The organism is Pseudomonas sp. yb_5 (genome assembly GCF_043103865.1).
Taxonomy (GTDB): Bacteria; Pseudomonadota; Gammaproteobacteria; order Pseudomonadales; family Pseudomonadaceae; genus Aquipseudomonas; species Aquipseudomonas putida_Y.
In genome coordinates, this window is the sequence record NZ_JBICKE010000020.1 from 1 (window position 1) to 56,288 (window position 56,288).

The 56,288-nt window shown below is 62.2% G+C and carries 51 protein-coding genes (1 of these 51 running past the window's edge); 21 read left to right on the plus strand and 30 right to left on the minus strand.

Annotated elements, in window-relative coordinates:
- Window positions 1-297 precede the first annotated feature (297 nt).
- A complete protein-coding gene (locus ACF8GF_RS02525; RefSeq protein WP_392487587.1) occupies window positions 298-1,482 on the minus strand; it encodes an alkaline phosphatase family protein in 1,185 nt (394 codons plus the stop codon).
- Window positions 1,483-1,621: 139 nt separating this feature from the next.
- Between ACF8GF_RS02525 and ACF8GF_RS02530 the strand changes: the two genes are divergently transcribed.
- The 4 genes from ACF8GF_RS02530 (at window position 1,622) to ACF8GF_RS02545 (ending at window position 4,485) form a co-directional block, all read left to right on the plus strand.
- Window positions 1,622-2,272, plus strand: a complete 651-nt coding sequence (locus ACF8GF_RS02530; protein ID WP_392487588.1) for a FadR/GntR family transcriptional regulator — start codon at window positions 1,622-1,624, stop codon at window positions 2,270-2,272.
- Between the two features lie 13 nt (window positions 2,273-2,285).
- Window positions 2,286-3,566, plus strand: coding sequence for an MFS transporter (locus ACF8GF_RS02535; RefSeq protein ID WP_176683731.1), 1,281 nt, complete (start codon window positions 2,286-2,288; stop codon window positions 3,564-3,566).
- A gap of 108 nt (window positions 3,567-3,674) precedes the next feature.
- The gene (locus tag ACF8GF_RS02540) at window positions 3,675-4,151 is read left to right on the plus strand and encodes a nuclear transport factor 2 family protein (protein WP_176683730.1); all 477 of its coding nucleotides are present in this window, start codon (window positions 3,675-3,677) and stop codon (window positions 4,149-4,151) included.
- Window positions 4,144-4,485: a GIY-YIG nuclease family protein gene (locus ACF8GF_RS02545; protein ID WP_176683729.1), complete on the plus strand. Its 342-nt coding sequence runs from the start codon at window positions 4,144-4,146 to the stop codon at window positions 4,483-4,485. The genes ACF8GF_RS02540 and ACF8GF_RS02545 overlap by 8 nt, the downstream gene beginning before the upstream one ends.
- On the opposite strand, the gene yejK is transcribed toward ACF8GF_RS02545, so the two are convergent.
- Window positions 4,433-5,440 carry a nucleoid-associated protein YejK gene (gene yejK, locus ACF8GF_RS02550; protein WP_021781869.1) on the minus strand — a complete coding sequence of 336 codons (1,008 nt, stop codon included), beginning with the start codon at window positions 5,438-5,440 and terminating at the stop codon, window positions 4,433-4,435. The two genes, ACF8GF_RS02545 and yejK, sit on opposite strands and share 53 nt — an antisense overlap.
- A 370-nt stretch (window positions 5,441-5,810) precedes the next feature.
- On the opposite strand from yejK, the gene ACF8GF_RS02555 reads away from it, so the two are divergent.
- Complete coding sequence (locus tag ACF8GF_RS02555; RefSeq protein ID WP_003255106.1) at window positions 5,811-6,092, plus strand: HU family DNA-binding protein; 282 nt, start codon at window positions 5,811-5,813, stop codon at window positions 6,090-6,092.
- Between the two features lie 47 nt (window positions 6,093-6,139).
- On the opposite strand, the gene rlmF is transcribed toward ACF8GF_RS02555, so the two are convergent.
- From rlmF to ACF8GF_RS02580, 5 genes are all read right to left on the minus strand, one after another.
- On the minus strand, window positions 6,140-7,093 hold the full coding sequence (gene rlmF, locus ACF8GF_RS02560; protein ID WP_176683728.1) for a 23S rRNA (adenine(1618)-N(6))-methyltransferase RlmF: 954 nt from the start codon (window positions 7,091-7,093) through the stop codon (window positions 6,140-6,142).
- 178 nt (window positions 7,094-7,271) lie between these two features.
- Window positions 7,272-10,118, minus strand: a complete 2,847-nt coding sequence (locus ACF8GF_RS02565; RefSeq protein ID WP_176683727.1) for a valine--tRNA ligase — start codon at window positions 10,116-10,118, stop codon at window positions 7,272-7,274.
- A gap of 180 nt (window positions 10,119-10,298) precedes the next feature.
- A complete protein-coding gene (locus tag ACF8GF_RS02570; RefSeq protein WP_209967819.1) occupies window positions 10,299-10,664 on the minus strand; it encodes a DNA polymerase III subunit chi in 366 nt (121 codons plus the stop codon).
- Between the two features lie 5 nt (window positions 10,665-10,669).
- Complete coding sequence (locus ACF8GF_RS02575) at window positions 10,670-11,098, minus strand: DNA polymerase III subunit chi (RefSeq protein WP_392487589.1); 429 nt, start codon at window positions 11,096-11,098, stop codon at window positions 10,670-10,672.
- Between the two features lie 50 nt (window positions 11,099-11,148).
- The gene (locus ACF8GF_RS02580; RefSeq protein WP_392487590.1) at window positions 11,149-12,642 is read right to left on the minus strand and encodes a leucyl aminopeptidase; all 1,494 of its coding nucleotides are present in this window, start codon (window positions 12,640-12,642) and stop codon (window positions 11,149-11,151) included.
- A gap of 301 nt (window positions 12,643-12,943) precedes the next feature.
- Here ACF8GF_RS02580 and lptF point away from each other — a divergent pair, with 301 nt between their 5' ends.
- Window positions 12,944-14,059, plus strand: a complete 1,116-nt coding sequence (gene lptF / locus ACF8GF_RS02585) for an LPS export ABC transporter permease LptF (RefSeq protein WP_004575655.1) — start codon at window positions 12,944-12,946, stop codon at window positions 14,057-14,059.
- Window positions 14,052-15,113 (plus strand): LPS export ABC transporter permease LptG, encoded by a 1,062-nt coding sequence (gene lptG, locus ACF8GF_RS02590; RefSeq protein ID WP_176683723.1) that lies wholly within the window; start codon window positions 14,052-14,054, stop codon window positions 15,111-15,113. The genes lptF and lptG overlap by 8 nt, the downstream gene beginning before the upstream one ends.
- Window positions 15,114-15,261: 148 nt before the next feature.
- On the opposite strand, the gene ACF8GF_RS02595 is transcribed toward lptG, so the two are convergent.
- The 10 genes from ACF8GF_RS02595 to ACF8GF_RS02640 form a co-directional block, all read right to left on the minus strand.
- Window positions 15,262-15,750, minus strand: coding sequence for an RDD family protein (locus ACF8GF_RS02595; RefSeq protein WP_003255094.1), 489 nt, complete (start codon window positions 15,748-15,750; stop codon window positions 15,262-15,264).
- A 90-nt stretch (window positions 15,751-15,840) separates the two neighbouring features.
- On the minus strand, window positions 15,841-16,050 hold the full coding sequence (locus tag ACF8GF_RS02600; protein WP_014589840.1) for a cold-shock protein: 210 nt from the start codon (window positions 16,048-16,050) through the stop codon (window positions 15,841-15,843).
- Window positions 16,051-16,407: 357 nt separating this feature from the next.
- Window positions 16,408-17,529 carry a glycine cleavage system aminomethyltransferase GcvT gene (gene gcvT, locus ACF8GF_RS02605; protein WP_176683721.1) on the minus strand — a complete coding sequence of 374 codons (1,122 nt, stop codon included), beginning with the start codon at window positions 17,527-17,529 and terminating at the stop codon, window positions 16,408-16,410.
- Between the two features lie 27 nt (window positions 17,530-17,556).
- Window positions 17,557-18,933, minus strand: coding sequence for an L-serine ammonia-lyase (locus ACF8GF_RS02610; protein WP_176683720.1), 1,377 nt, complete (start codon window positions 18,931-18,933; stop codon window positions 17,557-17,559).
- A 150-nt stretch (window positions 18,934-19,083) separates the two neighbouring features.
- Window positions 19,084-21,939: an aminomethyl-transferring glycine dehydrogenase gene (gene gcvP, locus ACF8GF_RS02615; RefSeq protein ID WP_392487591.1), complete on the minus strand. Its 2,856-nt coding sequence runs from the start codon at window positions 21,937-21,939 to the stop codon at window positions 19,084-19,086.
- 11 nt (window positions 21,940-21,950) lie between these two features.
- Window positions 21,951-22,334 carry a glycine cleavage system protein GcvH gene (gcvH, locus tag ACF8GF_RS02620; RefSeq protein ID WP_003255087.1) on the minus strand — a complete coding sequence of 128 codons (384 nt, stop codon included), beginning with the start codon at window positions 22,332-22,334 and terminating at the stop codon, window positions 21,951-21,953.
- A 302-nt stretch (window positions 22,335-22,636) separates the two neighbouring features.
- Entirely contained in the window at window positions 22,637-23,104 is a 468-nt protein-coding gene (locus tag ACF8GF_RS02625) for a DoxX family protein (protein WP_392487592.1), read from the minus strand.
- Window positions 23,097-23,870, minus strand: coding sequence for a DNA-binding domain-containing protein (locus tag ACF8GF_RS02630; RefSeq protein WP_392487593.1), 774 nt, complete (start codon window positions 23,868-23,870; stop codon window positions 23,097-23,099). The genes ACF8GF_RS02625 and ACF8GF_RS02630 overlap by 8 nt, the downstream gene beginning before the upstream one ends.
- Window positions 23,867-24,700 (minus strand): DUF692 domain-containing protein, encoded by an 834-nt coding sequence (locus ACF8GF_RS02635; RefSeq protein WP_392487594.1) that lies wholly within the window; start codon window positions 24,698-24,700, stop codon window positions 23,867-23,869. Before ACF8GF_RS02635 ends, ACF8GF_RS02630 begins: the two co-directional genes overlap by 4 nt.
- 16 nt (window positions 24,701-24,716) lie before the next feature.
- On the minus strand, window positions 24,717-25,004 hold the full coding sequence (locus tag ACF8GF_RS02640; RefSeq protein WP_021781885.1) for a DUF2282 domain-containing protein: 288 nt from the start codon (window positions 25,002-25,004) through the stop codon (window positions 24,717-24,719).
- Window positions 25,005-25,228: 224 nt separating this feature from the next.
- On the opposite strand from ACF8GF_RS02640, the gene ACF8GF_RS02645 reads away from it, so the two are divergent.
- A complete protein-coding gene (locus ACF8GF_RS02645; RefSeq protein WP_176683715.1) occupies window positions 25,229-25,813 on the plus strand; it encodes a sigma-70 family RNA polymerase sigma factor in 585 nt (194 codons plus the stop codon).
- On the plus strand, window positions 25,803-26,444 hold the full coding sequence (locus ACF8GF_RS02650; RefSeq protein WP_392487595.1) for a DUF1109 domain-containing protein: 642 nt from the start codon (window positions 25,803-25,805) through the stop codon (window positions 26,442-26,444). The genes ACF8GF_RS02645 and ACF8GF_RS02650 overlap by 11 nt, the downstream gene beginning before the upstream one ends.
- A gap of 330 nt (window positions 26,445-26,774) precedes the next feature.
- Here ACF8GF_RS02650 and ACF8GF_RS02655 read toward each other — a convergent pair whose 3' ends face one another.
- From ACF8GF_RS02655 to arcD (ACF8GF_RS02680), 6 genes are all read right to left on the minus strand, one after another.
- Window positions 26,775-28,283: a sigma-54-dependent transcriptional regulator gene (locus ACF8GF_RS02655; RefSeq protein ID WP_021781889.1), complete on the minus strand. Its 1,509-nt coding sequence runs from the start codon at window positions 28,281-28,283 to the stop codon at window positions 26,775-26,777.
- A 140-nt stretch (window positions 28,284-28,423) separates the two neighbouring features.
- Window positions 28,424-28,792, minus strand: coding sequence for a DUF5064 family protein (locus ACF8GF_RS02660; RefSeq protein ID WP_176683713.1), 369 nt, complete (start codon window positions 28,790-28,792; stop codon window positions 28,424-28,426).
- Window positions 28,793-28,848: 56 nt separating this feature from the next.
- On the minus strand, window positions 28,849-29,778 hold the full coding sequence (gene arcC, locus ACF8GF_RS02665) for a carbamate kinase (protein ID WP_392487596.1): 930 nt from the start codon (window positions 29,776-29,778) through the stop codon (window positions 28,849-28,851).
- Between the two features lie 164 nt (window positions 29,779-29,942).
- Complete coding sequence (locus ACF8GF_RS02670; protein ID WP_003255074.1) at window positions 29,943-30,953, minus strand: ornithine carbamoyltransferase; 1,011 nt, start codon at window positions 30,951-30,953, stop codon at window positions 29,943-29,945.
- Between the two features lie 69 nt (window positions 30,954-31,022).
- Window positions 31,023-32,276, minus strand: a complete 1,254-nt coding sequence (gene arcA, locus ACF8GF_RS02675) for an arginine deiminase (RefSeq protein WP_021781892.1) — start codon at window positions 32,274-32,276, stop codon at window positions 31,023-31,025.
- A 33-nt stretch (window positions 32,277-32,309) separates the two neighbouring features.
- Window positions 32,310-33,737 (minus strand): arginine-ornithine antiporter, encoded by a 1,428-nt coding sequence (gene arcD, locus ACF8GF_RS02680; protein WP_176683711.1) that lies wholly within the window; start codon window positions 33,735-33,737, stop codon window positions 32,310-32,312.
- 435 nt (window positions 33,738-34,172) lie between these two features.
- On the opposite strand from arcD (ACF8GF_RS02680), the gene arcD (ACF8GF_RS02685) reads away from it, so the two are divergent.
- Window positions 34,173-35,600, plus strand: a complete 1,428-nt coding sequence (gene arcD, locus ACF8GF_RS02685; RefSeq protein ID WP_021781894.1) for an arginine-ornithine antiporter — start codon at window positions 34,173-34,175, stop codon at window positions 35,598-35,600.
- Here the strand turns inward: arcD (ACF8GF_RS02685) and ACF8GF_RS02690 are convergent.
- The 6 genes from ACF8GF_RS02690 to gap all read right to left on the minus strand — a co-directional run bounded on the left by ACF8GF_RS02690 (window position 35,580) and on the right by gap (window position 42,364).
- Complete coding sequence (locus ACF8GF_RS02690) at window positions 35,580-35,993, minus strand: YbaN family protein (RefSeq protein ID WP_021781895.1); 414 nt, start codon at window positions 35,991-35,993, stop codon at window positions 35,580-35,582. The two genes, arcD (ACF8GF_RS02685) and ACF8GF_RS02690, sit on opposite strands and share 21 nt — an antisense overlap.
- Before the next feature lie 54 nt (window positions 35,994-36,047).
- Window positions 36,048-36,641 (minus strand): biliverdin-producing heme oxygenase, encoded by a 594-nt coding sequence (locus ACF8GF_RS02695; RefSeq protein ID WP_392461960.1) that lies wholly within the window; start codon window positions 36,639-36,641, stop codon window positions 36,048-36,050.
- Between the two features lie 200 nt (window positions 36,642-36,841).
- Complete coding sequence (locus tag ACF8GF_RS02700) at window positions 36,842-39,430, minus strand: TonB-dependent receptor (protein WP_176683708.1); 2,589 nt, start codon at window positions 39,428-39,430, stop codon at window positions 36,842-36,844.
- A gap of 126 nt (window positions 39,431-39,556) precedes the next feature.
- On the minus strand, window positions 39,557-40,519 hold the full coding sequence (locus ACF8GF_RS02705; protein ID WP_176683707.1) for a FecR domain-containing protein: 963 nt from the start codon (window positions 40,517-40,519) through the stop codon (window positions 39,557-39,559).
- A gap of 88 nt (window positions 40,520-40,607) precedes the next feature.
- Window positions 40,608-41,120: an RNA polymerase sigma factor gene (locus tag ACF8GF_RS02710; RefSeq protein WP_021781899.1), complete on the minus strand. Its 513-nt coding sequence runs from the start codon at window positions 41,118-41,120 to the stop codon at window positions 40,608-40,610.
- A gap of 242 nt (window positions 41,121-41,362) precedes the next feature.
- On the minus strand, window positions 41,363-42,364 hold the full coding sequence (gene gap / locus ACF8GF_RS02715) for a type I glyceraldehyde-3-phosphate dehydrogenase (protein ID WP_176683706.1): 1,002 nt from the start codon (window positions 42,362-42,364) through the stop codon (window positions 41,363-41,365).
- Window positions 42,365-42,628: 264 nt separating this feature from the next.
- Here gap and edd point away from each other — a divergent pair, with 264 nt between their 5' ends.
- From edd to ACF8GF_RS02770, 11 genes are all read left to right on the plus strand, one after another.
- A complete protein-coding gene (edd, locus tag ACF8GF_RS02720) occupies window positions 42,629-44,455 on the plus strand; it encodes a phosphogluconate dehydratase (protein ID WP_176683705.1) in 1,827 nt (608 codons plus the stop codon).
- Window positions 44,452-45,411 (plus strand): glucokinase, encoded by a 960-nt coding sequence (locus tag ACF8GF_RS02725; protein WP_392487597.1) that lies wholly within the window; start codon window positions 44,452-44,454, stop codon window positions 45,409-45,411. The genes edd and ACF8GF_RS02725 overlap by 4 nt, the downstream gene beginning before the upstream one ends.
- 78 nt (window positions 45,412-45,489) lie before the next feature.
- Window positions 45,490-46,215, plus strand: coding sequence for a two-component system response regulator GltR (gene gltR, locus ACF8GF_RS02730; protein ID WP_392487598.1), 726 nt, complete (start codon window positions 45,490-45,492; stop codon window positions 46,213-46,215).
- The gene (locus ACF8GF_RS02735) at window positions 46,196-47,650 is read left to right on the plus strand and encodes an ATP-binding protein (protein WP_176683702.1); all 1,455 of its coding nucleotides are present in this window, start codon (window positions 46,196-46,198) and stop codon (window positions 47,648-47,650) included. Before gltR ends, ACF8GF_RS02735 begins: the two co-directional genes overlap by 20 nt.
- A 227-nt stretch (window positions 47,651-47,877) precedes the next feature.
- On the plus strand, window positions 47,878-49,128 hold the full coding sequence (locus tag ACF8GF_RS02740; RefSeq protein WP_392487599.1) for an AGE family epimerase/isomerase: 1,251 nt from the start codon (window positions 47,878-47,880) through the stop codon (window positions 49,126-49,128).
- A gap of 104 nt (window positions 49,129-49,232) precedes the next feature.
- Entirely contained in the window at window positions 49,233-50,519 is a 1,287-nt protein-coding gene (locus ACF8GF_RS02745; RefSeq protein ID WP_176683700.1) for an ABC transporter substrate-binding protein, read from the plus strand.
- Between the two features lie 133 nt (window positions 50,520-50,652).
- Entirely contained in the window at window positions 50,653-51,561 is a 909-nt protein-coding gene (locus tag ACF8GF_RS02750; protein WP_021781907.1) for a carbohydrate ABC transporter permease, read from the plus strand.
- Window positions 51,554-52,399, plus strand: coding sequence for a carbohydrate ABC transporter permease (locus ACF8GF_RS02755; protein WP_103463204.1), 846 nt, complete (start codon window positions 51,554-51,556; stop codon window positions 52,397-52,399). The genes ACF8GF_RS02750 and ACF8GF_RS02755 overlap by 8 nt, the downstream gene beginning before the upstream one ends.
- Before the next feature lie 3 nt (window positions 52,400-52,402).
- Complete coding sequence (locus ACF8GF_RS02760; RefSeq protein ID WP_392487600.1) at window positions 52,403-53,557, plus strand: ABC transporter ATP-binding protein; 1,155 nt, start codon at window positions 52,403-52,405, stop codon at window positions 53,555-53,557.
- Between the two features lie 41 nt (window positions 53,558-53,598).
- Window positions 53,599-54,942: a carbohydrate porin gene (locus ACF8GF_RS02765; RefSeq protein WP_176683698.1), complete on the plus strand. Its 1,344-nt coding sequence runs from the start codon at window positions 53,599-53,601 to the stop codon at window positions 54,940-54,942.
- Between the two features lie 117 nt (window positions 54,943-55,059).
- On the plus strand, window positions 55,060-55,914 hold the full coding sequence (locus ACF8GF_RS02770) for a D-hexose-6-phosphate mutarotase (protein ID WP_103463202.1): 855 nt from the start codon (window positions 55,060-55,062) through the stop codon (window positions 55,912-55,914).
- Here ACF8GF_RS02770 and hexR read toward each other — a convergent pair.
- Window positions 55,907-56,288, minus strand: partial view of a MurR/RpiR family transcriptional regulator gene (gene hexR / locus ACF8GF_RS02775; protein WP_209969915.1) — the 3' portion only. It continues 482 nt past the right edge of the window; the window shows 382 of its 864 coding nt (coding positions 483-864); the start codon falls outside the window, past its right edge; the stop codon is at window positions 55,907-55,909. The genes ACF8GF_RS02770 and hexR overlap by 8 nt on opposite strands.

Sequence of the window (56,288 nt, forward strand, 5' to 3'; positions counted from 1 at the left end):
AGCCTGTGCGCGTCCATCGTAGGAGCGGGTTTACCCGCGAATACGGTAGCGGCGGCAGCGGCGAACGGCCGGAGGAAATTGGCCAGCAGGCCCGGCCCATTCGCGGGTGAACCCGCTCCTACAACAGCCTGTGCGCGTCCAATGTAGGAGCGGGTTCACCCGCAAATACGGTGACGGCTGCGACGGTGAATGACCGGGGATATTGGCCAGCAGGTCCGGCCCTTTCGCGGGTGAACCCGCTCCTACGGGGATCGCGCAAGCCCTTGAGAAGCGACAGAACAGTTGCTTCGCAAGGGCTTAATAGCGGCGGTCTTCGATCAAAAACGGCTTGGCTGCCGGCCTGTTGCGCACCGCCGACGGTGTACCATCAAGCACCAGTACATAATCGTTCTGCTTGTCCATCCCTTCCGGATCGGTCCATTGCTCGTCTCTGGCCGCAACCTGGGCAACCACATGGCCGTTCTTGATAATGGTCAGATAGCCATTGGCGCTGCTATTCCAGCGTAGCCGTCCTTTGTTTTCGTCGGCCCGCGCCTTGCGTACGCCGGTATCACCCAGTAAAGGCGTGCCGTCCAATAGCCATTCCGGCTGCAGCTTGAGGCCCATGTGGCGCAGCACCGTAGGCGCTACCGAGGTCTGCGCGGGTAGCCCGTACAGGTTGCCGGGTCCAGGCATCTCCACGGGAATGCTCAGCTCGGTCAGCTCCTCATTCAACGGCTTGTTGCTGGCGATGAAAATACGCTTTTCCTGCTCCGAAGCACCACCATGGCCTTTCCCCCAATAATCGCGGCCATGGTTGGTACTGACGATTACCAGCCAGTCTTCCTGCGGGAACATGCGACGACGCTGGTCTACCTTGTCCAACAGCCGTCCGATCTCGCTGTCGGCCTTGCGCAACGCCTGCGCATAGCGCTCACCATAACCCCTGTGATGGCCGATCTGATCAGGTTCGTCCAGTTGAATGAACGTGAAATCAGCAGGTGTGTCGTCGAGGATCTGCAACGTACGCTCAATCACCTGTTCATCTGGCAAACCACTTTCGCGTACATCGGCGTCATGGGCGTCCTCCAGCAGAAATGCCGTGTTGATGGGCGACCCGTTGACGATGCTGGAGAGGTAGGCATTGGGGTAGGCCAGGCGTAGCCGCTTGAACAGGCTCGGAAACGCCGGGTTTACCCGTTGCGAGTCGTCGTCCGATTTAACGCCATGCTTGTTGCTCCATACCCCGGTCAGCAAAGTGATCCAGCCTGGACCGCTCAAGGTGGGTTGCTCGCTGGATTTACCATTGACCCCCCCGGCGTAAGCCTTGCCGTAGTGCAGACGCTGTTTCAGGTTGGTCGCATCGCCCAGTTGCAGGTATTGCTGCAACTGTACGCCGTCAAGGCCGATGAGCAGGGTTTTAGGGCGGCTCGGGTGCCGGGCCGTGTCACAGCCTGGCTGCAGGGTCAGGAACAGCAGTAACAGCAAACTCGCCAGTCGCATGTTGGCGCATCCTTGAAAGCACGCAACGAGCGTTGCAACAAAGTGGCATGCCCACAACTGGCAGAAATACCAGGTGGTTTACGTTTTTGCCTGCAATCCAGTAAGCTGCACCAATTCGTCGGATGATTGGTTGAGTAGCATGAATACAGAGCTGACCAAGCGCTCCCTGGTGGAGTTGGCCGTAGAGCGCATGCGCGAATGCATCGTGCTGGGCGATTGGCAGGTCGGTCAGCGCCTGCCTACCGAGCCAGAGCTTGCCTTGCAACTGGGCATCAGCCGCAACACCGTGCGTGAGGCCATGCGCGTGCTGGCGTTCAGTGGCCTGGTGGAAATTCGCCAGGGCGACGGCAGCTACCTGCGCACTGCCCAGGACCCGCTGCAGGCGGTGCATGCGATGTCCCGGTGTACGCCCGATCAGGCCCGTGAAACCCGCCATATCCTCGAGGCGGAGGCCGCCGGTCTGGCAGCTTTGCGCCGTACCGATGCCGACCTGCAAGCGCTACGGGATGCTCTGGAAGGCAGTGCCGGGCATTTTCACGGCGATGTCGATGCCTATGTGGCCTGCGATCTGGTGTTCCACCAGCGGCTGGTCGATGCCGCCCACAACCCGGCATTAAGCGAGTTGTACCGTTACTTTTCCGGGGTCGTGGCTGCCGCTCTGCAACACAATATGGCGACCGTTCCGCGCTGCCAGGCTACGTTCGACTTGCATGGGCAGATCCTCGACGCCATCGAGCAGCATGACGCTGAACGGGCCAAGCGCCTGAGCCGTACCCTTATTGAATCCTGACACCGAGAAGGCCATGGCTGAATCCATCACCCGTAATACCCCGTCGGACGAGCGGGATCTCGATGAGCTGCTGATCGACGCTGAAGCTGACGACGAGCAGGTCCAGCAGCAGGCTGTGGTGCTGCGGCGGCCCTGGCTGTTGCTGTTGGGCCTGGTGCTGGTGGCCCTGAACCTGCGCCCGGCATTGTCAAGCATGGCGCCGGTGCTGGGCCAAGTATCTGAAGGCCTGGGGCTGAATGCTTCGCAGGCTGGATTGCTGACCACCTTGCCGGTGCTCTGCCTGGGCCTGTTTGCTCCCTTGGCGCCGGTGCTGGCGCGGCGCTTTGGCAGCGAGCGGGTGATTCTTGGCATCCTCGTCACCCTGGCACTTGGCCTCGTGGTACGAAGCACCTTTGGGGCTATTGGGGTGTTCCTCGGCAGCCTGATGGCGGGGGCCAGCATCGGCATTATCGGCGTGTTGTTGCCGGGTATCGTCAAGCGCGACTTTCCGCAGCACGCTGGCACGCTGACCGGCGTCTATACCATGGCATTATGCCTGGGCGCTGCCATGGCCGCGGGTGCCACCGTACCTTTGGCCCAGCATTTCGACGGCAGCTGGGCACTAGGGCTGGGCTTCTGGGTGCTGCCGGCCTTGCTGGCCATGCTGGTGTGGCTGCCACAGGCCCGCCAGGGGCATGGTCTGCACAAGGTGGCCTATCGCGTGCGAGGCCTGTGGCGTGATCCATTGGCCTGGCAGGTGACCCTGTACATGGGCCTGCAGTCATCACTGGCTTACATCGTGTTCGGTTGGTTGCCATCGATCCTGATCGGCCGCGGCCTCAGCCCGACCGAGGCAGGGCTGGTGCTGTCAGGGTCGGTAATCGTGCAGTTGATCAGCTCGCTCAGCGCCCCCTGGCTGGCCACCCGCGGCAAGGACCAGCGGCTGGCGATCGTGGTGGTCATGTCCGGTACGCTGGCGGGGCTGTTCGGTTGCCTGTATGCGCCACTTTCCGGACTGTGGGGGTGGGCCATTGTGCTGGGCCTGGGGCAGGGCGGTACCTTTGCCCTGGCGCTGACCTTGATCGTGCTGCGCTCGAAGGATGCCCACGTGGCGGCGAACTTGTCGAGCATGGCCCAAGGGGTGGGTTATACCCTGGCTTCGATGGGGCCATTTGCGGTGGGCCTGGTGCATGACCTGACTGGCGGCTGGGCGGCCCTGGGCTGGATTTTTGCGGTGCTGGGCGTCGGCGCCATCGTGTTCGGTCTGGGGGCCGGGCGGGCGCTGCATGTGCAGGTGACCAGCGAGAAAGTCTGAGGCCTGTTTTGCAGTACCGTCCTCTTACCCGCCAAGAGGACGGTACTGGCATAAGCCATCGGGGCAGATTATCGTGCAGCTTTCGAACCTAGGACGGACCAGCCCCCCATGAGCGATGCCAACCGCGCCCTGATCACCCGTTTCTACCAGGCTTTCCAGCGCCTGGATGCCGACGCCATGCTGGCCTGCTACAGCAACGATATCGTTTTCAGCGACCCGGTGTTCGGCACCCTGCGCGGCAAGGACGCAGGCGATATGTGGCGGATGCTCACTACTCGCGCCAAGGACTTCACCCTGACATTCGACAGCATACGCGCAGATGAGCACAGTGGCAGCGCGCACTGGGTGGCTACCTACCTGTTCAGCCAGACCGGGCGTATTGTGGTCAACGATATCCAGGCACGCTTTGTCATTCGTGATGGGCTGATTTGCCAGCATGACGACACCTTTGACCTGTGGCGCTGGTCGCGGCAAGCGTTGGGTATTCCTGGAATGCTGCTGGGGTGGTCGCCGCTGATGCAGAACAAGGTCCGCCTGCAGGCATTCAAGGGGTTGCGCGCATTCCAGCAGGCCCAGGGTGAGTGAAGTCGTCGAACCTGCTGTTGGTAAGCCCTGGTTCGTTTATCTGGTAAGGGCAGCCAATGGCTCGTTGTATTGCGGCATCAGCGATGACCCGCAGCGTCGGTTCGCCGCGCATCAGAAAGGGCAGGGCGCCCGCTATTTCAAGACCAGCCCGGCCCAGGCACTGGTCTATGTGGAGCAGTGGCCGGACAAGAGCGCGGCGCTGCGCCAGGAGCGGTTGGTGAAACGGCTGCGCAAGTCGGCGAAGGAGGCACTGGTGGCCTCCTTTGGCGGCTTGGGGGATATCAGTCCTTGCGGCGCTTCAGCTGATCCACCAACGTTGTTGGCAGCCCCTTGATGATCAAGGTCCCCGCCGCTTCGTCATACTCCACCTTGTCCCCCAGCAGATGCGCCTCGAAGCTGATCGACAGCCCCTCTGCACGCCCGGTGAAACGGCGGAACTGGTTGAGTGTGCGTTTGTCAGCAGGAATTTCCGGCGACAGGCCGTAGTCCTTGTTGCGGATGTGATCGTAGAACGCTTTGGGGCGATCCTCGTCGATCAGGCTGGACAGCTCTTCCAGCGTCACCGGCTCGCCCAGCTTGGTCTGGGTAGTGGCGTACTCGACCAGGGTCTGGGTCTTTTCGCGGGCAGATTCTTCCGGCAGGTCTTCACTTTCGACGAAATCGCTGAAGGCCTTGAGCAGGGTGCGGGTTTCGCCCGGGCCGTCGACGCCCTCCTGGCAGCCGATGAAGTCGCGGAAGTAGTCCGACACCTTCTTGCCGTTCTTGCCCTTGATGAACGAAATATACTGCCTGGAGTTCTGGTTGTTCTTCCACTCCGACAGGTTGATGCGTGCTGCCAGGTGCAGCTGGCCAAGGTCGAGGTGACGCGAAGGGGTCACGTCGAGCTCGGCATTCACCGCCACGCCTTCGCTATGGTGCAGCAGGGCGATCGCCAGGTACTCGGTCATGCCTTGCTGATAGTGGGCAAACAGGATGTGGCCGCCGGTGGACAGGTTGGACTCTTCCATCAGCTTCTGCAGGTGCTCGACAGCCACGCGGCTGAAGGCGGTGAAGTCCTTTTCTTCATCCAGGTACTGCTTCAGCCAGCCGCTCAGCGGGTAGGCCCCCGATTCGCCGTGGAAAAAGCCCCAGGCCTTGCCTTGCTTGGCGTTGTAGCTGTCATTGAGGTCGGCCAGCAGGTTTTCGATGGCATCGGAGGCAGCCAGTTCGGAGTCACGAGCATGCAGCACGGCGGGGCTGCCATCGGGCTTTTTGTCGATCAGGTGAACGATGCAATGACGGATTGGCATGGAATTCTCGGCGAGCTGCAAAAGTTGCCAAGTTTAACCTAGACCTGAGGTGATGCAGTGGCCGTATGTTGGCAGATATGTCTGTTGTTCGTTTTTTGTTCAATTTTGTGGTTTTTCAGCTGAAACCCCCGAAAAACCTGCATTTAATCAAAGTGCGAAGCGGATATTTATCCATTCCTGTGGTAGTTTTGCGCGGTCTTGCGCCCCTCGTGTGGCGCATTGCTGGCAGCACGCTTTCGCCGTGTCGAACCAAACGCCGATTTTCGTATCTACATACGCGATTGGCGCGGCCCTCCATTTCAAGGGGCTGGCCCGATAACGTCGTAGTTCGCTGCATAACCATCGAATTTGATAGGGAAGGAACACCACCATGGCATTGACCAAAGACCAACTGATTGCCGACATCGCCGAATCGATCGCCGCGCCAAAAGCCACCGCCAAGAATGCTCTGGAGCAACTGGGCCAGATCGTTGCCGACCAACTGGAAAACGGCGCTGAAATCACTCTGCCAGGCATCGGCAAGCTGAAAGTCTCCGAGCGTCCTGCCCGTACCGGCCGCAACCCTTCGACTGGCGCTGCCATCGAAATCGCTGCCAAGAAAGTCGTCAAGTTCGTTCCAGCCAAAGTGCTGACCGACGCCATCAACAAGTAATTGTTGTTTTGACGAAACCGCGCCCGGCTTGCCCGGGCGCGGTTTTTTCATGCCTGTGATTTACGCTGGGCGTGCCAGGTCTGGCGTGCGGCGTCGTCATGGAAGCTCCAGGCGACCATGCGGCTCTGTTTCTGTCCCTGGCCCATCTCAATGATGCGCACGGCCTTGGCGCCGGATTTCTTCAGTGCGGCTTCGATTCCTGGCAGGTTGCTGGCCTTGGACACCAGGCTGGTGAACCACAGCACCTGTTCGGCGTACTGCACGCTTTCGCCAACCAGCTGGGTGACAAAGCGGATTTCTCCGCCTTCGCACCACAGTTCATTGTTCTGGCCACCGAAGTTCAGCACCGGCAGCTTGCGTTTGGGGTCCTGCTTGCCGAGGTTCTTCCATTTGCGCTGGCTGCCGCGGGTGGCTTCGTCGCGTGAGGCATGGAAGGGCGGGTTGCACAGTGTCAGGTCGAAGCGTTCGCCCTCCTGCAGCAGGCCGCTGAGGATGTGCGCTCGGCTGGCCTGCTGGCGCAGGGAAATGGCTTTGCCCAGGCCATTGGCCTGGACGATAGCCTTGGCCGAGGCCAGAGCCACCGGGTCGATGTCTGAGCCGAGGAAGCGCCAGCGGTAGTCGCTGTGGCCCAGCAGTGGATAGATGCAGTTGGCCCCCACGCCGATGTCCAGCGCGCGCACTTGGGCGCCCCTTGGGACGTCGCCGGCATTGTCATCGGCCAACAGGTCGGCGGCTACGTGGATGTAGTCGGCACGGCCAGGAATGGGCGGGCACAGGTAATCGGCCGGGATGTCCCAGTGCTGGATGCCGTACTGGGCCTTGAGCAGTGCACGGTTGAACACGCGTACGGCTTCGGGGTTGGCAAAGTCGATGCTGGGCTTGCCGTGGGGGTTGGTGATGGTGAAACGGGCCAGATCAGGGTGGGCCTTGATCAGGCTGGGGAAGTCGTAGCGACCCTGGTGGCGGTTGCGCGGGTGCAGGGTGGGTTTGTTCGGGGTCATGGCAGTGTCCAGCCCTATACGAGCGGTGGCTTGAAGAACCTGGGGCTGCTATGCAGCCCTTTCGCGACACAAGGCCGCTCCCACAGGAGGGTGGCGCCTTGAGGGTTGGCGCCGTCCTGTGGGAGCGGCCTTGTGTCGCGAAAGGGCCGTGCAGCGGCCCCAACGGTCTCTCTAGTGATTACAGCGCAGCAATCCGCGCATGCTGCTCGGTGAAGTTGGCCAGGGCCTGTTCAGACTCGGCCAGCTTGGCGCGTTCTTTCTCGATCACGGCAGGCGGGGCCTTGTCGACGAAGGCTGCGTTGGACAGCTTGCCGCCAACACGTTGCACTTCACCTTGCAGACGCTGGATTTCCTTGTTCAGGCGCGCCAGCTCGGCATCCTTGTCGATCAGCCCGGCCATTGGCACCAGCACTTGCAGGTCACCTACCAGGGCGGTGGCCGACAGCGGCGCTTCGTCGGCATCACCCAGTACGGTGAACGACTCGACCTTGGCGAGCTTCTTCAGCAGCGCTTCGTTTTCCTGCAGGCGGCGCTGGTCGTCGGCGTTGGCGTTCTTCAGGAACAGCGGCAGCGGCTTGCCGGGGCCGATGTTCATTTCGGCGCGGATATTGCGCAGGCCGACCATCAACTCTTTCAGCCACTCGATGTCGCCTTCGGCAGCGGCGTCAATGCGTGCTTCGTTGGCCACTGGCCATGGCTGCAGCATGATGGTCTTGCCGTCGATGCCGGCCAGCGGCGCGATGCGCTGCCAGATTTCTTCGGTGATGAACGGCATGAACGGATGCGCAAGACGCAGTGCCACTTCCAGTACGCGCACCAGGGTGCGGCGAGTGCCGCGGGCGCGCTCTACCGGGGCGTTTTCGTCCCACAGTACCGGTTTGGACAGCTCCAGGTACCAGTCGCAGTACTGGTTCCAGATGAACTCGTACAGCGCCTGGCTGGCCAGGTCGAAGCGGAACTGCTCCAGCTGGCGGGTTACTTCGGCTTCGGTACGCTGAAGCTGCGAGATGATCCAGCGGTCGGCCAGCGACAGCTCGTAGGCTTCGCCGTTCTGGCCACAGTCTTCACCCTTGTCCAGCACGTAGCGGGCGGCGTTCCAGATCTTGTTGCAGAAGTTGCGATAGCCTTCGACGCGGCCCATGTCGAACTTGATGTCGCGGCCAGTCGAGGCCAGCGAGCAGAAGGTGAAGCGCAGGGCGTCGGTGCCGTAGCTGGCAATACCTTCGGGGAACTCGGCTTTGGTCTGCTTGGCGATCTTCTCGGCAAGCTTGGGCTGCATCATGCCGCTGGTGCGTTTTTCCAGCAGGGCGTCGAGGGTGATACCGTCGACGATGTCCAGCGGGTCCAGCACGTTACCCTTGGACTTGGACATCTTCTGGCCCTGGCCGTCACGTACCAGGCCGTGCACGTACACGGTCTTGAACGGTACCTGCGGGGTGCCGTCTTCGTTCTTGATCAGGTGCATGGTCAGCATGATCATGCGCGCAACCCAGAAGAAGATGATGTCGAAGCCAGTCACCAGCACGTCGGTGGAATGGAACTTCTTGAGGAATTCGGTCTGTTCCGGCCAGCCCAGGGTGGAGAACGTCCACAGGCCCGAGCTGAACCAGGTGTCGAGTACGTCGTCATCCTGGCGCAGGACCACGTCGGCGCCCAGCTTGTGCTTGGTGCGTACTTCTTCCTCGCTGCGGCCGACGTAGACCTGGCCAGCCTCGTCGTACCACGCCGGAATACGGTGGCCCCACCACAGCTGGCGGCTGATGCACCAGTCCTGGATATCACGCATCCAGGAGAAGTACATGTTCTCGTATTGCTTGGGCACGAACTGGATGCGGCCATCTTCCACGGCAGCGATGGCAGGTTCTGCCAGCGGCTTGGTGGAAACGTACCACTGGTCGGTCAGCCACGGCTCGATGACCGTGCCGGAGCGGTCGCCTTTCGGCACTTTCAGGGCGTGGTCGTCGATGCTGACCAGCAGGCCCTGGGCGTCCAGGTCGGCGACGATCTGCTTGCGCGCGACAAAGCGGTCAAGGTTGGCGTACTGGGCCGGCAGTTGGGTGTCGACCTGCTCGTTGACGCTGCCGTCGAGGTTGAAGGCCTGGGCGTTGGCCAGCACGAAGGCATTCTTGTCGAAGATGTTCAGCAGCGGCAGGTTGTGACGCTTGCCGACTTCGTAGTCGTTGAAGTCGTGGGCCGGGGTGATCTTCACGCAACCGGTACCGAACTCGGGGTCGCAATAGTCATCGGCGATGATCGGGATGCGGCGGCCGACCAATGGCAGCTCGACGAATTTGCCGATCAGTGCCTGGTAGCGTTCGTCGTTCGGGTTGACTGCCACGGCGGCGTCACCCAGCAGGGTTTCCGGACGCGTGGTGGCAACCACCAGGTAGTCCTGGCCTTCGGCGGTCTTGGCGCCGTCGGCCAGCGGGTAGCGCAGGTTCCACAGGTGGCCTTTCTCGTCGTGGTTTTCCACTTCGAGGTCGGAGATGGCTGTGTGCAGCTTGGTGTCCCAGTTGACCAGGCGCTTGCCGCGGTAGATAAGGCCGTCTTCATGCAGGCGCACGAACGCTTCTTTCACTGCTTCGGACAGGCCATCGTCCATGGTAAAGCGCTCGCGGCTCCAGTCTACCGACGAGCCCAGGCGGCGAATCTGGCGGCTGATGTTGCCACCGGACTGATCCTTCCATTCCCAGACCTTTTCCAGGAACTTTTCGCGGCCCAGGTCATGACGGTTCTGGCCTTTGGCTTCAAGTTGGCGCTCGACCAGCATCTGCGTGGCGATACCCGCGTGATCGGTGCCTGGCTGCCACAGGGTATCGCGGCCTTGCATGCGGCGGAAACGGATCAGGGCGTCCATGATCGCGTTGTTGAACCCGTGGCCCATGTGCAGGCTGCCGGTCACGTTCGGCGGCGGGATCATGATGGTGTAGGACTCGCCTGCACCTTGTGGAGCGAAATAGTTCTCGGACTCCCAGGTGTTGTACCAGGAAGTTTCGATTGCGTGCGGCTGGTAGGTCTTATCCATGCGCGGCGGGACCCTGTGCATTTATTCGGGAAAGCCGGGAAGTATAACCAAGCTGGGGGCCGCAGGCGACAAGCTGCTGACAACTGTCGGAACAGTGTCGCCTGCCTCGCGGGCAAAGCGCAGGCTTCGAACCTGTGGGAGCGGGCTTGCCCGCGAAGCAGGCGACACCGCTGCCCGGTTCTACTCGGAACGCTTGATCAGCCGCTCGATCCGCGCATCCAGCCGGCGCTTGATTTCGTTCTCGATATGCGGGGTGAAGTCGTTGATCACGTCTTGCATGATCATCTGCGCTGCGGCACGCAGCTCGCTTTCCAGGTGCAGCAGGGTGTCCTGGCGGCGGGCCTGCGGGTCGTCCTCGGGTTCGGCAGCGACCGGTTCGGCGGGCGCCGCGGGGGCGCTGGCGGTTTCGTCCAGCAGCAACGGAATCTGCTCTACCGTCTCGGTGAGCAGCGGCGGTTGCAGGTCGGCGTCGCCAAGCAGCTGACGGATCGACTCGAGGTCATCGAGCAGGTGGGCGGAATCGGGCAAAGGGGAGGGCTTGTCCATCGTCGTCAAAGTCGCTGTAAGCGGTGGTCTTGCAGAGCATAGCCCTGTTCACGGTAGAAACGGAATCGCTCTCGGGCTGATTGGCGGATAGCGGGCTCTTCAACGACGATTTCGGCCACCCGCTCGAACTGCCCGACAAAGCCCGGCACGCTGGCGCCGAGGTTGATCAGCAGACCACAGTGCTTACCTGCGTCGTCGGCCAGGCCCAGAACCACGCCAGTATCGGCATGCACCTCGGCCAGGTCGTGGGGCACGAAGGCCTCGCCCTTGAAGCGCCACAAGCGTTGGTCCAGTTCACTGCGCTGTTCTGCATCCTGGCAGTGCAGATAGACCTGGTGGCCGAGGCGCCAGGCCTTTTCGCACAGCTTGCAGGCGAAATCGAGCCGCGCCGACAGCGAGTCGGTGGGCAGAACGTAGAAGTCGACTTTGCTCATGGTGGGAATCGCCGGCCGGTGGCGCGCAAGGCACCACCGGATTCACGGCGTCAGGCGCCAGCGCGGTCCAGCAGGTACTGGGTCAGCAGAGGTACCGGGCGGCCAGTGGCGCCTTTGTCCTTGCCGCCACTGACCCAGGCGGTACCGGCGATGTCCATGTGCGCCCAGTTGTAGGCTTTGGCGAAGCGCGACAGGAAGCAGCCAGCGGTGATCGTACCGGCCTTCGGCCCACCAATGTTGCCCATGTCGGCGAACGGGCTGTCCAGTTGTTCCTGGTATTCATCGAACAGCGGCAACTGCCAGGCACGGTCGTCGGCGCGCTTGCCGGCATCGAGCAACTGCCCGACCAGGTCGTCGTTGTTGCCCATCAGGCCGGAGGTGTGGCTGCCCAGGGCGACGATGCAGGCGCCGGTCAGGGTGGCGATGTCGATGACCGCCTGCGGTTTGAAGCGCTCGGCGTAGGTCAGGGTGTCGCACAGCACCAGGCGGCCTTCAGCATCGGTGTTGAGGATTTCCACGGTCTGGCCACTCATGGTGGTGACGATGTCACCCGGGCGGGTAGCACCGCCGCTTGGCATGTTCTCGGCGCAGGCCAGCAGGCACACAAGGTTGATCGGCAGTTGCAGTTCGAGCACTGCATGCAGGGTGCCGAACACACTGGCGGCGCCGCACATGTCGTACTTCATTTCGTCCATGCCGGCGCCTGGCTTGAGGCTGATGCCGCCGGTGTCGAAGGTAATGCCTTTACCCACCAGCACGAAAGGCTTGTCGGCCTTTTTGCCGCCCTGGTAATTGAGCACGATCAGGCGTGGTGGCTGGTCGCTGCCCTGACCCACGGCGTAGAACGCGCCCATGCCCAGGTCCTTGATCTTTTTCTCGTCCAGCACTTCAACCTTGAGGGCCTTGTGCGCCTTGCCCAGGTCTTTGGCCTGTTCGGCCAGGAAGCTTGGGTGGCAAAGGTTAGGCGGCAGGTTGCCAAGGTCGCGGGTGAAGGCCATGCCGCTGGCGATGGCGCTGGCATGCTTGATCGCGCGCTCGACTTCGGCCTGGCCGGCTTTGTCGGCCAGCAGGGTGACCTTTTTCAGCGCGCGCGGCTCGGCTTTCTGGCTCTTGAAGCGGTCGAACACATACTCGCCGTCCAGCAGGGTTTCGGCCAGCAGTCGGTACTTGCCGTAATGGGCGTCGCGGTTGCTGACCGCGATATCGTCCAGGGCCAGCACTGCGTCAGTGCCGTTCAGGCCCTTGAGCACGCCAGCGACACTGGTCACCAGTTTGCGCCAGGCGCGGTCGCCCATGGCTTCTTCCTTGCCGCTACCCACCAGCAGCACGCGCTCGGCCTTCAGGCCCGGGAGGTTCTGTAGCAGCAGGGTCTGGCCCGGCTTGCCGGCCAGGTCGCCGCGCTTGAGCACGGCGCTGATGGCACCTTCGCTGGCCAGGTCGGCAGCCTTGGCAACAGCGCCGAGCTTGCGGTTTTCCCCTACCGGAAGGACCAGGGTGGCGGTTTTTACGGATGCAGCAGCTACGCTTTTTACAACCAGTTCCATGACAGGATCCCCGAATGATCGATACGAATGGCGCTGTGTGTTCCAGCGCTCTGGACGGGCCTGGCCGCGTCGTCGCGCACCAGCGGAAAAGCTGCCAGTTTGAGCCTGTGGCAAGCGTGCTGACAACCCCGATGTGCGCCTTCGTACGCGGCCAAGTGACAGGGGCGGTCAATCACAGGATAATGCGCGCACTTTACATGGAGGTTCGCCTTTGGCGAACCGGCATTGGTCTTGGATGTACTAAGTCATTGTTTGGCGCCATTGCATGGCTGTCCGCCCTGACAACCCAGGAGTGTCTGGTTTGATCGTCTTTCGTTATCTGTCCCGCGAGGTCCTGGTCACCTTGAGCGCCGTCAGCGCTGTGCTGTTGGTGATCATCATGAGCGGGCGCTTCATCAAGTACCTGGCCCAGGCTGCCCAGGGCGTGCTCGACCCGGGCGTGTTGTTCCTGATCATGGGCTTCCGCTTGCCAGGCTTCCTGCAACTGATCCTGCCTCTGGGGCTGTTCCTCGGCATCCTCCTGGCTTACGGGCGCCTGTACCTGGAAAGCGAGATGACCGTACTGTCGGCCACGGGCATGAGCCAGCAGCGCCTGCTGGGCATGACCATGGCACCGGCTGCCCTGGTTGCCCTGCTGGTGGCCTGGCTGAGCCTGAGCCTGGCCCCGCTGGGCGTGGCCCAGGTGCAGCAGATCATCAGCCAGCAGGATGCCCTGACCGAGTTCGACACCTTGGTGCCGGGCCGCTTCCAGACCTTGCGTGATGGTTCGCGGGTAACCTATACCGAGCAGTTGTCGGATGACCGTATCAACCTGGGCGGGGTGTTCATCTCCGAGAAGCGCTTCAACCAGGACAAGACCAAGGACCGCGCCCCGTCGGTGCTGGTCGCCGAGAAGGGCCACCAGGAAATCCAGGCCGACGGCAACCGCTACCTGGTCCTGGAGAACGGTTACCGCTACGACGGCAACCCGGGCCAGGCCGACTACCGCGCCATCAAATATGACACCTACGGTGTGCTGCTGCCCAAGCCGGAAGTCGCCGAGGAAGTGACCGAGCGCGAAGCGCTTCCCACTTCCGAACTGATCGGCAAGGAGGGCCTGCGTGAGCGTGCCGAGCTGCAATGGCGGCTGTCGCTGCCGATCCTGGTGTTCGTCGTCACCCTGCTGGCGGTGCCGCTGTCGCGGGTCAACCCGCGCCAGGGCCGCTTCCTCAAGCTGCTGCCGGCAATTCTTCTGTACATGGCCTACCTGACAATGCTGATTTCCGTACGCGGCGCCCTCGAGAAGGGCAAGCTGCCGATTGCCTTGGGCATGTGGTGGGTCCACGGCCTGTTCCTGCTGATCGGGCTTGGCCTGATGTACTGGGAGCCGCTGCGCCTCAAACGCGCCGCCCGCCGTGCGGAGGTGGCCCATGGCTAAGCTCGATCGCTACATCGGCCAGAGCGTGCTGCTGGCCATTCTGGCTGTGCTGGGGATCATCCTCGGCCTGGCTTCGCTTTTCGCCTTCATCGATGAGATGGGCGACCTGAGTGACACCTACACGTTGATGGAAGCGGGCAACTATGTCCTGCTTACCGCACCTCGGCGGCTGTATGAAATGCTGCCAATGGCCGCCTTGATCGGTTGCCTGATCGGTCTTGGCAGTCTGGCCAGCAGCAGCGAGCTGACCATCATGCGTGCGGCTGGCGTGTCCATCGGCCGTATCGTCTGGGCGGTGATGAAACCGATGCTGGTGCTGATGCTGGTTGGTCTGCTGATTGGCGAATATGTGGCTCCGGTGACCGAGAACAAGGCCCAGGCCGACCGTTCCCTGGCCCAAGGTGGTGGTGAAGCACAAAGTTCCAAGCGCGGTATGTGGCACCGCCAGGGCGAGGAGTATGTGCACATCAACGCCGTGCAGCCCAATGGCCTGCTGCTGGGCGTGACCCGCTACCGCTTCGACAGCGAGCGCAAGATTGTCACCTCGAGCTTTGCCCGCCGTGCGCAGTACCAGAACGACCACTGGCTGCTCGCTGATGTGCGTACCACCTACTTCCGTGGCGACCACACCGAGGTGGTCAGCGCGCCGGAGGAACGCTGGGATGTTTCGCTCACGCCAGAACTGCTCAATACCGTGATCCTCGCGCCGGAGTCGCTTTCGATTACCGGGTTGTGGGACTACATCCACTACCTGTCTGACCAGGGCCTGAACAACTCCCGTTACTGGCTGGCGTTCTGGAATAAGGTGCTGCAGCCGATGGTTACGGCGGCCCTGGTGCTGATGGCGATCTCGTTCATCTTTGGCCCGCTGCGTTCGGTAACCCTTGGTCAGCGTGTGTTCACGGGTGTACTGGTGGGCTTCGTGTTTCGCATTGGCCAGGACCTGCTCGGGCCTTCGAGCCAGGTATTCGGCTTCCCGCCGCTGCTGGCGGTAGTGATACCGGGGGGCATCTGTGCCTTGGCCGGCCTGTGGTTGTTGCGCCGGGCAGGGTAATAGCCTGAGGTACACAAGAAAGCCGACCTCAGGGTCGGCTTTTTCATGGGTGTTGATCTATTCCGGCCTCTTCGCGGGTAAACCCGCTCCTACAGGTACCGCGCAAGCATCAAGAAAGGGCCCGAACCGGCAACGCCAATCCTCTGGCTTATTTCTTCTGTTTAGGCACCCGCACCAGCTGGCTTTCCGAATAGATGTCATGCCAACCGCGCTTGCGCTTGTCGATCAGCACCCAGAAAAAACCCAGCCCCAGGCACAGCCACGAGGCGATCGATACGACGAACCGCAATAGCGCCTGCCACAGGCTGATGGCCGAACCATCGGCATTCTGCACCCGAACGCCCCATACCTGCATACCGAGCGTCTGCCCACCGTGGGTCCAGAACTTGGCAAAGAAGCCGAACAGGGCAAACAGCAATACCGTAGACAGCAGTGGGTCGCCATCCAGTGCGCCAGCCTCGGTCAGCTCGCGCATGCGTGCTTCACCGATGATCGACATCTGAATCATCTTGTAGGCGCCGGCGGTCACGATCAGCAACGCGGTGCACAGTAAAAAGTCATAGAACATCGCTGCCAGGCGCCGGCCCAGGCCGACCGGCGGAAAATCCCCCTGGGGTGTGAGTAGAGGCTTTGACATGCAGGACGCTCCGAAAGACGAGCCTACTATTCTACGGGCAAAAAAAAGCCCCTGCACTTGGCAGGGGCTTTTCAAAGTCTGGTGCTGGATTCAGACAGGTTGAACCTTGTCAGCCTGCATGCCTTTCTGGCCCTGGACTGCTTCGAAGGTTACTTGCTGGCCTTCTTTCAGGCTCTTGAAGCCGTTGCCTTCGATAGCGCGGAAGTGCACGAAGAGATCCGGACCGCTTTCTGGGGTGATGAAGCCGTAACCTTTTTCGTCATTGAACCACTTGACGGTACCCTTCTGACGCTCAGCCATTGTCTTATTTCCTATGAAACTTAAATTTTGATGACAGTTTCTTTCGCACTTTTTTGTAAGCGAAAGATTACTGGGCTGGGTTGCAGGAAGTAAGAGACGTCGAACGGGTTGTAGCAAATCTCGGCTACTGGCCCAGGTCACGAACTGTTGCGACCCATGCAAACACAGTGCAGTGACTCTACGCCAACTGCCGAGCGAAAAACAAGCCCTTGGTCGTATGGAAAACTGGCCGTTTGCCAATAACCGACCGATTTGTCGGAAACGGCATGGCGCCTGGCCTGGCGCCATGTTCAAAAGTTATTGGGCAGGTTCGAAAACGAATATGTCGACGCTGCCCAAAACCTTCACAAAGCCGTTTCAGCCACGGTAGTAACGTGGTGTCACGAAAGGCATTTTGCTGACTTTCAAGGCCACCTTCTTTCCACGCACCACGGCAAACAGTGCAGTGTCGAGTGCAGCATGTTCACTATCGATATAACCCATTGCGACAGGTGCAGCGAGTGTCGGGCCAAAGCCCCCACTGCATACTTTACCTACCGGTTTATCGTTTGCGTCGACAATGTCCGCACCTTCACGAACAGGCGTACGCTCCTGTGGCAACAGGCCAACACGTTTGCGCGCCACACCATCGCGCAGATGGGCGAAGATCGCCTCGGCACCAGGGAAGCCGGCAGCACGTGCACCCTCGGCACGGCGCACCTTGGAAATCGCCCACAGCAGGCTGGCTTCGATCGGCGTAGTCTCGCCGTTCATGTCGTGGCCATACAGGCATAGGCCGGCTTCCAGACGCAGCGAGTCGCGTGCGCCCAAGCCGATCGGCTGTACTTCCGGTTCGGCCAGCAGGCGGCGGGCCAAGGCGTCGGCAGCGCTCACCGGTACCGAGATCTCGTAGCCATCTTCGCCGGTGTAACCCGAGCGGCTGACGAAACAGTCCACGTCCAGCAGCTTTACCCGGCGGAACTGCATGAAGGTCATGCCGGCCACTTCTGGAGCCAGACGTTCCAGCACGTTGACTGCAGCCGGGCCTTGCAGGGCGAGCAGGGCACGGTCCTCGAACAGCGGCTGCACCTCGCAACGGCTGCCGATGTGCGTTTGCAAGTGAGCCAGGTCCTGCTCCTTGCAGGCGGCGTTGACTACCAGGAACAGGGCATCGTCGCCCAGGTTGGCAACCATCAGGTCGTCGAGAATGCCGCCTTGCTCATTGGTGAACATGGCATAGCGCTGCATGCCCACCGGCAGGTCGATGATATCCACCGGTACCAGGCTTTCCAGCGCCTTGGCAGCGTCAGCGCCACGCAGAATGATCTGGCCCATGTGCGAGACGTCGAACAGGCCGGCCTGCTCGCGGGTGTGCAAGTGTTCCTTGAGCACGCCCAGCGGGTACTGCACCGGCATGTCGTAGCCGGCGAACGGCACCATGCGCGCACCCAGTTCCAGGTGCAGAGCGTGCAGTGGGGTCTTGAGCAGTGTTTCGGACATCGATGACTCCTTGCTGTCATTGTCGGGTCAACATTCGATGATGTTGACGGCCAGGCCGCCACGGGCGGTCTCTTTATATTTGCTTTTCATGTCGGCGCCGGTCTGGCGCATGGTGCGGATGACCTTGTCCAGCGACACGTAGTGCTGCCCGTCGCCGCGCAGGGCCATGCGTACCGCGTTGATGGCCTTCACCGAGCCCATGGCATTGCGCTCGATACAGGGCACCTGTACGAGGCCGCCGATCGGATCGCAGGTCAGGCCCAGGTTGTGTTCCATGCCTATTTCGGCGGCGTTCTCCACCTGCTGCACGCTGCCGCCCATCACTTCGCACAGCGCCCCGGCGGCCATCGAGCAGGCCACGCCAACCTCGCCCTGGCAGCCCACTTCGGCGCCGGAGATGGAGGCGTTTTCCTTGTACAGGATGCCGATGGCTGCAGCGGTGAGCAGAAAGCGCACCACCCCGTCCTCGCTGGCACCCGGCACGAAGCGCATGTAGTAGTGAAGGACTGCCGGGACGATGCCCGCTGCGCCGTTGGTTGGGGCGGTAACCACACGACCGCCGTAGGCGTTTTCCTCGTTCACCGCCAAGGCGTAGAGGTTGACCCAGTCGAGCACTGACAGGGCGTCACGCAGGCTGGCTTCCGGGTGGCCGCTCAGTTGGCGGTACAGGGCCGGCGCGCGGCGTTTGACCTTGAGCCCTCCCGGTAATATGCCCTCATGCTGACAACCTGCTGTGACGCAATCTTGCATCACCTGCCAGATGCGCAGCAGCCCGGCTCGGGTTTCTGCTTCCGGACGCCAGGCGGTCTCGTTGGCCAGCATGACCTGGCTCACCGACAGGTCATGCGCGGTGCAGTGGCCGAGCAGCTCCTTGGCGGTCTTGAACGGATAGGCCAGCACCGTGGTGTCCTCGACGATGCGGTCGTGGCCGGCAGCGTCCTCGTCGACCACGAAACCACCGCCTACCGAGTAATACTCGCGGCTTCGGATTTGCAGGCCTGCGTCGTCGAACGCGCGGAAGATCATGCCGTTGGGGTGGTAGTCCAACGGCTTGCGGATCATCGCCAGGTGCTGCTTTTCGATGAACGCAATGCTGTGCTCGCCCAGCAGGTTGATGCGTCCGCTGTCGCGGATGACCTGCAGGCGGGCGGGAATGCTGTCGGTGTCGATGATGTCCGGGTGTTCGCCTTCAAGGCCCAGCAGCACGGCTTTGTCACTGCCGTGGCCTTTGCCTGTGGCGCCCAATGAGCCATACAGCTCGGCCCTGACGCTGGCGGTGCCGGCAAGCAAGCCATCACGGCGCAGTCCTTCGGCAAACCGCGCAGCGGCACGCATCGGGCCGACCGTGTGGGAGCTGGAGGGACCGATGCCGATCTTGAACAGGTCGAAGACGCTCAGTGACATGTGGACCTCCTGCCAGGGTGTTGGGTGGACGTTGAGCCCTGTAGGAGCGGGTTTACCCGCGAATGCGGCGGTACAGCCACCATCGCATTCGCGGGTAAACCCGCTCCTACACAGAGCCCGCCACCCAAGCCAGGTGGCGGGGAGGGGCTATCAGACGTCCTGATAGCTCTCGATCGACGGGCAGGCGCACACCAGGTTGCGGTCGCCGAACACGTTGTCGACCCGGCCGACCGGCGGCCAGTACTTGCCTTCCACCAGGCTCGCCAGCGGGTATACCGCCTGCTCGCGGCTGTAGCCATGGGTCCATTCGCCAACCAGCTCAGCCGCAGTGTGCGGTGCGTTTTTCAGCGGGTTGTCGTCCTTGTCCAGGCTACCGTCCTCCACTGCGCGGATTTCTTCGCGGATCTGGATCATCGCGTTGCAGAAGCGGTCCAGTTCTTCTTTGGACTCGCTTTCGGTCGGTTCGATCATCAGCGTGCCAGCCACCGGGAAGGACATGGTCGGGGCGTGGAAGCCGAAGTCGATCAACCGCTTGGCCACGTCGTCGACACTGATGCCGCTGGTGTCCTTCAGTGGGCGCAGGTCGAGAATGCACTCGTGAGCCACCAGGCCGTTACCGCCGGTATACAGAACAGGATAGTGCTCTTCCAGGCGGCGGGCGATGTAGTTGGCGTTAAGGATTGCCATTTGCGAGGCACGTTTGAGGCCGGCACCGCCCATCATGCGGATATACATCCATGTGATTGGCAGGATGCTGGCGCTACCGAACGGCGCAGCGCATACCGCGCCCTGGGTGTTTTCCAGCTGTGCATGGCCTGGCAGGAACGGCGCCAGGTGCGACTTGACGCCAATCGGGCCGACGCCTGGGCCGCCGCCACCATGCGGAATGCAGAAGGTCTTGTGCAGGTTCAGGTGGGAAACGTCGCCGCCGAACTTGCCTGGTGCGCACAGCCCGACCATGGCATTCATGTTCGCGCCGTCGATGTACACCTGGCCGCCGTTGTCGTGGATGATCGCGCAGATATCGCCGATCGCTTCCTCGAACACACCGTGGGTCGACGGGTAGGTGATCATGATTGCAGCCAGGCGTTCGCGGTGCTCGATGGCTTTGGCGCGCAGGTCCTCGACATCGACGTTGCCACGGGCGTCACAGGCGGTAACCACTACACGCATGCCAGCCATGTGTGCGGTGGCCGGGTTGGTGCCATGGGCCGACGACGGGATCAGGCAGATATCGCGGTGGCCTTCACCACGGCTGCGGTGGTAGGCGCGGATCGCCAACAGCCCGGCATATTCGCCCTGCGAGCCGGCGTTGGGCTGCAGCGACACGGCATCATAGCCGGTGGCCGCGCACAGCATGGCCTCCAGTTCGGTGGTCATCTGCAGGTAGCCCTGGCTCTGCTCGGCGGGGGCGAACGGGTGCAGGTTGCCGAACTCGGCCCAGGTGACCGGGATCATTTCGCTGGCGGCGTTCAGCTTCATGGTGCACGAGCCCAGCGGGATCATGCTGCGGTCCAGCGCCAGGTCCTTGTCGGCCAGGCGGCGCAGGTAGCGCATCAGCTCGGTTTCGCTGTGGTAGCGGTTGAACACCGGGTGTTCGAGGATGGCCGATTGGCGCAGCAGGGCAGCAGGCAGCAGGGAACCGGTGCTGGTGGCCAGTGCGGCGAAGTCAGGCTGTGCCTGCTCGCCACCCAACAGCTGCCACAGCGACTCGACGTCAGCCTGAGTGCTGGTTTCGTCCAGAGACAGCCCCACATGGGCGGCATCGATCTGACGCAGGTTGATGCCCTGGGCGCGTGCCTTGTCATGCAGGCTGGCAGTGGCACTGCCGGTGGCCAGGGTCAGGGTGTCGAAGGCGCTGGCACCTACCACCTGTACGCCCAGCGCCTTCAGGCCGGCGGCGAGGATCGCGGTCAGCGCATGGGTACGCTCGGCAATGCGCTTGAGGCCGGCAGGGCCGTGGTACACGGCGAACATGCTGGCGATGTTGGCCAGCAGCACTTGGGCGGTGCAGATGTTGCTGGTGGCCTTTTCACGGCGGATGTGTTGCTCGCGGGTCTGCATGGCCAGACGCAGGGCGGTTTTGCCGAAGCGGTCGATCGACACGCCGACCAGGCGGCCAGGCATGTCGCGCTTGAACGCGTCGCGGGTGGCAAAGTAAGCCGCGTGCGGGCCACCGAAGCCCAGTGGCACGCCGAAGCGCTGGGCGCTGCCGATGGCCACGTCGGCCTCGAATTCGCCCGGTGGGGTCAGCAGGGTCAGGGCCAGCAGGTCTGCCGCTACGGCGACCAGAGCGTTGGCAGCGTGGAAACGCTGCACGACCTCGCGGTAGTCGAACACTTCACCGTTGCTGGCCGGGTATTGCAGCAGGGCGCCGAAGAAGGCGCTGACATCGCCCAGCTCGCGCTCGTCGCCAACCACAACCTCGATACCCAGCGGCTCGGCACGGGTGCGCAGCACGTCGAGGGTTTGCGGGTGACAGTGCACGGAGGCAAAGAAGGCATGGCTGGACTTGTTCTTCGACAGACGCTTGCAGAAGGTCATGGCCTCGGCCGCAGCGGTGGCTTCGTCGAGCAAGGAGGCGTTGGCGATCGGCAGGCCGGTGAGGTCGCTGATCAGGGTCTGGAAGTTCAGCAGCGCTTCCAGGCGGCCCTGGGAAATTTCTGGCTGGTACGGGGTGTAGGCGGTGTACCAGGCCGGGTTTTCCAGCAGGTTGCGCAGGATCGGTGCCGGAGTGTGGGTGTTGTAGTAGCCCTGGCCGATGTAGCTTTTGAACAGCTGGTTCTTGCCAGCGATGGCCTTGAGTGCAGCGAGCGCATCGGCCTCGCTCTGGCCGTCGTGCGAGCCAAGCACGCTGGTGCCTTTGATGCTGTCGGGGATGACCGCAGCGGTCATGGCGTCCAGCGAGTCGAAGCCCAGTGCAGTGAGCATGGCCTGTTCGTCAGCGGCGCGCGGGCCTATGTGACGGGCGATGAATTCGTTGGCGGTGCCGAGGTTAATGGTCATGGCGGGTGTCCTCAGGCGTCGTCGTTGGCTTTGAGCAGGCGGTCGTAGGCGTCCTGGTCGAGCAGAGCGGTCACGGCTTCTGCATCGGCAGGGATGAAGCGGAAGAACCAGCCTTCGCCCATCGGGTCTTCGTTGACCAGTTCAGGGCTGTCTTCAAGCTGGCCGTTGACCTCGACCACTTCACCCGTCAGTGGCATGTACACGCCGCTGGCGGCCTTGACCGATTCGACGGTGGACGCTTCGCTGCCTTTCTCATACTGCTGCAACTCTGGCAGTTGCACGAAAACCACGTCGCCAAGGGCATTCTGGGCGTAGGCGGTGATGCCCACGGTGACGCTGCCATCGGCTTCGACGCGCAGCCATTCGTGATCTTCAGTGAAACGCAACTCGCTCATGGGGAATCCTCGGGAAGCAGGGCGTTGGGCGCGGTGGCGCCGCGCTCTTAGGGTAGGATTCCTTTAGCAATAATGCGGCCAATCTACAAAAATGCTTGTTTATCAATATGTTACGTGAATATTGGGTAAATCCTTATCTTTTCTGTGGAATGATATCGTTACAGGTGCACATGGGAGGAAAAGGGTTTGAGCATCAAACCCTTGTGCACCCACGTCGAGACGGCACCGTATCGGTTTCGCTACGGTGTAGCGACAACGATACGGTTGATGCGTGAACAGGGCAGGTGCCCATTGGCCTTCGGTCATTTCATTTCCAGCAGATGATCCAGCGAAAACGCACCGGCGCCACGGGCGATCAGGAGCAGCAAGAGCCCTGCCCAAGTCAGGTGGGTGGGCCACGCATCGGGGTAGACGAACACTTCTATCACCAGGGTCATGCCCAGCAGTGCCAGCGCAGATAGCCTGGTCATCAGGCCGAGCACCAGCAATAGCGGGAACAAGTGCTCAGCGTAGGTTGCCAGGTGTGCTGCAAGCCAGGGCGAAAGGAGCGGCAGCGCGTACTCGGTGCGGAACAGCTCGTAGGTGCCGGGTGTGAGGGTGAGGAAACCTTCCACTTTGGTGCGCCCGGAAAGAAAGAATATCGAGGCGATCCCGAGCCGGGCGACCAGGCACAACAGGTCATCGCTCAACCGGCGCTCGATGCTCTGCGCAACGTGGTTCCAGGCGCGCCGCAGGCTGCTGGCCGGGGGTGTGAAATCGACACTAGCCATGGTGGTGTTCTCCTGTGAAGGCGAGTGGGCGAAAAGCCTGGGCTGTCATCAGGCGCCCGAGCATCTCGGTGAAGTCCAGGTCGGTTTCTGCGTGTCGTGCCAGGTCTGAGGCCTGCATCAGCGAGTGTCCGGCCGCACAGGCCTTGAGGAACGCATGGCCACCTTTCCCCAGCGGCTGATGGCATACGCCATCAGCGGTTCCGACAAACAGTACCCCTTCGCCCACCCATGGCTGGTCATGGGGCCAGGCAAGCTGTTCGCGGGCGCAGCGCCACAGGGTGTACACAGGATGCGCTTCGCACCAGTACCAACGGGCACTGGCACGGGGGGCCAAGCAACCGTGATCCAGATCGCTGGGGGTCATGCCTGCCAGCTCGACAAGGTTCAGGCACGTTTCGTTCGGCGCGCTGAAGGCTTCTGTCCAACGCAGGTCCAGGCGCGCGACATCCGCCAGATACGGCACAGCATGCTGTGACTGAATGTCTTCGAGGAAATCCGGAAAGGTTGCGCCGTAGCAGATCAGCCGGGGATCGCTGGGGGGAAATTGCCGCGCATAGACTGCCGCGGTCTCATCCATCCAGGCGCGCCCGACGAGTGTGCACACGCTCGGAAAGTTTGCGCGCAGCGCATCCACGCAGCCGGCCAGCACCGTGTTGCGATAAACCGCGAATGCCGCTTGTTCGGTCACTCCCGAAAGCTGGGGAGCAGGGCGGGAATAGAGTGCCTCGATGAATGCGTGCTGGAACTGACCAAGGGAAAGGTTCATGGCAATACACCTGGGCAAGTCATGATCGACTGTGCGATGGACCGTTCAGCAAGCAGTTCGGTGAACGGGGGAAGCTTGTCGTCACGTTCAATGAGTGTCGGGCGCGGGCCGACACGGGAAACCAGTTGGCGGTACAGCGCCCACACAGGCTCGGCCACCTGCGCATCATGAGAGTCGATCAACAGGTTGGCTTGGTCATCATCGCTGTGCCCGGCCAGGTGAATTTCTGTGATGGCTTGCGCTGGAAAGCGGTCCAGGTAGGCAGTTGCCGAGAACCCCAGATTGTGAGCACTCACATAGACGTTGTTGATGTCCAGCAGCAGGCCACAACCCGTGCGACGTGTCAGTTCGTCAAGAAAGTCGATCTCGTCCCAGTCATGGCCCTGCAGCTGCAGGTAATGACTGGGGTTTTCGATGGATATCCGCCGGCCCAATACCTCCTGGCATCGCTGGATGTTTTCAGCGATGCGCTGCAGGGCTTCGTTGCTGCGCGGGAATGGCAGAAGGTCTGGATGGTAGTGCCCCTGCCAGGTGGACCAGGCCAGGTGCTCTGATACAAGTACCGGTTCGATCTGATCGCACAGTGCGCGCAGACGCTGCAAGTGGTCCTGATCGGGGGCTGCGTCAGCCGCCAGCGAAAGTGCCACACCATGCAATGAGACCGGGTGCCGCTCTGCGATGCGGTTCAGCCAGGCAAGGCGAGGGCCACCGACCATGTAGTTCTCCGGGTGAACTTCAAACCAGAGCCCTTCGAGATCGCACGCCAGCGCCTGGTCGTAGTGCTCGGCCTTCAGGCTGACTCCGGCGCCCATTCGTGCGTCTGCGTTCATGGTCGGTTTCCCCTGATCAAGACTTGTGAGGTGTCAGCGAACCCATGCCGGCAGGTGTCTTGATCGAAGTGCAGGTGCCGGCGGGGACGTTTTTCCAGTGCATGCCGTCGTAGTCTTTCTTCGCACTGCCTGCGCAGCTGGTACCGGCGCCGGCCTTGCAATCGTTCTTTCCTGCCATGGCGACGCCGTAGCATTTTTCCATGGCAGCGCCACTGCCTGCGGGTTGCGTGCTGTCGGCCGCCATGGCAACGCCTGCAAGCGAGGCGAGAGCAAGTGCTGCAGTGGTGAGGGCGAGGGTTTTCATGGGTGAATCTCCTGAGAGTGTGGCCGTGGTCTTTACCGGCGGCTCATGGAGTAATTCGTGCCTCGCGTAAAAAGGGTTACAGCCTTGGGAGAATTTTTTTCAGGGCTTGTCTTCACAAGCTGATGTCGAGGCCAAGGGCATGGCATATTTGCAGCACCTGCGTGCCACACGCCGGGAGCGGATGAATCAAGTCAATTGTATTCAGGGTGTAACCCAGGCGGCCCATGCAGCGAACTAACTCACAGGATGAGCTCGAGGCTCGCGAGGCCCGGTTGAAAGCACTGTTGCTTCGAGGGCTGACAGGCGACCAGCTGGCCTATCAGGATTTTCTCGGCACGCTTGCGCTGCATGTACGTGCGTTTCTGCGCAGCCGTCTGAGCAGGCGGCCGGCCGAGATAGAGGACATGGTGCAGGATGTGCTGCTGGCAGTGCATAACGCGCGTCACACTTACCAGGCACAGCAGCCTTTGACGGCCTGGGTGCATGCGATCGCCCGTTACAAACTGGCGGATCATCTGCGAAGTGTTTCACGTCGCGAAGCCCGGCATGATGTTCTGGACGATGATGCGCAACTGTTTGCCATCTCGGAGGTTGAATCAGCCGAGGCCAGCCGAGACCTGACCAAGCTGCTCAAGCAACTGCCAGAGCGGCAACGACTGCCGATTGTTCATGTCAAGCTGGAGGGGTTGTCTGTCGAAGAGACGGCACAACTTACCGGGCTTTCCAGTTCAGCGGTGAAGGTTGGGATACATCGAGGTCTGAAAGCGCTATCCAGGCTGATTGGAGGAGCCCACAACCATGAAGACTGACGATTTGATTGCCTTGCTGGCCGCAGGCGAAGGGCCAGTGCCGCGCCACGCCGTTAGTAGGCGGATGGCAGTGGCTGTGCTGGGCGGGCTGACCGCAGCACTGCTGCTGACTATTACCCTTTACGGTGTACGCAGTGATATCACAGAGGTCGCACAAACCCCGCTGTTCTGGGGCAAAGTCGCCTTTCCATCCAGCTTGGCGTTGATCGGGCTGTGGTTGACGAGCCGCTTGGCCAGGCCAGGAGGGAATGGCGCTGCAGGCTGGACGATGCTTGGCTTGCCACTGCTGCTGGTCTGGTGCGGGGCGGCCATCAGTATCGCTGGGGCGCCTGTGGATGCGCGCGCCGACCTGTTGTTCGGGCGCACATGGCGTACCTGCGCACTGAATATCGCATTGCTGTCGGTGCCGGCCTTTGTCACCGTGTTCTGGGCGCTGAAAGGCCTGGCGCCCACCCGGTTACGGTTAGCGGGTGCTGCTGGTGGCCTGCTGGCGGGTTCGACTGCAACGGTGGTCTACTGCCTGCATTGTCCGGAAATGGGCGTACCGTTCTGGGGTGTCTGGTATGTCCTTGGCATGCTTGTTCCGACGGTGTTCGGTGCCTGGTGGGGGCCCCGCATGCTGCGTTGGTAGGCTGTACTGGCAGGCCCGACACAACTCAGAACGACTTTCTGATTGCCTGCCCTGTCACTCAAGGGACTTTTGAAATTGCTTAACCCGCAATGAACCAGGGTAATGCCAGGGTAGGCCCATCAGTGGGGCGAGCCCCAGTCTTGTTGCCTGGCCGATACCCACGGTGTTCTGAACCATTGGCAAACCCTTCACCAGTTCAAACATCGGGGGCTCTTAGTTCAGGGGGACATGTGAAATTACAATGTCACCCTTTTACGGAGAGCACACCAGTCAAATGCGGCTGAGCGGCCAGGAAAATTCCGATTCAATTACGGGTTTTGACCACAGCCGTCATGGTTTTCCGGGTATTCCATATTTACGCAGCCGCTGGGCAATAGCCGTGTGCGAAGTTTGCAAGCGTCCGGCCAGTTGCCGTGTTGACGGGTAGCTGGCATACAAGCGCTGCAACAGTTCGCGCTCGAAATTACCCACGGCCTGCTCGAGGCTGGCCACTTCGCCATCTTGCCCACGTGCCACCGAGGTGCCGGCGATGTCCAGGTCGCCGATATCCACCAGGTTACCCTCGCAGATGGCAGCAGCGCGGAAGATCACGTTCTGCAACTGGCGCACATTGCCCGGCCAAGGGTTGGCCAGCAGTGCCGAATGGGTGGATGGGGTCAGCCGGCAGGCTGGGCGCTGGATCTGTGTGCACGCCTGCTGCATGAAGAAGTGCGCCAGCATCAGGATGTCCTGGCCACGGTCGCGAAGCGGTGGTACCTCCAGGTTGAGCACGTTCAGACGGTAGAACAGGTCTTCGCGGAAACTGCCTTCGGCGACCATGCGTTCCAGGTCGCGGTGGGTGGCACTGATGATGCGCACATCCACCTTCACTTCGCGGTCGCCACCCACCCGGCGGAAGCTGCCATCGCTGAGAAAACGCAGCAACTTGGCCTGCAGGTAGGGTGACATTTCACCTATTTCATCGAGGAACACTGTGCCCTGGTTGGCCAGTTCCATCAGCCCAGGCTTGCCACCTCGTTGCGCGCCGGTAAAGGCCCCGGGTGCGTAGCCGAACAGTTCGCTTTCGGCCAGGCTCTCGGGCAGCGCGGCGCAGTTCAGGGCCAGGAACGGGGCCGCGTGGCGGCTGCTGACGGCATGGCAGGCGCGGGCTACCAGTTCTTTGCCGGTGCCGGTCTCGCCATGCACCAGCAGCGGCGCATCGAGCGCCGCCACGCGTAAGGCGCGGGCTTTGAGGGTGCGGATGGCCGGCGACTCGCCCAGCAAGGCATCGAAGCCCTCGGCGTGATCGTGATGCAGGGCCGACAGGCGTTCGCCCATGCGCGAGGGTGGGTACAGCGTCAGCAGGCCACCGGCGTTGGTGATCGGCATGGCGTCCAGCAGCAGGCTATGGCCGTTCAGCTGCATCTCGCGCATGGGCAGGTGGAAGTTGTTGTCCAGCAGCGCTTGCAGCAGTGCGGGGTCGCCAAACAGTTCACCCACCGAGCGCCCGGCAGATTCGCGACCGCACAGTTCGATCAGCGCCGGGTTGGCCAATAGCACCAGGCCTGCGCTGTCCACCGCCAGCACCGGGTCGCTCATGGCGGCCAGCAGGGCATCGAGTTGCAGGTGGCGGCGCTGGCCTGGGAGGATGTCGACCACGTCCACCGATTGCACGCCGTGTACTTCGAACAGCGCGTCGTGCAGTTCTTCGAGTACGGCGGGGCTCAGGGTAGGGGCGTCGATGTAGACGTTCGGCGGGACCATCTCCACGGCGTCCAGGTTGAGGTTGCGGGCACCGAGCAGGGCAAGGACTTCCTGGGTGATGCCGACGCGGTCGATGAAACTGACGTGGATGCGCATGGGATTCGGACAGTTGGCGATGGAGGCCGCCAGTATGCCCTGAGACGGGGGGCAGGCCCAAGGTTGGCGGTGGCGCATTCGCGGGCGCGCCCGCTCCCACAGGATTGCTGCTGTAGGGGCGGGCTTGCTCGCGAAAAGGGTCACTCCAGATGTTCAGGCTTGATCGGGTCGCCCGATTTCACATCGAGCTTTTCGCGAATGTCCGCAAACATATGGTCATAGAGCTTGTGCGGCGAACTCAGGGTCTCGAATTTCTTCGGCGGCGCCAGATACGACTGCGCCTTGCGGGTCAGTAGCATGAGGAAGCTGGGCAAGACCTGGTCCTTGGCGAGGAAGAACTTTTCTTCCACCGTCTTGCCTTCGATGCTGCCATGCATGTGGAATTGAATGCCTCTGCCTTCCTTGGGGTCCGACACGGCCTCGTACTCGATGTTCAGGTCATAGCTGTGGTCGGCGTGGTTCAGCGCAGTGCGCTCGATGTGTACATGACCGGAGTGATACTGGGCCATGGCTATCTCCTTTGGAAGGTTGAAAATGGCGGGCCGCGTAAGCCCGCCTGCTGCATTCAACGGTAGCTGATGCCCGGCTTCTCGGTGGAAACCCGAGTGCCGGCTTTGCCTTTGACGATGCCTTCGATGTTCTCCAGCGAACTGATCACCGCCACCTTGCCGGTGTTGCGGGCAAAGTCGCAGGCGGCCTGCACCTTCGGCCCCATGGAGCCGGCGGCAAACCCCAGCGTTTCCAACGCGTCCGGGTGGGCCTGGGCGATGGCCTTCTGCGTCGGTTTGCCCCAGTCAATGTAGGCTGCATCGACGTCGGTGGCGATAATCAGAAGGTCGGCTTCCAATTGCTCGGCCAGCAGCGCCGAGCACAGGTCTTTGTCGATCACCGCCTCGATGCCTTTGAGCTTGTGGTTTTCATCGTACAGGGTGGGGATGCCGCCACCGCCTGCGCAAATCACGATGCTGCTTTTTTCCAGCAGCCACTTGATCGGGCGAATTTCGAAGATGCGCTTGGGTTTCGGGCTGGCCACCACGCGGCGGTACTTGTCGCCGTCGGCCTTGACCACCCAGCCCTTTTCCTTGGCCAGGCGCTCGGCCTCTTCCTTGCTATAGACCGGGCCGATGAACTTGGTCGGATCCTTGAAGGCCGGGTCGTTGGCGTCCACTTCCACTTGGGTGAGCAAGGTGGCGAAGGGCACCTCGAAGGCCAGCAGGTTGCCCAGTTCCTGTTCGATCATGTAACCGATCATGCCCTCGGTTTCGGCGCCCAGCACGTCTAGCGGGTACGCTTCTTCAGGCTTGTACGACAGGGCCTGAAGCGACAGCAGACCCACTTGAGGGCCGTTGCCGTGGGCGATGACCAGTTCGTTGCCAGGGTGAATTTTGGCGATCTGTTCGGTGGCGGTGCGGATATTGGCGCGCTGGTTGTCAGCGGTCATGGGCTCGCCGCGACGTAGCAGGGCGTTGCCGCCCAATGCAACAACGATACGCATGTGGAATGTCCTTTAGCGAAAGAATGAATCGACTGTCGCTGCACGGAGGCTGCGGAGTTCGCTGTGGGAGCGGGCATGCCCGCGAAGAGGCCAGACCTGACATCATCGATGATGCGGCTGACGCCTTCGCGGGCACGCCCGCTCCCACAGGGACTGCGGGCTACTTATAGATCAGCCAGGGTCGATACCAGGATCGCCTTGATCGTGTGCATGCGGTTTTCCGCCTGCTCGAAGGCGATGCACGCTGGCGACTCGAACACGTCATCGGTCACTTCGATGCCGTTTGCCAGGTCCGGGTATTGTTCGGCGATCTGCTTGCCTACCTTGGTGTCGGAGTTGTGGAATGCCGGCAGGCAGTGCATGAACTTGGTCCGTGGGTTACCGGTGGACTTCATCAGTTCGGCATTCACCTGATAAGGCTTGAGCTGCTTGATGCGCTCACCCCAGGCTTCGATCGGCTCGCCCATCGATACCCACACGTCGGTATGGACAAAGTCGACCCCCTTGACCGCGGCTTTCGGGTCTTCGGTGAGGGTAATGCGTGCGCCGCTTTCTTCAGCGTACTGCTTGCAACGCTCGACCAAGTCGTCGTGTGGCCACAGTGCCTTGGGCGCGGCGATGCGCACATCCATGCCCAGCTTGGCGCCGATCAGCAGCAGCGAGTTGCCCATGTTGTTGCGGGCATCGCCCAGGTAGGCGTAGCTGATGTCGTGCAGCGGCTTGTCGCTGTGCTCACGCATGGTCAGCACGTCGGCGATCATCTGGGTCGGATGGTATTCGTCGGTCAGGCCGTTGAACACCGGGACGCCGGCGAACTTGGCCAGCTCTTCGACGATTTCCTGCTTGAAGCCACGGTACTCGATGGCGTCATACATGCGCCCGAGCACACGGGCGGTGTCCTTCATGCTTTCCTTGTGGCCGATCTGCGAAGAGTTGGGGTCGATGTAGGTGACGTTGGCGCCCTGGTCATAGGCCGCAACTTCGAAGGCGCAACGGGTACGGGTGGAGGTTTTTTCGAAGATCAGGGCAATGTTGTTGCCCTTCAGGTGCTGCTGCTCGGTGCCCGTGTACTTGGCCCGCTTGAGGTCGCGGGACAGGTCCAGCAGGTAGCGCAACTCACGGGTGGTGTGGTGTTCCAGGCTGAGCAAGTTGCGGTTGTGAATGTTGAACGCCATGACAGTTTCTCCTTGAGTTCGGTGATGTCCCGGCCGCCACTTCATGGGTGCGGCCGGGCGTGATGGTCGTTAGTAGTCGATCGGGTCGCGCACGATCGGGCAGGTCATGCAGTGGCCGCCGCCCCGGCCCCGGCCCAGTTCGCCGGCGCTGATGGTGATGACCTCGATGCCGGCCTTGCGCAGCAGGGTGTTGGTGTAGGTGTTGCGGTCGTAGCCAATGACTACGCCCGGCTCGATGGCCACCACGTTGTTACCGTCATCCCACTGTTCGCGCTCGGCGGCGAAGCTGTTGCCGCCGGTTTCGACCACGCGCAGCTGGACGCCCAGCTGCTCGCCCACCACTTCGATGAACGACTTGTTGATGCGGCGTACATCCATACCGTAAGGCTTGCTTTCGTCCGGGCGGATGATGAATGGCACAATCTCTTTCACCACTTCCGGGAAGACCGTGACCAGGTCGCGGTCGCAGAAGCTGAATACAGTGTCCAGGTGCATGGCGGCGCGAGATTTTGGCAGGCCGGCGACGATCACTTCCTTGACGGCGCCCTTGGCGAACAGGTTTTGCGCCAGTTGGCCGATGGCCTGGCGCGAGGTGCGCTCGCCCATGCCGATCAGCACGATGCCATTGCCGATCGGCATCACATCACCGCCTTCGAGCGTGGCATTGCCATGGTCCTTGTCCGGGTCGCCATACCACACCTGGAAGTCGGCCTCGGTGAACTCCTTGTGGAACTTGTAGATGGCGGTGGTCAACAGGGTTTCCTGGCGACGCGCCGGCCAGTACATCGGGTTCAGCGTCACGCCGCCGTAGATCCAGCAGGTGGTGTCGCGCGTGAACTGGGTGTTGGGCAGTGGTGGCAGGATGAAGCTGGAGTGGCCCAGGTAGTCGTTGTACATCTTCACGACTTCGGCGCCTTCGCTCTGCGGCAGGTCCTGACCTGCCACGCCGCCGATCAGGAACTCGGCCAGGTGGCGTGGCTCCAGGCCTTCGAGCCAGCTGCGCACTTCGTTGGTCAGGCCTACGCCGACGGTGTCAGGGGTGATCTTGCGGTCGAGGATCCACTTGAGCGCCTCTTTGTTCTGAACGATATCGGTCAGCAGGTTGTGCATCTCCAGCACATCCACGCCACGCTCGCGCATCTTGGTGACGAAGTCGAAATGGTCACGCTTGGCCTGGTCGACCCAGATCACATCGTCGAACAGCAGTTCGTCACAGTTGCTCGGTGTCAGGCGCTTGTGCGCCAGGCCCGGGGCGCAAACCATCACTTTGCGCAGTTTGCCGGCTTCGGAGTGGACACCGTACTTCTGTTTTTCAGCGGACATGGTTTCATTCCTCCAATTGATCGAAGACGTGGGTCAAAGGGTCAGGAAGCCGTCATACAGACCAAAGGCTGCCACCAGGGCGCCAATGACCACGGCTGCGAAGATCAGTTTTTCCACGTTGGTGAAGACCGGTTGGCCCACCTCACGCTTGGCCTTGGCGAACAGGATCGCGCCAGGTGCGTAGAGCAGGGCCGAGAGCAGCAGGTATTTCACGCCACCGGCGTACAGCAGCCAGACGGCGTACAGCAGGGCGATACCACCGATGAGCAGGTCCTTCTTGCGTTCGGCCAGGGCCTGTTCGTAGGTTTCGCTGCGCAATGCCAGCAGGAACGCATAGGCTGCCGACCACAGGTAGGGCACCAGGATCATCGAGGTGGCGAGGTAGATCAGAGACAGGTAGGTGCTGTTTGAGAACAGCGTGATGACCAGGAAGATCTGCACCATGGCGTTGGTCAGCCACAGGGCGTTGGCCGGTACCTGTTTGGCGTTCTCGCGGCGCAGGAACTCCGGCATGGTGTGGTCCTTGGCGGCGGCGAACATGATCTCGGCGCACAGCAGCACCCACGACAGCAGCGCCCCGAGCAGCGAGATGACCAGGCCGACGCTGATCAGCACCGCCCCCCAGTGGCCGACCACATGCTCCAGCACGGCAGCCATCGACGGGTTCTGCAGCTTGGCCAGTTCCGGTTGAGTCATGATGCCCAGCGACAGCACGTTGACCAACACCAGGAACAGCAGCACGGTCACGAAGCCGATCACCGTTGCCTTGCCCACGTCGGTGCGTTTTTCCGCCCGCGCCGAGAAGATGCTCGCGCCCTCGATGCCGATGAACACCCACACGGTGACCAGCATCATGTTGCGCACCTGGTTCATGACACTGCCAAGCTCTGGCGTGCCCACGGCCCAGATATCGGCGGTGAAGATGTCGAGCCTGAAGGCGAACAGGCAGATCAGGGCGAACAGCACCAGCGGCACCACTTTGGCCACCGTGGTGACCAGGTTGATGAAGGCCGCTTCCTTGATGCCGCGCAGTACCAGAAAGTGCACCGCCCACAACAGGATCGACGCGCCAATGATGGCGGCCGGGGTATTGCCTTCACCGAAAATCGGGAAGAAGTAGCCCAGGGTGCTGAACAGCAGCACGAAGTAGCCGACGTTGCCCAGCCAGGCACTGATCCAATAGCCCCAGGCCGAGGAAAAGCCCATGTAGTCGCCGAAGCCGGCCTTGGCATAGGCATACACCCCGCCATCCAGGTCAGGCTTGCGGTTGGCCAGGGTCTGGAACACGAAGGCCAGGGTCAGCATGCCGACCGCAGTGATCGCCCAGCCGATCAGCACGGCCCCGACCCCTGCGCTGGCGGCCATGTTTTGCGGCAGCGAGAAGATACCGCCGCCAATCATCGAGCCGACGACAAGTGCAACTAACGCGCCGAGCTTTAGTTTTCCGGATGAATCAGACATTTAACAACTCCTGCCAGGAGAAAGTTGACGACAGAATAGATCCGACGCCGCTGCCTTGAGCTGACTTGCGTCAGTTTAAGGCGCCGTAAAGGAAGGAAATTTCCTTCACGGGTGCTCCTGGAGAGTGCCGACAGCTTGGGCTGCAGGCCTTGAATGCTGGCACCTCCATGTCCTTCTAGAGCAAACGCTCTGTTCAGCCTGCGATGCTTGAAATTAGCCGCTTTTGTCGCTTTCGCAAATTTTTCACCAGAAATTCGAGTTTTATCAGTTTCTTTTCCAGTTGCCAGACTGCTGCTAGTTTTGAGAGAGCAGGTACATAGACAAAGCAGTTATTAGTGATAGAGGTTGAATGTACGGCTTCAGTATAAGTAACCATATTGATATAGCCCGCAAGGCTGTTTCAAACGCATGACAAGGTTTGAAAAAGGGAGGCTCATGAGCGAACCGGGACAGAAGCTGCGCCTGGGCGCGTTGATCGCGCTGGTGGTCGGGTCGATGATTGGCGGTGGTATCTTCTCGCTGCCGCAGAACATGGCCGCGCGTGCCGATGTGGGCGCCGTGCTGATCGGCTGGGCGATCACCGCGGTCGGCATGTTGGCCCTGGCCTTCGTGTTCCAGACCCTGGCCAACCGCAAGCCGGAACTGGACTCGGGGGTGTATGCCTACGCCAAGGCCGGCTTTGGTGAGTACATGGGCTTTTCCTCGGCCTGGGGCTACTGGATCAGCGCCTGGCTGGGCAACGTCGGTTATTTCGTGCTGCTGTTCAGCACGCTGGGCTTCTACTTCCCGGTGTTCGGCGAAGGCAACACACCCATCGCCATCGGTTGTGCCTCGCTGCTGTTGTGGTCGGTACATTTTCTGGTGTTGCGCGGCATCAAGGAGGCGGCCTTCATCAACCAGGTCACCACAGTGGCCAAGGTGGTGCCGTTGCTGATTTTCGTGGTGATCGCTGCATTTGCCTTCCGCGCCGATATCTTCACCCGGGATATCTGGGGTTTGAGCAACCCACAATTCGGCAGCGTGCTGGAGCAGGTGCGCAATATGATGCTGGTGACCGTATTCGTGTTCATCGGCATAGAAGGCGCAAGCGTGTATTCCGGGCGCGCTCAGCGTCGGTCAGACGTGGGCAAGGCCACGGTCATCGGTTTTCTGGGTGTGCTGGCGCTGCTGGTGTTGGTCAACGTGCTGTCGCTGGGCATCATGACCCAACCGGAACTGGCCGGGCTGCAGAACCCCTCACTGGCCTCGGTGCTGGAGCATATCGTCGGCCCCTGGGGCGCCTTGCTGATCAGCCTCGGCCTGGCGGTCTCGCTGCTTGGCGCATTGCTGTCTTGGGCGCTGCTGTGTGCCGAGATCCTTTACGCCACGGCGCGGGACAAGACCATGCCGCGCTTTCTGGCCAAGGAAAACGCCAACCATGTGCCGGCCAATGCCCTGTGGCTGACCAACTGCATGATTCAGGGTTTCCTGCTGATTACGCTGTTCTCGGCCGGTACGTACACCAGTCTGATCTACCTGGCCTCGTCGATGATCCTGGTACCCTATCTGTGGTCTGCGGCGTATGCCGTGCTGCTGGCGATGCGCGCAGAAACCTATGCCGGGCAGCCGAGGTTGCGGCGCAAGGACTTGTTGGTGGCGCTGGTTGCCCTGCTGTATGCCGTGTGGCTGCTGTATGCCGGCGGGCTCAAGTACCTGCTGCTTTCGGCGCTGCTGTACGCCCCCGGCGTCATCTTGTTCGCGAGGGCCAAGCATGAGCAGGGGCAGACGTTGTTCACGGCCTGGGAAAAGCTGATTTTCGCCGCCGTGCTGGTGGGTGCCGCGCTGGCGGCCTATGCCCTGTATTCAGGGCTGCTGAGCTTGTGACGGGGCAGGGCAGGCGTGCTCCGGGCGTGACCAGATCCACAGGTTGCCCAAGGTCATCCCGGCGATTGCCAGGAATACCGGCCAGTGGTGTTCCAGAAAGGTCAGCATCAGGCCCGCACACAGCAGCATGCTGATGGTTGCGCTGACCTTGGCCCGGCGCTGAATCACCTTGCCGTTGCGCCAGTTATGCAGAATTGGCCCGAACAGCCGGTGGTTCTCCAGCCATGCCGACAGGCGCGGTGAACTGCGCGTGGCGGCCCAGGCGGCCAGCAGGATGAACTCGGTGGTCGGCAAACCAGGAATCACAATGGCGACCAGGCCCACCCCGAGGCTCACGTAGGCCAGGATTCCATACAACAGGCGGGCGAGTTTCGAGCGGGCTGGTTGGGTCATGTTCTCACTGCATAAAACGGTTCGGCCACCGAAGGGGTGGCCGGCTACGGCGTATCAGACCAGCGCGGCATCCGCAGCGTAGGCGTGCTTGAGCAACTCGGTGAAACGCTCGAAGGCGGCCACTGCACCGCGTTCGGCAGCCGCTTCCTCTTCAGGCGAGAGCGCCAGGCCATCGAGGATGCGGGTGAACTGCTTCCAGCCTTCGGCACGACCACCGACGGGCTCGCCCAGGTGACGGGCACCGAAGCTGTCGGACAGTTCCAGGGCCACGGCACGCTTGATCAGAAACGCAGCGCCCAGTTTGGAGCCTTCGGAGACGAAGATCCAGCCCATTGCCTCGCCCAGGCTCGGCTTGCCCACGGCGCCCGGCACCGCCGTCGGTACTTCGGTGTCGAGGTCGGCGAGGTCCAGGCGGGCCTGGTCGGCACGGCAGCGCTCAGCCAGATCAGGGACGATGGCGATCAGTTGAGGGTCGTTGTACAGGGCCTGCAGTTCGGACTGGAACAGGTACTGGGCGACGACGAAGCGGGCGAAACTTTCGCGGCTGTCGAAAGGCGCGTGGGATTTGACCAGGGCATCCAGCTCGGCGTGCGGGGCGTGGGTGATCTGGTTCAGGCGCTGGGAGCGCAGGGCTGGGCGTTCGGTCATGGGGCAGTCCTTGGAAAGAGGGGTCTAGATACAAGACGAAGCAGCGAAAGCGGGACAGTAAAAAAAGCCGGTATTTGTGTTGCCAGTACCGGCCTCTTCGCGGGTAAACCCGCTCCTGCAGGAACATCACAGGTCCAAGACCTGTGTTGAACCTGTGGGCGCGGGCGTGCCCGCAAAGAGGCCGGTACAGACGTAACGCCTCAGATATCCCAAACCACATTGATACCGAAGTTGCGCCCCGGCATGGTCAGGCGGTCGATGTTGGCCGGCTGGGTCACAGCCGCCTCACCCTGGCCGTCGTAGCTGCGCACCGAATCCCACTGCCAGTATTTCTTGTCGGTCAGGTTGTACAGCCCTGCGTTGATGGTGACGTCGTCGGTGACCTTGTAGTAGCCGGTCAGGTCCAGCACACCGTAGCCCGGGGTGCGGAACTTCGAGGTGGAACCGTCAGGTGAATAGAAGGTACTGTCGTCGACACGGGTCTTGCGCTTGACCAGCGTCCAGCTCAGCAAGCCACCGTAGTGCTGCTGCTCGTAGCCCAGGCCGAATACGCCCTTGAGCGGGTTGACACTGTTCAACGGTTGACCGGTGTCATCGTTACGACCATAGGTGTAGGCAATCGAGCTTTGGGCATAGAGGCCCTGCGCTGCGCCGAAGTGGTCGAGGTTCAGGCGGCCCTTGAATTCGGCACCCTTGATGGTGGCGTGCTTGATGTTGTTGGCCTGGAAGGTCTGCTCCAGGTTGGCGCTTTGCACGGCATCTTCGTCGATGAAATCACGGTACTTGTTGTAGAACACTGCCACGTCGAAGTTGCCGGCGTCGAAGTTGCCACGCAGGCCGGTTTCATAGCTTTTGCTCTTTTCAGGCTCAAGGTCCGGGTTGCCCTCCACGCGGTAGCCTTGGTCCAGGTTCTGGAAGCGGCCATACATGGCTTTGGCGGTCGGAGTGCGGAAGCCTTCTGCATACTGGCCGTACCAGGTGTAGTTGTCGTTGAAGGCGTAGGTCAGGCCGAACTTGGGCGAGACGCGGTGCCACTTCTTGTCCGAATCATCCTGGGAGGCAGGCGCCGTACCGCTGGACTCCAGACCACGCAGGAATGCCTCGGTGAACTTGGGCTCCATACGGGTGTAGTCGTAGCGCGCGCCGGGCATGAAGGTCCAGTTGTTCCAGCGGATTTCATCCTGCGCGAACAGGCTGTAGGTATTCACGGTGGGGTCCGGGAAGTCGCTGACCAAGGCCTGTCCGTCACGCGCGCTGTCCTGTCCGATGGCGGTACAGGTACCACCGATGTTCAGGCAAGTGCCGGTGCCGCTCCGTGAACCCGTGACTTTTTCCTGTTTGAGTGTGGTGCCGTAGGTGAACAGGTGATCGGTTTGGCCGATGCTGAAGGCCTTGTCGAATTGGGCGTCGAATACCCACTGGCGATCCTTGTAGGTCGTCTGCCGGTCCCGAAACACTTGGCGTCCCGAGGCGACATACAGCTCATCGGTGCGTTGGTCGGTCTTCGCGATCTGGTAGTTGAGGCTCCATTTGACGTGATCTGCGACCACGCTATCGAGGTCGAATTCATGATTGAGACCGAAGCGTTCACGGGTGATCGTGTCGTTGCCTTGGCGCATGCGGTACGAGTTCATGCCACCGAAGCCCGGAATGAACGGCCCACCCACCGCGCTGAGGATGTTCTGGTCGCGGTCATCCTTGTAGCGCTCGTAGGTAAGCCCCAGGCGCGCGTCGTCGGCGTAGTTCCAGCCCAGCTTGGCCAGCACGTTGGTGGTGCGCACGTCCATCGGGTTGGCTTCGGTGCGCGACAGGCCGTCGCCACTGTGGCTGCCGTGGGTTTCGGTCTCGTGGCCGTTGCGCTGGCTCAGGTGCAGCAGGCCGTCGAAGTCACCCTGGCGGCCGGCGACGGTGGCGGAGGTCAGCCAGCTTTCGTCGGCCGAGCTGTAGCCGGTTTTCAGGCGTGCACCCACGTCTTTGCCGGGCTTGATGATGTCGTCCGGGTCGAGGGTGAAGTAGCTCACCGCACCGCCGATGGCGTTGCTGCCATACAACACCGAGGCCGGGCCGCGGAGGATTTCCACACGCTTGACGATTTCCGGGTCGACATAGTTGCGCTGGGTCTGGGCGTAGGGGCCGTAGAAGAAGCTGTCGGGGATCGACACGCCGTCGACTTGGGTGAGGATCCGCTCGCCGTCGATACCCCGGATGTTGTAGCCGTTCAGCCCGCTGCGTTGGCCGGTTCCGGATACCGACACCCCCGGCTCGTAGCGCACCAGATCCTGGATATTGTTCACGTTCTGCCGGTCCAGTTGCTCACGGGTCTGCACGCTGACAGTGCTCGGCACCTGGCTGACGTCCTGTGCGCTGCGGGTGGCGCTGACGGTCACCTGCTGCAGGGCGATCACGTTGCTTGCGGTTTGGCGCTCCAGTACCACATTGCCGTTGCTGATCTTGCGAAAACTCAGCCCGGTACCCCGCAACAGGCGCTTGAGGGCAGCATCTGGCGGCAGCGAACCCTGTACGCCTGGCGAAGCCACGCCGTCGGCCAGCTCGGCGCTGAAGCCGACCTGCCAGCCGGTGACCTGGCTGAAGGCGTTGATCGCCGACACCAGCGGTTGCTGGCCGATGCTGAAGCGGTAGTCGCCCATACGCGGGCTGCTGGCCTGTGCCGGCTCGGCGGCCAGCGCCGGCAGGCTGCAGGCACCGCTGGCGAGCAGGGCAAGGGTCAACAGGGACAATTGTCCTGTACGGCGGGGAAGGTTGGACGAGCGGGTAGGACCAGTGGACATCGGAAGCGCTCCCAGACGCGCGGGCTGTTATAGGTGATGGCTGTTCTCGTCTCTAAACAAGAATCAGTTGCATTGGCTATAACGAGACGGGCGGGCGAGTGCGATCGCGTAAAAATAATTCAGGGGTCAGTTCAGGATGACCAGCGCCGGGTACTCATGCAGTTGTGCCGAGGTGATGTGGGCCAGTGCGCGCAGGGTTTCCAGTGGCTGGTCGAGGCGGTAGTTACCGGTGACGGCGACGTTTTCCAACTGCGCATTGCGGTTGATGATCCAGCCCGGGTAGTACCGCTGTACTTCGGCCAGGACCTGGCTCAACGGGCAGTTCTCGAACACCAGGCGGCCGTCGATCCAGGCCAGGTCCTTGTGCATGTCGGGGCGCTGGCGTTGGCCAAAGCCCTGGGGGCCGACGCTGATGCTGTCGCCGGCACTCAGGCGGATGCGCTGGTCGCGCTCCCCCTGCAGGTCGACATCGCCGCGTTGCACCCGCACCTGGGCCTCGCCGTCAAGGTAGCGCACGGCAAAGTCGGTGTCGCGCACCTGTGCGCGCAAAGGCCCGGCTTTCACTTCCAGCGGCAGATGCGCGCCGTCGGGAACCTGAAAATAAGCCTCGCCCTGCAGCAGGCGGGCGACCTGGCGGCCGTCCTGGCGTTCGCTGGCAAATGCCGAATTGGTGTTGAGCAGCACTTTTGCGCCGTCTTCCAGTTGCAGGCGCTGGCGCTCGCCGACCACGGTCAGGTGGTCCGCTTGCAGGCGCATGGGCAGGTTACCGACGGTGAATAGCCCGACCACCAGCAGCGCTGCGGTGGCCAGGGGTTTCCAGTGGCTGCGCAGGCGCCCGCGCCATGAGCGGCGTTGCTGCTGGTGCATCTGTGTGGCCACCTGATGCAACGGGGTACCGTTCCACAGTGCCTCGGCCTCGACATAGGCCTCGGCGTTTTCTGGCGCAGCGCTCAGCCAGGCTTCAAAGGCCTGGGTGTCTGCGGCATCTGCGCATTGCAGGCGCACCAGCCAGTCCAGCGCCTCGTCCATGGCACGAGCTCGGGCGCTGAGCCGGGCAGGTGACGGGCGAGGGGCAGGGCGGTCGGTCACGGTGAATCCTTGAATGGTTTTTTGCGAATGATCAAGGCTAAGACGGGGTGTGGCAAGGGCTTTGCGTCGCCGTTCGCCTGCGCTCAGCTTACTTGAGTCGGTCGGCAACACCCATGCAGATTGCCATGATCAGTTTCAGTTCCTTTTGTACCGTGCTGGGCGAAACACTCAGTTGTTCGGCGATTTCCAGATAGGTGGCGCCATGCAGGCGGCTGAGGATGAAAATGCGCTGTTGGCGTTCGCTCAGTTGATTGAGGCTGACGCTGAGGTGCTTGAGCAACTGCTCGGCGTGGGCGGCATCCTCACTGCTGGTGGCGGGCGCGGCGACACTGTGCAGCACTTCGTCGGGCACGTCGTCGACCAGCATGCGTGCCTGCACCCGGCGTGCGCGCAGGTGGTCCAGTGCCAGGTTGCGCGCGGTCTGAAACACGAACGGCTCGATATGCTCGATGGGCCGCTCGCCCAGCGCGCGGGACACCCGCAGGTAGGTTTCCTGCAGCAGGTCTTCGGCCGTGCTGGGATTACCGACCATGCGCTGCAGGGTACGCAGCAGGGTTAGGCGCTGCACGAGGAAGACGGAGTTGAACCGGGACTGACTCACGGGGGGACCTGGCCGACGAAAGGTTAATGATAATGCTTATCATCTGTGTCGGAGGTCAAGTGTGGAAGTGTTAGGAAAAGGTAAAGATTGTAGTCTCTGGATGTAGCGCGCTTTTTTGTGGGAGCGGCCTTGCGTCGCGAAAGGACCGCAAAGCGGTCCCAGAGATATCCGCATCAACGCTCAAATCCCGGGGCTGCTTTGTAGCCCTATCGCGACGCAAGGCCGCTCCCACACAGGTCGCGTCAGCCAGCCCGGTGCAGCGCCAGGCAGTTATCCAGCATGCGGTTGCTGAACCCCCACTCGTTGTCATACCAGGCCAGCACCTTGAGCATCCGTCCGTTGGCCCGGGTATGGTTGGCATCGAAGATCGACGACAGCGGGTTGTGGTTGAAATCGCAGGAAACCAATGGCAGGGCGTTATAGCCCAATACCTTGGAATGTTTGCTGGCCTCGAGGAACAGCTGGTTGACCTGCTCCGCCGTGGCTTCGCGCTTGAGGTTGACGGTGAGGTCCACCAGCGACACGTTGATGACGGGCACCCGCACCGCCATGCCGGTCAGCTTGCCGGCCAGCTCCGGCAGCACCAGGCCCACGGCCTCGGCGGCACCGGTCTTGCTCGGGATCATCGACTGGGTGGCTGAACGCGCGCGGTACGGGTCGCTGTGGTACACGTCAGTCAGCACCTGGTCGTTGGTGTAGGCGTGGATGGTGGTCATCAGGCCTTGCTCGATGCCGAACTCCCGGTGCAGCACCTGGGCGATCGGCGCCAGGCAGTTGGTGGTGCAGGAGGCATTGGAAATGACCTGGTGCGAGGCGCGCAGGATGTCGTGGTTGACCCCGTACACCACGGTGGCATCGGCGCCCTTGGCCGGCGCCGAGACAATCACCTTGCCCGCCCCGGCGGCCAGGTGTGCAGCGGCTTTGGCGCGGTCGGTGAACAGCCCGGTGCATTCGAACACCACGTCGATCGCCTCGGCCTTCCAGGGCAGTTCGGCCGGATTGCGAATGGCGCTGACCGCGATGCGGTCACCGTTGACCGTCAGGCTTTCGTGGTCGGCCTCGACGGTTGCGTCAAAGGTGCTGTGGACACTGTCGTACTTGAGCAGGTGGGCATTCATGGTGCTGTCGCCCAGGTCGTTGATGGCGACGACCTGCAGGTCCTGGCGGTAGCCTTGGGTATACAGTGCGCGCAGGACGTTGCGCCCGATTCGGCCGAATCCATTGATGGCGATGCGAAGGGTCATGGCAGTACCTCTGGCAGTCCGAGTGAAACCTGTGGCACAAAGGAGCTTCACTGAAACGGTTTTGTTGTTGGAATTACAAGATTATTCACTGGCTGATAGAAAACAAGCCTTTTTAGTGGCAGTATTTTGTTTAAATATACAACGAGTGGTTGGGCGTCGTGCCTCCACCGATGCAGCGGGCTCCTAAACTTGAGCCTAGGCCGCAATCGTTTGGAGGGGAAATGCCCGGTAAACCGCCCTTACAATTAGCCTGGAGTCCAGTACATGCATCCGCGCATCCTTGAGGTCACCCAGCGGCTGGTCGAACGCAGCCGAGCCACCCGCGAACGCTACCTGCAGCTGATTCGTGGCGCGGCCAGTGAAGGCCCCATGCGTGCCAGCCTGCAGTGCGCCAACTTCGCCCATGGCGTGGCCGGTTGCGGCAGCGAAGACAAGCAGACTCTGCGCCTGATGAACGCGGCCAACGTGGCCATCGTCTCGGCCTACAACGATATGTTGTCTGCCCACCAGCCGTACCTGCATTTCCCTGAGCAGATCAAGCAGGCCCTGCGCGAGGTCGGTTCGGTCGGCCAGTTTGCCGGTGGCGTGCCGGCCATGTGCGACGGTGTGACCCAGGGCGAGCCGGGTATGGAGCTGGCTATCGCCAGCCGTGAAGTGATCGCGATGTCCACGGCGGTAGCGCTGTCGCACAACATGTTCGACGCAGCACTGATGCTGGGCATCTGCGACAAGATCGTCCCCGGCCTGATGATGGGCGCGCTGCGCTTCGGCCACCTGCCGACCATCTTCGTCCCGGGCGGACCGATGGTTTCCGGCATCTCCAACAAGCAGAAGGCCGATGTGCGCCAGCGCTATGCCGAAGGCAAGGCCAGCCGCGAAGAGCTGTTGGAGTCCGAGATGAATTCCTACCACAGCCCCGGCACCTGCACCTTCTACGGCACCGCCAACACCAACCAGTTGGTGATGGAAGTGATGGGGCTGCACCTGCCGGGCGCCTCGTTCGTCAACCCGTACACGCCGCTGCGTGACGCACTCACCGCCGAGGCTGCGCAGCAGGTGACGCGTATGACCAAGGCCAGCGGCAGCTTCATGCCGCTGGGCGAAATCGTCGACGAGAAGGCGCTGGTCAACTCCATCGTCGCGCTGCACGCTACCGGCGGCTCGACCAACCACACCCTGCACATCCCGGCGATCGCCCAGGCTGCGGGTATCCAGCTGACCTGGCAGGACATGGCCGACCTTTCCGAAGTGGTGCCGACCCTGTCGCACGTGTACCCCAACGGCAAGGCCGACATCAACCACTTCCAGGCTGCCGGCGGCATGGCCTTCCTGATTCGTGAGCTGCTCGACGCTGGCCTGCTGCACGAAGATGTCAACACCGTGGCCGGCCATGGCCTGCGCCGCTACACCCAGGAACCCTTCCTCGACGATGGCAAGCTGGTGTGGCGCGAAGGACCGCAACAGAGCCTGGACGAAAGCATCCTGCGCCCGGTGTCGCGGCCATTCTCGGCCGAAGGCGGCCTGCGGGTGATGGAAGGCAACCTGGGCCGTGGCGTGATGAAAGTGTCTGCCGTCGCCCCCGAGCACCAGGTGGTCGAGGCCCCGGCGCGGGTGTTCCAGGACCAGCAGTCGCTGGCCGACGCGTTCAAGGCCGGCGAGCTGGAGCGCGACTTTGTCGCGGTGGTGCGCTTCCAGGGCCCGCGTTGCAATGGCATGCCGGAACTGCACAAGCTCACCCCGTTCCTCGGTGTGCTGCAGGACCGTGGCTTCAAGGTTGCGCTGGTTACCGACGGGCGCATGTCCGGTGCCTCGGGCAAGATCCCCGCGGCCATTCACGTTTGCCCGGAGGCATACGACGGCGGCCCGCTGGCGCGGGTGCGTGATGGTGATATCGTGCGAGTCGACGGTGTCGAAGGCACGTTGCGGATCATGGTGTCGGCTGAAGAACTGGCCAGCCGTGAGCTGCCGCCTGCGCCCCAGGGCAACGACCTGGGGTGTGGGCGCGAGCTGTTCGGCTTCATGCGCATGGCGTTCAGCCCGGCAGAGCAGGGCGCCAGTGCCTTTACTTCGGCCCTGGAGCACCTCAAATGAAGCACCTGCTGGTTGGTGATATTGGCGGCACCAATGCCCGTTTTGCGTTGTGGCGTGACAACCAGCTGCATGAAGTAAATGTTTTCGCCACCGCGGACTACACCAACCCCGAGCAGGCCATCGAGGCTTACATGGAAAGCCAGGGTATCGCCCGTGGCGGCCTGGCGGCGGTGTGCCTGGCGGTGGCCGGCCCGGTCGATGGCGATGAATTCCGCTTCACCAACAATCACTGGCGCCTGAGCCGCACGGCATTTTGCAAGACCTTGCAGGTCGAGCGACTGTTGCTGATCAATGATTTCACCGCGATGGCGCTGGGCATGACCCGTCTGCGCGAAGGGGAGTTCCGCGAGGTGTGCCCCGGCCAGGCCGACCCCTCGAGGCCGGCACTGGTGATCGGCCCAGGTACTGGCCTGGGGGTGGGCTCGTTGCTGCGTCTGGGTGAACAGCGCTGGAAGGCCCTGCCGGGTGAAGGCGGGCATGTTGACCTGCCGGTGGGCAATGCTCGCGAAGCGGCAATCCACCAGCAGATCCACAGTCAGATCGGTCATGTCAGCGCCGAGGCCGTGCTCAGTGGTGGTGGCCTGGTGCGGCTGTACCAGGCGATCTGTGCGCTGGACGGCGACACGCCCAGGCACAAGACTCCGGCGCATATCACCGATGCCGCACTGGGCGGTGAGCCAAGGGCGCTGGCGGTGGTCGAGCAGTTCTGCCGTTTCCTTGGGCGAGTGGCGGGTAACAATGTGCTGACGCTGGGCGCGCGAGGCGGGGTCTATATTGTTGGCGGTGTGATTCCGCGCTTTGCCGAGCTGTTCCTGCGTAGCGGGTTTGCCGCGAGTTTTGCCGACAAGGGGTGTATGAGTGGCTATTTTGCCGGGGTGCCGGTGTGGCTGGTGACGGCGGAGTTTTCCGGGTTGGAGGGGGCCGGTGTAGCGTTGCAGCAGGCGTTGGATCACTGATGGGGCCACTTGGCGGCCCCGATGGCAATACCCGACAGCAGGCAAAAAGACCTGTAATCAACAAGAGGAAGGACCACTTTGAGCACTGCCGGCAAATCGATCCTGATGGTCGACGACGACCAGGAAATCCGTGAACTGCTGCAAACCTACCTGAGCCGCTCCGGCTTCCAGGTGAATGCCGAGGCTGACGGCAAGGGCTTTCGCCGTGCGCTGGAAACCACGCCCTGCGACCTGGTCATTCTTGATGTCATGTTGCCCGACGAAGACGGCTTCAGCTTGTGTCGCTGGGTACGCCAGCACCCACGCCAGGCGCGCGTACCTATCATCATGCTCACCGCCAGCTCCGACGAGGCCGACCGGGTCATCGGACTGGAACTGGGCGCTGACGATTATCTGGGCAAGCCGTTCAGCCCCCGCGAACTGCAAGCACGAATCAAGGCCCTGCTGCGCCGCGCTGAATTCGGCCACGCCGCGCCGGGCAGTGCGGTGCTCGCCTTCGACGATTGGCGCCTGGACACGGTCAGCCACCGCCTGTTCCATCACGACGGTGAAGAGGTGATTCTTTCCGGTGCCGACTTCGCCCTGCTCAAGCTGTTCCTCGACCATCCGCAGCAGATTCTCGACCGCGACACCATCGGCAACGCCACCCGTGGCCGCGAACCGATGCCGCTGGACCGTATCGTCGACATGGCCGTCAGCCGTCTGCGCCAGCGCCTGCGCGATACCGACAAGCCCCCTCGGCTGATCCGTACGGTGCGTGGCAGTGGCTACTTGTTGGCGGCGCATGTCTGCAGTGCTCCCTGAGCGGCGCTGGCGCCTGCTGCCACGCTCCTTGCTGGGGCGCATGCTGCTGCTGACCCTGATGGTGGTGCTGCTGGCCCAGGGCTTGTCGAGCATCATCTGGGTTGCCCAGTTGCGTGCCAGCCAGTTGCAGGGCCTGCGTGCCAGCGCCAGCAGCCTGGCCCATTCGATGAGCGCGAGTGTCAGTTATTTCCGCTCGCTGCCGGTCGCCTATCGGCCCATGGTGCTCGACCAGTTGCGCAGCATGGGTGGCACACGTTTTTTCGTGTCACTCAATGCCAGGCCGCTGGACATGCCGGTACTGCCTGTCACCCCACGCAAGCAGGCAGTGATCGATGTGTTCCAGCAGGTGCTGCACGAGCGCCTGGGTTCGCAGATGGAAGTTTCCGTGGCGTTCGTCGCCCCCGACGACCTGCGTATCTTCAACAGTGGCCTGAAGCTCGACGAGCTGCCCCGCTCCTGGGCGCATTACTCGCTGACCCTGGAGCCACTCAACCCGCCGGTATTGGTGACGCAGATCCGCTTGGGTGAGGGTGAGTGGTTGTACATCGCCTCGCTGCTGCCCGAACCCTATACCAGCCTGGAGGCCGAACGCCTGCCACGGCAGCAGATCGGTTTCATCGTGCTCACCACAACCTTGCTGCTGCTGTTCATCGGCTTGCTGGTGCATTGGCAAAGCTGGCCGCTCAAACGGCTGGCGCGGGCCGCGCGGGAAATGTCGCTGGGCGCCGATGTGGCGCCGTTGGCTGAAGCGGGTGGCAGTGAAGTGGTCGAGGTTAGCCGGGCGTTCAACAGTATGCGAGAGCGAATCAGCCGCTACCTGACCGAACGCAGTCAGCTATTCAGCGCCATTTCCCATGACCTGCGCACGCCGATCACCCGCCTGCGTCTGCGTGTGGAACTGCTGGAGGACGAGCGCCTTCAGGCCAAGTTCAGTCAGGATCTGGATGAGCTGGAGTTGCTGGTCAAAGGCGCCTTGCAGTGCGTAAAGGACACCGACATCCACGAAAACATCGAGCCGGTCGACCTTAATCAGGTGCTGGAGATTCTGGCCGAGCCTTACCTGGGCGATGGTCGCATCACCGTCGAGGGCCAGGCGCTGGCGCCTTACCCGGGCAAGCCGCTGGCATTGCGTCGCTGCATCGGCAACCTGATCGACAACGCCATCAAGTACGGCGAACGGGCGCGGCTGCGCATCATCGACGGGGCAGAGGGCTTTGTGCTGCAGGTGGATGACCAGGGGCCCGGGGTGCCGCAACAGCAGCTGGAACAGGTGTTCGAGCCGCATTTCCGTCTGGCCGGGCAGCAGCAGGGGTATGGGCTGGGGTTGGGCATTGCGCGCAACATCGCCCATAGCCATGGGGGTGAGGTGAGCTTGCTGAACCTGCGCGAGGGCGGGCTGCGGGTGACCCTCTATCTGCCGCGGGGTATGGATTGAGTTTTTGGGGGGCTGTGCGGGCCTCTTCGCGGGCAAGCCCGCTCCCACAGGTACAGCGTAAACTTGGAAGGCTGTGCGGTCTTTGTGGGAGCGGGTTCACCCGCGAAGAGGCCCGTACAGCCACCCGAAATGTCACTGCCCGGTGACAATCCCGCCGTCCTTCGTGACATCCGCCATGACCCCACTGGCTAGAATTCGCAAAAGACTGGCAAGGATCAAGCTGGCCCATGACCCCCCTCAACCTGTCCGTTAACAGTTGGCTCAATGCCCCGGCCCACCACGCCTGGCGCCTGGCCGAAGCACAGCGCCTGCTGGCCTTTGCCAAGGCCGCGAAACTACCCGACGGTTTCGGCAATCTGGATGCCAACGGGCAACTCGCCCCTGGTGCCCGTGCCGAAACCATGAACACCGCCCGCATGACCCATTGCTTCGCCTTGGCCCATCTGCAGGGCATCCCTGGCAGCCTGGCCTATGCCGAGCACGGCGTGGCAGCACTGCGCGGTGCCATGCAGGATGCCGCCCACGGCGGTTGGTTCGCCCACCCCGACGGCCACGACGATAGCGGCAAGGCGGCCTACCTGCATGCCTTCGTCGCTCTGGCCGCCAGCTCAGCAGCGGTGGCGGGCGCTGTCGACGCTAGCACGCTACTGGCAGACGCAACCCAGGTGATCGAAGCGCATTTCTGGAGCGAAGAAGAAGGTGCCCTGCGGGAAACCTTCTCCCGCGCCTGGCAGCTCCCCGAGCCGTACCGGGGCGCCAACAGCAACATGCACGCGACCGAGGCCTTTCTGGCCTTGGCAGATGCCACCGGCAACGGCCTGTGGCTGCAACGCGCCCTGCGCATTGCCGAACGCATCATCCATGGCCATGCTGCCGCCAACAGTTATCGGGTGATCGAACATTTCGATCCCCATTGGCAGCCGCTGCCGGATTACAACCTCGAACACCCGGCCGACCCCTTCCGGCCTTATGGCACTACACCCGGGCATGCGCTGGAGTGGGCGCGGTTGCTGCTGCACCTGGAAGCCAGCCTTGAACGGGCCGGCCTGTACGCCCCGCAATGGTTGCCGGACAGTGCCCGCGCATTGTTCGACACGGCCTGCCAACAGGCTTGGGGCGTCGATGGCGCCCCGGGTTTCGTCTATACGCTGGACTGGGCTGATCGCCCGGTGGTGCATGCACGACTGCACTGGGTGCACGCCGAGGCCTGCGCCGCTGCGGCAGCCCTGTTGCAACGCACCGGCGAGGCGCATTACGAACAGTGGTACCGCTGCTGCTGGGGCTTTATCGCCAATCATTTCATCGACCCCGTCGGCGGCAGCTGGCACCACGAACTCGATGCGCACAATCAACCGGCGGGCACCCTCTGGCCGGGCAAGCCCGACCTCTATCACGCCTACCAGGCGCTGCTGTTGCCAGGTTTGCCCCTGGCACCCAGCCTGGCCAGCAACCTGGGCGGCAATGTAACCAAACGATGACATTCACGCATCGCTTCGTTACCTGACGAGGCGAGCGCGCTGTTTAGACTTCATGCAACGCAAGCGATCGACTTGCATGGCATAACAACAAGAAAGGTGCCTCGATGAATTCCACGCTCCGTTTCGCTGCCGCAATTTCTTTTGCCTCCTTGATCCCCCTGGGTGCCCAGGCTGCTGATGCCAAAGGCAGCGTCGAAGTGGTGCACTGGTGGACCTCCGGTGGTGAAAAAGCGGCGGTCGATGTGCTCAAGGCCCAGGTCGAAAAAGACGGCTTCATCTGGAAGGACGGCGCCGTCGCCGGTGGCGGTGGTGCCACGGCCATGACCGTGCTGAAGAGCCGCGCCGTCGCAGGCAATCCGCCCGGTGTCGCGCAGATCAAAGGCCCCGACATCCAGGACTGGGCGGCCACCGGCTTGCTCGACACTGATGTGCTCAAGGATGTGGCCAAGGACGAAAAGTGGGACTCGCTGCTCGACAAGAAAGTCGCCGACACCGTGAAGTACGACGGTGACTACGTTGCCGTACCGGTGAACATCCACCGCATCAACTGGCTGTGGATCAACCCCGAAGTGTTCAAGAAGGCCGGCATCGACAAGGCGCCCGCCACCCTCGACGAATTCTACGCCGCCGCCGACAAGCTCAAGGCTGCCGGTTTCATCCCGCTCGCCCATGGTGGCCAACCCTGGCAGGACAGCACCGTGTTCGAAAGCGTGGTGCTGTCGGTGATGGGCGTCGATGGCTACAAGAAGGCCTTGGTCGACCTCGACAACACGGCCCTGACCGGCCCGGACATGGTCAAGGCGCTGACCGAGCTGAAAAAGGTCGCCACCTACATGGACCCCGATGGCAAGGGCCAGGACTGGAACCTGGAAGCCGCCAAGGTCATCAACGGCAAGGCCGGCATGCAGATCATGGGCGACTGGGCCAAGAGCGAATGGACCCTGGCGAAGAAAACCGCCGGCAAGGATTACCAGTGCGTGCCGTTCCCCGGCACCGACAAGGCCTTCCTGTACAACATCGACTCGCTGGTGGTGTTCAAGCAGAACAACGCTGGCACCTCTGCTGGCCAGCAGGACATTGCCCGCAAGGTGCTGGGTGAGGATTTCCAGAAGGTCTTCAGCACCAACAAGGGGTCGATCCCGGTACGCAACGACATGCTTGCCGACATGGGCAAGTATGGTTTCGATGCCTGTGCTCAAACCTCCGCCAAGGACTTCCTGGCCGACGCCAAAACGGGCGGCCTGCAACCGAGCATGGCGCACAACATGGCCACCACGCTGGCTGTGCAGGGCGCGTTCTTCGATGTGGTGACCAACTACATCAACGACCCCAAGGCCGACCCGGCCGATGCGGCGAAGAAGCTGGCGGCGGCTATCAAGGCTGCCCAGTAACGGCTGTTCGCGGGCACGCCCGCTCCCACATGGGCCCTGCTCACCACTGTTCCTGGTCATGACGCCGGACCTGTGGGAGCGGGCTTGCCCGCGAAGCGGTGCGTAGCACCGCCACTACCTCGGGATTCAATACATGAGCACAACCACAGCCCAACTGCGGGCCTCACCCCTGGACGCGCTTCAGCGCTGGCTGCCCAAGCTGGTGCTGGCACCCAGCATGTTCATCGTGCTGGTGGGCTTCTACGGCTACATCCTCTGGACCTTCGTGCTGTCCTTCACCACCTCGACCTTTCTGCCCACCTACAAGTGGGCGGGCCTTGCGCAATACGCCCGTCTGTTCGACAACGACCGCTGGTGGGTGGCGAGCAAGAACCTGCTTCTGTTCGGCGGCCTGTTCATTGCCATCAGCCTGGCCATCGGTGTGTTGCTGGCGGTGCTGCTGGACCAGCGCATCCGCCGTGAGGGCTTCATTCGCACCATTTACCTGTACCCCATGGCGTTGTCGATGATCGTCACCGGCACCGCGTGGAAATGGCTGCTCAACCCCGGCATGGGCCTGGACAAGCTGTTGCGTGACTGGGGCTGGGAGGGCTTTCGCCTGGACTGGCTGATCGACCCTGACCGGGTCGTGTACTGCCTGGTGATCGCCGCCGTGTGGCAGGCCTCGGGCTTTATCATGGCCATGTTCCTCGCCGGCCTGCGCGGCGTTGACCAATCGATCATCCGCGCCGCACAGATCGACGGTGCCAGCTTGCCGCGCATCTACTGGACCGTGGTGCTGCCCAGCCTGCGCCCAGTGTTCTTCAGCGCGCTGATGATCCTTTCGCACATTGCCATCAAGAGCTTCGACCTGGTGGCGGCAATGACGGCCGGCGGCCCGGGTTACTCCTCCGACCTGCCAGCAATGTTCATGTATTCGTTCACCTTCAGCCGCGGCCAGATGGGCATAGGCTCGGCCAGCGCCATCCTCATGCTCGGGGCGATCCTGGCGATCCTCGTGCCTTACCTGTACTCGGAGCTGCGGAGCAAACGCCATGCATAGTCCTGTCGACAAGCCGGTGCTCAGCTTCAGCCGTATGGCCATCCATGCCGTGTTGCTGATCGCCGTGCTGCTGTATCTGGTGCCGCTGGTGGTGATGCTGCTGACCAGCTTCAAGACCCCCGAAGACATCAGCACCGGCAACCTGCTGAGCTGGCCTGCGGTGATTACCGGCATAGGCTGGGCCAAGGCCTGGGCAGCGGTCAGCGGTTACTTCTGGAACTCGATCATGATCACCGTGCCAGCGGTGCTGATCTCCACAGCTATTGGTGCACTGAACGGCTATGTGCTGTCGATGTGGCGCTTTCGGGGTTCGCAACTGTTCTTCGGCCTGCTGCTGTTCGGCTGCTTCCTGCCGTTCCAGACCGTGCTGCTGCCGGCCTCGTTCACCCTCGGCAAGCTTGGCCTGGCCAGCACCACCAGCGGCCTGGTGCTGGTGCATGTGGTCTACGGCCTGGCCTTCACCACGCTGTTCTTCCGCAACTTCTACGTGAGCATCCCCGACGCGCTGGTCAAAGCCGCACGGTTGGACGGTGCCGGGTTCTTCACCATTTTCCGCCGCATCATCCTGCCGATGTCCACGCCGATCATCATGGTCTGCCTGATCTGGCAGTTCACCCAGATCTGGAACGACTTCCTGTTCGGCGTGGTGTTCTCCAGCGGCGATTCGCAACCGATCACCGTAGCCCTGAACAATCTGGTCAATACCAGCACCGGGGCCAAGGAATACAACGTCGACATGGCGGCAGCGATGATCGCTGGCCTGCCAACCCTGCTGGTCTACGTGGTGGCAGGCAAATATTTCGTGCGCGGGCTGACGGCCGGCGCGGTCAAGGGGTAAGCCATGGCAACGCTCGAACTTCGCAATGTGAACAAAACCTACGGCAGCGGCCTGCCGGACACCCTCAAGGACATCCAGCTGTCGATCAAGGATGGCGAGTTCCTGATCCTGGTGGGGCCGTCGGGCTGCGGCAAGTCGACCCTGATGAACTGTATCGCCGGCCTGGAGCAGATCACCGGCGGCGCCATCCTCATCGACGAGCAGGACGTCAGTGGCATGAGCCCCAAGGACCGCGATATCGCCATGGTGTTCCAGTCCTATGCGCTGTACCCCACCATGAGCGTGCGCGAGAACATCGAGTTCGGCCTGAAGATCCGCAAGCTGCCCCAGGCTGCCATCGACGAGGAAGTGGCGCGGGTGGCCAAGTTGCTGCAGATCGAACACTTGCTGGCGCGCAAGCCGGCGCAGCTGTCCGGCGGCCAGCAGCAGCGCGTGGCCATGGGCCGGGCGCTGGCGCGGCGACCCAAGATCTACCTGTTCGATGAACCCCTGTCCAACCTCGATGCCAAGCTGCGGGTCGAAATGCGCACCGAAATGAAGTTGATGCACCAGCGCCTGAAAACCACCACGGTGTATGTCACCCATGACCAGATCGAGGCCATGACCCTGGGCGACAAGGTGGCGGTGATGAAGGACGGCATCATCCAGCAGTTCGGCACCCCGCAGCAGATCTACAACGACCCGGCCAACCAGTTCGTGGCCAGCTTCATCGGTTCGCCGCCGATGAACTTCATTCCGGTGCGTCTGGCCAGGCACGATGGCCGCTTGCTGGCGATGCTCGACAGCGGCCAGGCACGCTGCGAGCTGCCTTTGGGGCTGGCTGCTGACGAGCTGGAGGGGCGCGAGATCATCCTCGGCATCCGCCCTGAGCAGATCGCCCTGGGCGCTGCTGACGGTAATGGTTTGCCGGGTATCCGCGCCGAGGTGCAGGTCACAGAGCCCACTGGGCCGGACCTGCTGGTGTTCGTCACGCTCAACCAGACAAAAGTGTGCTGCCGCCTTGCGCCGGATGTGGTGTGCAGGGTGGGTGACACCCTCAACCTGCAATTCGACCCGGCCCGGGTGCTGCTGTTCGACGCCGACAATGGCGAGCGCCTGCACCTGGCCAGCACTGGCGTAACTGCAAAGGACAACGTGGCTCACTTCAAAGGCCGTTGACTCGTCTACACCATCAATAAGAAAAAAGAGGACGCAAAGGGATGGAACAGCGCAAACGCATCAAGACACTGGGATCGTTGGCCTTGCTTGCACTTGTAGGCAGCAGCGGTACACAGGCTGCCGAGGCTTTTTCCAGCGAATCAAAATGGATGACCGGCGACTGGGGCGGCACCCGGACCGAGCTGCTGGACAAGGGCTATGACTTCACCCTCGATTATGTGGGCGAGGTGGCTGGCAACCTGCATGGCGGCTACAACGACGACAAGACCGCACGCTACAGCGACCAGTTCGCCCTCGGCGCGCATCTGGACTTGCAGAAGATACTGGGCTGGCATGATGCCGAGTTCAAGCTGGCAATCACCGAGCGAAGCGGTCGCAACCTGTCCAACGACCGCATCAGCGACCCGCGCGCCGGGCAGTTCAGCTCGGTGCAGGAGGTGTGGGGCCGTGGCCAGACCTGGCGCCTGACCCAGATGTGGATCAAGCAGAAGTACTTCGACGGCGCACTGGACGTGAAATTTGGCCGCTTTGGCGAGGGCGAGGACTTCAACAGCTTCCCTTGCGACTTCCAGAACCTGGCTTTCTGCGGCTCGCAGGTGGGCAACTGGGTGGGCGGTATCTGGTACAACTGGCCGGTCAGCCAGTGGGCGCTGCGGGTGAAATACAACATCACCCCGGCGTTCTTCGTACAGGTCGGGGCCTTCGAGCAGAACCCTTCCAACCTGGAAACCGGCAACGGCTTCAAGCTCAGCGGCAGTGGCACCAAGGGTGCGATCTTGCCGGTGGAAGCGGTGTGGTCGCCCAAGGTCAATGGCCTGCCGGGCGAGTACCGCCTGGGTTACTACTACAGCACGGCCAAGGCTGACGATGTGTTCGACGACGTCAACGGCAACCCGCAGGCGCTGACAGGTGAAGCCTTCAAGTCGCACTCCAGCAAGCACGGATGGTGGGTGGTGGCGCAGCAGCAGGTCACCGCCCACGGCGGCGACGTCAACCGTGGCCTCAGCCTGTTCGCCAACTTCACCGTGCATGACAAGGCCACCAACGTGGTCGACAACTACCAGCAGGTGGGGTTGGTCTACAAAGGCGCTTTCGACGCTCGGCCCAAGGATGACATCGGCTTCGGTGTGGCGCGTATTCATGTGAATGACGACGTGAAGAAGCGCGCCGAGTTGCTCAACGGCCAGAGCGGCATCAACGATTACGACAACCCTGGTTTCGTGCCGCTGCAGCGCACCGAGTACAACGCAGAGCTCTACTACGGCTTCCACGTTACCAACTGGCTGACCGTGAGGCCCAACTTGCAGTACATCAAGAGCCCGGGCGGGGTGGACGAGGTGGATAACGCGCTGGTCGCTGGCTTGAAGATTCAGTCGTCATTCTGAGGGCACTTGTTGTAAATTTACGCCAATCCATTTTCGGTTCCCGGCACCCACTGGTCTGCAGTGGGTGTCGGGGATAGGCCGAGACAGCGCTATCTCGAACAACAAGAGCTCTGAACCATGCCCGAACATCCGCTCCATCGCTTCTTTTCCTCGCAGCGGCCACGGCCGACATTCGAATGGGAGCGTTACCAGCAGCGCGATGTGCTGATCATCGATCATCCCCGTTGCCAGGCGGTGTTCAGCCGCCAGGGCGCGCAGTTGCTGCACTTTCAACCGGCGGGTGAACGGCCGTGGCTGTGGTGCGCCGAACAGTGGCCGCAGGTGGGGGCGATCCGCGGTGGCGTACCGGTGTGCTGGCCCTGGTATGGCTGTCACCCCAGCGAAGACCTGTGGCCGGACCACGGCTGGGCGCGGCTGCTGGACTGGAAACTGGTGGACAGCCGTGAGGACGAGGAGGGCGTGACCCTGAAATGGCGGCTGGACCTGTGCGACTGGCAGGTCGACTTGCACGCCCGGCTAGGTAGCCGCATGGAGCTGAGCCTGAGCACCGAACATCAGGATAGCGAACCCTGCCAGTTGAGCCATGCGCTGCTGGCGTACTGGCGCATCAGTGACGTGTCCGAGATAGCGCTGTCTGGGCTGGAAGACATTGAAGGCTACGACCGCCTCAACCGCCAGGCTTGCCGTGAAGATGGCGCGCTGAAGCTCAAGGGCGGCTGCCAGAAGGTCTACCCCGGTACGCCACGGGTGCAATTGCAGGACCCGGCCTGGCAGCGCGAGCTGTGCATCGACACCGGTGACAGCGACGACACCGTGGTCTGGCACCCTGGCAATCGCCCGCTGATGGGGGTGACTGGCCGCGAGTCGCAGCGTTTTGTCTGCGTCGAGGCGACCAGCGGCAGTGGCGAAGGCCTGAGCCTGGCGCCTGGGCAGCGTGCGCACCTGCGTTTGCAGGCGCACCGGCTCAATTGAGTTCGTCGTCCTCGATCGGGTAGCGGCTGGCGTTGAGGCTTTCCTTGATCTTGCGCAGGTGGGGCTGGAAGTCCACGCCGCGGCGCAGGGTCATGCCGGTGGCCAGCACATCGAGCACGGTCAGCTGGATGATCCGCGAGGTCATCGGCATGTAGATGTCGGTATCTTCCGGCAGCGGGATGTGCAGGCTCAGGCTGCAGGCATTGGCCAGTGGCGAGCCTGCGGCGGTCAGGCCCAGCACCGAAGCGCCGTTTTCACGCGCCACGCGCGCCACTTCGACCAGTTCGCGGGTGCGCCCGGTGTAGGAAATGATCACGAACAGATCGCCGGTGTGGGCGACCGAGGCCAGCATGCGCTGCATCAGTACATCGGCG

What these genes read in the sequence shown, in the direction of transcription:
- ACF8GF_RS02525 (WP_392487587.1), bottom strand. Translation starts at nt 1,482, where the DNA reads ATGCGACTGGCGAGTTTGCTGTTACTGCTGTTCCTGACCCTGCAGCCA.
- ACF8GF_RS02530 (WP_392487588.1), top strand. Translation starts at nt 1,622, where the DNA reads ATGAATACAGAGCTGACCAAGCGCTCCCTGGTGGAGTTGGCCGTAGAG.
- ACF8GF_RS02535 (WP_176683731.1), top strand. Translation starts at nt 2,286, where the DNA reads ATGGCTGAATCCATCACCCGTAATACCCCGTCGGACGAGCGGGATCTC.
- ACF8GF_RS02540 (WP_176683730.1), top strand. Translation starts at nt 3,675, where the DNA reads ATGAGCGATGCCAACCGCGCCCTGATCACCCGTTTCTACCAGGCTTTC.
- yejK (WP_021781869.1), bottom strand. Translation starts at nt 5,440, where the DNA reads ATGCCAATCCGTCATTGCATCGTTCACCTGATCGACAAAAAGCCCGAT.
- ACF8GF_RS02555 (WP_003255106.1), top strand. Translation starts at nt 5,811, where the DNA reads ATGGCATTGACCAAAGACCAACTGATTGCCGACATCGCCGAATCGATC.
- rlmF (WP_176683728.1), bottom strand. Translation starts at nt 7,093, where the DNA reads ATGACCCCGAACAAACCCACCCTGCACCCGCGCAACCGCCACCAGGGT.
- ACF8GF_RS02565 (WP_176683727.1), bottom strand. Translation starts at nt 10,118, where the DNA reads ATGGATAAGACCTACCAGCCGCACGCAATCGAAACTTCCTGGTACAAC.
- ACF8GF_RS02570 (WP_209967819.1), bottom strand. Translation starts at nt 10,664, where the DNA reads ATGGACAAGCCCTCCCCTTTGCCCGATTCCGCCCACCTGCTCGATGAC.
- ACF8GF_RS02575 (WP_392487589.1), bottom strand. Translation starts at nt 11,098, where the DNA reads ATGAGCAAAGTCGACTTCTACGTTCTGCCCACCGACTCGCTGTCGGCG.
- ACF8GF_RS02580 (WP_392487590.1), bottom strand. Translation starts at nt 12,642, where the DNA reads ATGGAACTGGTTGTAAAAAGCGTAGCTGCTGCATCCGTAAAAACCGCC.
- lptG (WP_176683723.1), top strand. Translation starts at nt 14,052, where the DNA reads ATGGCTAAGCTCGATCGCTACATCGGCCAGAGCGTGCTGCTGGCCATT.
- ACF8GF_RS02595 (WP_003255094.1), bottom strand. Translation starts at nt 15,750, where the DNA reads ATGTCAAAGCCTCTACTCACACCCCAGGGGGATTTTCCGCCGGTCGGC.
- ACF8GF_RS02600 (WP_014589840.1), bottom strand. Translation starts at nt 16,050, where the DNA reads ATGGCTGAGCGTCAGAAGGGTACCGTCAAGTGGTTCAATGACGAAAAA.
- gcvT (WP_176683721.1), bottom strand. Translation starts at nt 17,529, where the DNA reads ATGTCCGAAACACTGCTCAAGACCCCACTGCACGCTCTGCACCTGGAA.
- ACF8GF_RS02610 (WP_176683720.1), bottom strand. Translation starts at nt 18,933, where the DNA reads ATGTCACTGAGCGTCTTCGACCTGTTCAAGATCGGCATCGGTCCCTCC.
- gcvP (WP_392487591.1), bottom strand. Translation starts at nt 21,939, where the DNA reads ATGACCATTAACCTCGGCACCGCCAACGAATTCATCGCCCGTCACATA.
- gcvH (WP_003255087.1), bottom strand. Translation starts at nt 22,334, where the DNA reads ATGAGCGAGTTGCGTTTCACTGAAGATCACGAATGGCTGCGCGTCGAA.
- ACF8GF_RS02625 (WP_392487592.1), bottom strand. Translation starts at nt 23,104, where the DNA reads ATGGCTAGTGTCGATTTCACACCCCCGGCCAGCAGCCTGCGGCGCGCC.
- ACF8GF_RS02630 (WP_392487593.1), bottom strand. Translation starts at nt 23,870, where the DNA reads ATGAACCTTTCCCTTGGTCAGTTCCAGCACGCATTCATCGAGGCACTC.
- ACF8GF_RS02635 (WP_392487594.1), bottom strand. Translation starts at nt 24,700, where the DNA reads ATGAACGCAGACGCACGAATGGGCGCCGGAGTCAGCCTGAAGGCCGAG.
- ACF8GF_RS02640 (WP_021781885.1), bottom strand. Translation starts at nt 25,004, where the DNA reads ATGAAAACCCTCGCCCTCACCACTGCAGCACTTGCTCTCGCCTCGCTT.
- ACF8GF_RS02645 (WP_176683715.1), top strand. Translation starts at nt 25,229, where the DNA reads ATGCAGCGAACTAACTCACAGGATGAGCTCGAGGCTCGCGAGGCCCGG.
- ACF8GF_RS02650 (WP_392487595.1), top strand. Translation starts at nt 25,803, where the DNA reads ATGAAGACTGACGATTTGATTGCCTTGCTGGCCGCAGGCGAAGGGCCA.
- ACF8GF_RS02655 (WP_021781889.1), bottom strand. Translation starts at nt 28,283, where the DNA reads ATGCGCATCCACGTCAGTTTCATCGACCGCGTCGGCATCACCCAGGAA.
- ACF8GF_RS02660 (WP_176683713.1), bottom strand. Translation starts at nt 28,792, where the DNA reads ATGGCCCAGTATCACTCCGGTCATGTACACATCGAGCGCACTGCGCTG.
- arcC (WP_392487596.1), bottom strand. Translation starts at nt 29,778, where the DNA reads ATGCGTATCGTTGTTGCATTGGGCGGCAACGCCCTGCTACGTCGCGGC.
- ACF8GF_RS02670 (WP_003255074.1), bottom strand. Translation starts at nt 30,953, where the DNA reads ATGGCGTTCAACATTCACAACCGCAACTTGCTCAGCCTGGAACACCAC.
- arcA (WP_021781892.1), bottom strand. Translation starts at nt 32,276, where the DNA reads ATGTCCGCTGAAAAACAGAAGTACGGTGTCCACTCCGAAGCCGGCAAA.
- arcD (WP_176683711.1), bottom strand. Translation starts at nt 33,737, where the DNA reads ATGTCTGATTCATCCGGAAAACTAAAGCTCGGCGCGTTAGTTGCACTT.
- arcD (WP_021781894.1), top strand. Translation starts at nt 34,173, where the DNA reads ATGAGCGAACCGGGACAGAAGCTGCGCCTGGGCGCGTTGATCGCGCTG.
- ACF8GF_RS02690 (WP_021781895.1), bottom strand. Translation starts at nt 35,993, where the DNA reads ATGACCCAACCAGCCCGCTCGAAACTCGCCCGCCTGTTGTATGGAATC.
- ACF8GF_RS02695 (WP_392461960.1), bottom strand. Translation starts at nt 36,641, where the DNA reads ATGACCGAACGCCCAGCCCTGCGCTCCCAGCGCCTGAACCAGATCACC.
- ACF8GF_RS02700 (WP_176683708.1), bottom strand. Translation starts at nt 39,430, where the DNA reads ATGTCCACTGGTCCTACCCGCTCGTCCAACCTTCCCCGCCGTACAGGA.
- gap (WP_176683706.1), bottom strand. Translation starts at nt 42,364, where the DNA reads ATGACCCTTCGCATCGCCATCAATGGATTCGGCCGAATCGGGCGCAAC.
- edd (WP_176683705.1), top strand. Translation starts at nt 42,629, where the DNA reads ATGCATCCGCGCATCCTTGAGGTCACCCAGCGGCTGGTCGAACGCAGC.
- ACF8GF_RS02725 (WP_392487597.1), top strand. Translation starts at nt 44,452, where the DNA reads ATGAAGCACCTGCTGGTTGGTGATATTGGCGGCACCAATGCCCGTTTT.
- ACF8GF_RS02735 (WP_176683702.1), top strand. Translation starts at nt 46,196, where the DNA reads ATGTCTGCAGTGCTCCCTGAGCGGCGCTGGCGCCTGCTGCCACGCTCC.
- ACF8GF_RS02740 (WP_392487599.1), top strand. Translation starts at nt 47,878, where the DNA reads ATGACCCCCCTCAACCTGTCCGTTAACAGTTGGCTCAATGCCCCGGCC.
- ACF8GF_RS02745 (WP_176683700.1), top strand. Translation starts at nt 49,233, where the DNA reads ATGAATTCCACGCTCCGTTTCGCTGCCGCAATTTCTTTTGCCTCCTTG.
- ACF8GF_RS02750 (WP_021781907.1), top strand. Translation starts at nt 50,653, where the DNA reads ATGAGCACAACCACAGCCCAACTGCGGGCCTCACCCCTGGACGCGCTT.
- ACF8GF_RS02755 (WP_103463204.1), top strand. Translation starts at nt 51,554, where the DNA reads ATGCATAGTCCTGTCGACAAGCCGGTGCTCAGCTTCAGCCGTATGGCC.
- ACF8GF_RS02760 (WP_392487600.1), top strand. Translation starts at nt 52,403, where the DNA reads ATGGCAACGCTCGAACTTCGCAATGTGAACAAAACCTACGGCAGCGGC.
- ACF8GF_RS02765 (WP_176683698.1), top strand. Translation starts at nt 53,599, where the DNA reads ATGGAACAGCGCAAACGCATCAAGACACTGGGATCGTTGGCCTTGCTT.
- ACF8GF_RS02770 (WP_103463202.1), top strand. Translation starts at nt 55,060, where the DNA reads ATGCCCGAACATCCGCTCCATCGCTTCTTTTCCTCGCAGCGGCCACGG.